The sequence below is a fragment of the Listeria aquatica FSL S10-1188 genome (assembly GCF_000525795.1).
GTDB lineage: Bacteria > Bacillota > Bacilli > Lactobacillales > Listeriaceae > Listeria > Listeria aquatica.
Map to the genome: position 1 here is coordinate 114,934 of NZ_AOCG01000011.1, position 57,671 is coordinate 172,604.

Sequence of the window (57,671 nt, forward strand, 5' to 3'; positions counted from 1 at the left end):
TTTAATTGATTGATAGCCAAGTTGCGGAACAATATCCTTTTGAACGGCATCACTTGTCATATAATCTAGGAAATTCTTTGTAAGACCTTTTGGCTTACCATTTGTATACATGTGTTCATAAGACCAGATTTTCCAATCGTTCGTTGCGACGTTTTTCTCATCTGGTTTTACACCGTCGACAGAGAGACCAACTACTGATTTATTAATGTAAGAAAAAGCTAAGTAACTGATTGCTCCTGGTGTTTCACTTACAATTTTACGAACGGTTCCAGAAGAGTCTTGCTCTTGTGCTTTGATAGGTGTTTCCCCTTTTAGCGCCCATTGTTCGAATGTGGCACGAGTTCCGCTTCCTTCAGCTCGGTTAATCACCGTTACTTTTTCGTCTTTTCCGCCAACATCTTTCCAGTTCGTTACTTTTCCAGTAAAGATGTCAATCAATTGTTGTTGAGTTAAGTTATCAACGCCCACATCTTTATTCACAACAGGAGCCATGCCGACAACTGCAACTTTATGATCAACAAGTTTTGAAGCGTCTACACCATCTTTTTCTTCAGCAAACACATCCGAGTTCCCAATATCTACCGCACCTTGTTGCACTTGTGTTAGTCCCGTTCCAGAGCCGCCACCTTGTACGTTAATTTGTGCTTTAGGATTTTCCGATTGAAATTGTTTTCCTGCAGCTTCAACAAGAGGTTGTAGTGCTGTTGATCCAACAGCCGTAAGAGATCCAGATGTTTTATCAGAATCGCCACCCGAGCCATTTGAAGAACTTCCACTTCCACAAGCCGCAAGAACAAGCATTAATGCTGATAAAATTGTCGCTATACCCAAAACCTTTTTTTTTCATTTTTTATTACCCACCTTATTTTGATAAATTGGTTATCCTTACAATACCTACTATAACCAGAAACCATTAAGCCGTTATTTAGCTAATGTTAAGATCGTGTAAATCTTTAAATCCCGTTAAAAAAATGACAGGAAAATGAATTTTTTGGATAAAAAAACACGCCTAGGCGAAAGTTTTCGCCTAGGCGTGTTAAGATTTGCTTCTTCTAATTTGAAATGGTTAAAATATCTCATCTTTCGTGTAGTGATTTAGACAACGAGATTACTTTATCTTAGGCAATTTAATTTCAAAAGTTGTTCCCTCATTTTCTTTGCTCACAACAAGAATTTCGCCATCCATACTTTCAACTAAGTGTTTCACAATTGAGAGACCTAGTCCCGTTCCGCCAGAATGGCGGCTTCTTGCCTTATCCACTCGGTAGAATCGTTCAAAAATCCGGTCCAAATCTTTTTCCGGAATACCGATCCCATTGTCCATTACCTTTATCACAACGTAATCCCCTGCATCATCCAAACTTAAGCGAACTTTCCCTTCTGTCTGCGTATATTGAATGGCATTCGACAATAAGTTGACAAGAATCTGCTGGATCCGATCCCTCTCCGCCGTAATTTCAAGGGGCGGCTGTTTTTTTTTCAGGAATTTCAAGCTGAATGGCCTTCACGCTAGCCAGTTCACTTACCATTTCTACGGATTGCCGGATCACATCATCTAAATTAACTTGTTCCATGTGTACAGGGAGTGCTTTTTGCTCAATTTTTGAGAGTGCTAGAATATCTAAAATCAAGCGGTTCAAGCGCTCACTTTCGTCTTTGATAATGGTCAAGAATTGTTTTAGTAACTCTTCATCATCCATAGCCCCATCCAGTAATGTTTCCGCAAAACCTTTAACTGCCGTTATCGGAGTTTTTAGCTCATGTGACACATTAGCAACGAACTCAGAGCGAACGTTTTCGAGGTGGCGAATTTGCGTGATATCATGCAATAAAAGCACGATACCAGAAATTTCTCCGTCTTCCATCAGAATCGGTGTAACACTGGCATCTAGTATCATTTCTCTAGGGAAATAAATCGCCACTTCTTCTTGCGCACGCTGTTTCTCTTGAAAGCCTCTTTCAATCAACTTACTGACACTAAAACTTTTAATGACTTCATAAAATGTTTTGCCAGTAATTTCTTGTTCGCCTAAGATTTGATACATCGCTTTATTCGTCATGATAATTTCTTTATCGTAATCAATTAACATAACACCACTCACAAGATTCTCCACAATCGCAGATAACCGCTGTGAATTTTCACGAATTTCATACATTTGTTGTTCTAAACTTTCCGCTAGCTTATTGACGGACACTGAAATTTCTTGGAGTTCTCCACTTGATTTCCCGTAAATCCGGCTACTGTAGTTGCGTGAAGCTAAGTCATTTGAGACCTCAATAATTTCTTGTACAGGGCGTGTGATCCGTCTTGCAAGGATTATACTAATCGCTGCGATAATAAGTAAAATTGGGATTAAAATCAAGAGAAGATTTCCCCATAACTTATTAACTGCTTTTTCAATAGATTCAAGTGAAACAGAAATTCGGAGGGCTCCATCCACTTTTCCATCGTGCAAAATAGGTACCGCCACATAGAGCATACTGTAGCCAACTGTAGCGCTTTTTCTCGTCGCTATCCCAACAGATTTCCCATTTTGAAGTACTGTTTTAAATTCTGGTCGACTCGCATGATTCCCGAGCTGTTCACGATTTTCTTTTGAATCCACGATCACTTTTCCTGGCCGGTCAATAATCGTAATCCGCGCATCCACTTCTTGACCAAGCGGCGCAAGCGCCTTTTCAAGCTCTTTTTCACGTCCATCTAAATCTTGGTTGCTTAGATTAAGTGTGTGCACCAAAATTTGCGCTTCATCTTTTAACTGATTTTCCTTCATTTTCATGTAAGTCGATTTCATAAGTTCTCCTGAAAAGAACCCCACCACAACAATCGTGATAAAAAATAAAACGAAAAAGGAAACACCGATCTTTAGCCATAATTTATTCATTCGTCTATTCCTTTACGCTTTCCATTTTATAGCCAAACCCGCGCACCGTTTTGATATATTGCGGCTGTTTCGTATCCGTCTCGATTTTATCGCGCAAATGACTCACATGAACATCGACGATTCGCGTCTCTCCAATATAATCATAGTTCCAAACCGCATCGAGCAACTGGTCACGTGAGAACACTTTCCCGCGATGCTTCGCCAGATAAAGCAGCAATTCAAACTCTTTCGGCGTAAGTTCAAGCGCCTCACCGCGCAAAAAAGCTTGATAACTTTCTGGAAGAATTTCTAGTTCACCGATGATGAGTTTGTTTTCCTCTCCGCTTCCTGATGCCTCTTCACTAAACTTGTCTCCCTTCGCAGCGCGTCTCAATATCGCTTTGATTCGAGCTACAACTTCGCGCGGGCTAAAGGGTTTTGTTAAATAATCATCTGCACCGAGTTCGAGGCCAATAATTTTATCTAATTCCTCATCTTTTGCTGTAAGCATCAAAATTGGCACATCCACTTTACTTTGTCGTAATTTTTTCGTCACCTCAATCCCATCCATTTTAGGCAACATCAAATCAAGCACAATTAAATCTGGCCGTTCCGAGATAGCGAGGTCATAACCTTCTGCACCATCAAAAGCCGTGATCACCTCGTAACCAGCTTTTTTAATATTGAATTCTAGAAGCGTAACAATGGATGATTCGTCATCCACAACTAAAATTTTTGTCACAATGCCTTCCCTCTCTTCCAACTTCCTCTATTTATTAACATAAATATAGCATGGATTTAACGTTACCGGATAGCAATCCACGGTTTTTTTACAAAAACTTAAACAAAAAACAAGTCCGCTCTATGAAGCGGACTTGTAAATATCATCTTGGTTCGACTAGTAGCAAGCCCAGTTCAAATGAGTCATTCTCATAAAGAGCGGTCTGTTCAAAACGAGGCTCTCCATTTAACCCCACCACTTTCAACTTGCAAAAAGCTCGGTTTTTATTTAACGCTTCATAAAGCTCCGTCCGGTTTTTCACGGGTACACTGTTCACTTCTGTGATTTTCTCACCAGCAACTAAGTGCATCCGCGACGATGGCGTATTTTCGCGCGCACCTAAAATCACAATTCCATCTGGCTCAGGTTTATAGCGTAGCGGCGCATTTTTGTCTATCCGGTAAAAACGCCACGAAATCCAAAATCTGGAAATAATCGCAAGTACAAACGCAAACAAAGTCATGACCGGCGAGACGATACTAATCAACCCAATAGCAGCAACAATCACCGCAAGCGTCGTAACTTGCATCGCAATTTTTCGGCTTAAATCTTCCGGCAACTCAGAGCGTGTTTTTTGCTGAAAGCCAATGACAAGCGGCAACAACACGAGCGTATAAGACTCGGAGCCGATATTAAACACGGGCCAAAAATCAAATAAATGCGTAATTTCAGTTCCAGGAACAAAAGCAATTAAAGGAATAAACCAAAACTTTCTAAGCTGGAACCCGCCGACAAGCTTACCGCGACCGCTTTTCCTAAGTGAAGGTGACGGCGACTTTGCACTGGTATAATGAATTAACCAGGCTTCAACAAACAATAAAATCGCAAGCAGGAACGTCATCGCAATCATGAAGTTATCAATATAAAGCGCATCATATGATAGTAAGCTGTCTTGAAATGGTCCAAACTGGATATCATAATAATAGCAGAAATAAAAAACTAAACTCGAAATCCCGATCGTGATTGCCGTCGAGCTGAGCCTAAACATTGCTACGATCAGTACTAAAATAGTTACAACGTTAAAAATGACGATCCATACTTCCATAACACCGAATCCGATGAAAAAAGAAACGATGGAAAGAACAATCGCAATGCCAATCCCGAGCGAAAAGAAATTTTTCAATTCGAGAAATGGCGAATAAATCCGAACGCTAAACGAACGTCGCTCCCATTTCACTCGGTTATAACCAGCTAGTATTGCAAACAAAATAGATAAGTAAAAAACCGGCTGGAGCAATAAACTCAGTATTCCTTTTAAAATAATCTCTATGACATTCATCTCAACAAAAGCCCCCTAAAAAACCGATTCTTTCTTATAATATGGGTGCAAGCAACCGGCTTACTGCTTCTTTAAACTTAATCCAAAGTGAACGTTCACTATAAAGTTCAGGCGTCAGCTGATACGACTTCAAAATATCCTCCAAGAAAATATCTTCAAGCTTTGCCGCAAGCGCTTTTTCATAGATAAATGCATTCACTTCAAAATTCAAACGAAAACTCCGAAAATCCATATTCGCCGTCCCAACCGAAGCAATTTCCCCATCAATAACGAGCATTTTCGCATGAATAAACCCATTATCATAAATAAAAAATTTGGCACCAGTTTCCATAAGTTCCCCCGCGTAGCTGGTCGTTGCCCGGTAAACAAACGGATGATCCGGTTTATTTGGAATCATGATCCGAACATCGATCCCTGAAAGCGAGGCAATCTTAAGCGCCTCAAACAAACTTGCATCTGGGATAAAATACGGTGATTGCAAATAAATCGACCGTTTCGCCGAATTAATCATCTTAATATAGCCATTCTTAATTTGTTGCCATTCTGAATCTGGCCCACTTGACACAATTTGCATCGAAGTTTGCCCTTTCCCATGAAAAGTCGGGAAATAACGCGCCTTATAATCAATCTTATGATTTGGCGCCGCCGAATTCCAATCCATAATATAGCGCGTTTGCATCGCATATACGGCTTTTCCATGTACTCGTAGATGCGTGTCGCGCCAATATCCGAATTTCTTCGAAAGCCCAAGGTATTCATCCCCAATATTAAACCCACCGATATAACCAACCTTGCCATCAATGATCGCTAACTTTCTGTGATTTCGGTAGTTGAGCCTAAAATTGATCAAGGGGAGCTTAGACGGGAAAAACGGCCTCACAATCCCTCCGCTTTTCTCCAGTTCTCGAAAAAAAGATTTCTTGGTAGTTCTCGATCCCATTGCATCATAGATCACCTTGACGTTAACGCCTTCTTTAGCTTTCTTTTCAAGCAAGTGAATCATTTTTTTCCCTAGCTCATCCGAGTGGAAAATATAATAAATGATATGTATATGATCTGTCGCTGCTTCAATATCCTTCATGAGTGCTTCAAACTTTTCGTGTCCATCCACATATACTTCTACTTCATTATCTTGTGTTAAAATTGCCCCGTCGTTAACCAGTAAAAGATAAACCAGATCCCGATAATGCTGCACATTTGGATCACTAAACGGAAATTCATTTTGTCGAATCAACTCAATTTGATTTGCAGTCGATTCTTTAATCCCAATTTTTTCTTGTCCTTTCCAGTCAAAAATCTTTTTCTTAGAAAGTTTTCTCCCAAAAATCAAATAAATAATGAATCCTAAAATAGGAACAAAAGTTAAAACAAGAAGCCAAGCCCAAGTAGCAGACGTGTCTCTTCGTTCTAAAAAGACTGTAACGGCCGCGAAAAACACATTTAGCACTAACAAGATGACTAAAATAGCTGTCAAAATTCCCACTTAGCACTCTCCTTTTTCACTTACTCTAGAACATCATATCATAAAAATAAGTTTTCGCCTATTTTCCTAAAAAAAAACATCCCTCTTTCCTACTCCAAGAAAAGAGAGATGCTTTCAAAATTTTTTATAAATATGGTGTCGGATCTACAGGTACACCATTTTTATGGATCTCAAAGTGTAAATGCTGCCCTGTGGATTGACCTGTTGAGCCCATAATTCCAATCGCCTGTCCTTGCATGACATTTTGACCAGCGACTACATTTAAGCTCCCAGCACGCATATGCCCGTATAATGTTTGATAGCCATTTCCATGGTCAATTTCAACGACATACCCGTAACCGCCGTAGCCACTACCTGGTGCTCCATATCCCGCAAACACTACGCGCCCAGATGCTGCTGCCACAACTTGAACCGTACCCCCAGCTGCAATATCTTGGCCCTTATGAGATTCATGTTGTCCTGTTACTGGGTTTGTCCGATCACTAAAGCCAGAAGTTAGAATTCCTTGAGCAGGTTTGATGAACATGCCGCTAGCTGAACTAGATGAGCCACCTGTAGATGGTGCTTGTGCGACCGCGGAGCTTGTAGCAGGAGCAGACTTGCTTGGACTTGGCGAAACAGCCCTTGTTGACGCTGCAGAATTCGCTGCCGCTTGTCTCCGTTTTTCTTCCATTGCTCGTTTTGCTGCTTCTTCTTTCTTGCGTTGTTCCTCTGCATAAGCAGCTGAAATGTTAGAAAGAAGCGTTTGTTCTTGGCTAGAAAGTTTACTCTTTTGTGATTCAAGAAGCGCCGTTTCCTGCGCCGTTTTGTTTTTCTTAGCAGCAAGCGTGCTGATCAAATCATTTTGTTCTGCTTTTTGACTTTCCAAGTTGTTTTTCGTCAGCATAATTTGGTCTTTCATCTTATTTAATTCAGCCAACTTTTTTTTCAGACGCCGTCTGTTTATCATTCAATAATTTTTGATCGCTTTTTTGTTTTTCCATAATTTCTTGGTCTGATTTCACGATCACTTGCACAAGATTCGCACGATCAATGAAATCACTAAAGTCTTCCGCTTGCATCAAAATAGTGAGATAGCTTTTCCCACTTCCGCTTGTTTGAATAGCACGAGCACGCTTCTCAAGCACTTTTTGACGTTGTTTAATTTCCTCTTTGAGTACTGCAATTTCTTGTTTAAGCTTTTGAATTTGTTTTTGCTCCGAGTTAACTTTCTCAACTTGTTGCTTCAATTTCGCATTTGTTTCATTAATTTCCTTGGAAACACGCTCTAGTGTAGCTTTGACTGAAGCCGTATCTGATTCAATTTGGTTTAATTCGGATTGTTTAGTTTCAATCCCTTTTTCAACCGATGACCGTTGTTCGGTAATTCCTTGCTTTTGCTTTTCCATGTCAGAAATATTTGACGCGAATACATTCACCGGCTGTAAAATTAATACTGCAGCAGCAACTGTTGCAGCAAAGCCAATTCTTTTATTTTTTTTTCATTCTTACTTCTTTACCCCACTTCATTTTTTACTACTTCCACTACCGTATTTCCGTTTTTTTATAAAAAAAGTACCTTCATCAAGTTGAGATAAAGGTACTTCTTTGATTTTCAAATTTTTGTTTTCCATTCTTTAGAAGTTTGCTACACGACCATAGCCTACAAGATAACGAGCCCAGTATCCGCTCGAGATATTATCATACTTAACACCGTCGTTTTGCGCGTTGATCATTTGACCTCCGCCAACATAGATCCCAACGTGTGCAATTCCGCCACCATAGTTAAAGAATACTAAGTCACCAGGTTTTGCTTGGCTTGCACTTACTTTAGTTGCAGAAGCATATTGCCCACCGGAAGTTCTTGGAAGGCTAATTCCAGCAGCTCTGAATGCATAAGAAGTAAATCCTGAGCAGTCAAAAGCGCTTGGACCAGAAGCCCCTAGAGAATAAGGTTTACCAAGTTGTGCACGAGCTGCTGCGATCATTGCAGAGTAGCCGCTACCACTTGGAGCTGGCGTGTTGCTTCCAACAGATGATCCACTGTTTGAAGAAGAGCTTGAGCTACTTCCTGCAGAAGAAGCTTTGCCACCGCCGCTATTACTGCTAGAAGAAACATTGCTTGCAGCAGATGCAGTACGGTTTGAACTTGATGATGACGCGCTACTAGTATCATTTGTTGATTTAACAGTTTCTCCAGCAGTTGGTTCAGCCGCTGCTGCTAAAGCACGAGCACGTTCAGCCGCTGCTGCTGCTTGTTTATCACGTTCGCTTACAAGATTAGATTTTGCTTTTTCAGCACCTGCTTGTTCAAGTGCAAGTTTAGCAACAACCGCTTCTTTTTCAGCTTTTTGAGCTTCAATTTTATTTTGTTGAGCTTCGAAGTCTGCAATAGCTTGACGTTGTTTGTCTTGTGTTTTCTTCACTGCAGTTTGTTTCGATTTAAGTGCAGCTTCATCACTTTGTTGATCATCTAAGATCGATTTATCAGAGTTAACAAGTTCGTTAACAGCTGAAACACGACTTACTAAATCAGAGAAATTGTCAGCCCCTAGAATAACATCAAGGTAAGCATTTGAATTTGAAGTTTTTTGCATAGCGCGTGCGCGTTCTTTCAAAACTTCTTCACGTTCTTTAATACGTTCATTGATTTCTTGGATTTCTTTGTTTAACTGTTTAAGTTCTTTTCCTGTTTTGTCAAAGTCTGCTTGCAAATCTTTCGCTTTCTTTTGAGCAGAATCCATATCAGAAACTAGTTTTGATAGTTCCGATTGTAAATCGCCTTTCTTGGATTTTAAATCACTAATTTTTTTGTCTTGCGATTGGATATCCTTATTTACGTCCGCGAAAACATCTGTCGTAAAAGCGGGTGTTAAACTCATAACTGCTGCAAGTGAGACTGCAATAAACGCATTTTTTTTTCAAAGAATTTACCTCCTAAAAAGCTCCCTAGCTTTCCTTTTATTTTTTAGATTATTTTTGACTAATTCGGGTATATACTTCTGTACACCTTTTTACACTTTCAAGAATCTTCTAATTGAGATAGCACTTCCCCAAATACCAATTAGAACGCCTATCAAGATGATGAGTGCACTTAATTCATAAGCAAATGGTGTTGGTGATAAGAGTGAAAGTGACGTTGTCGCCAATTTCGGATTCACCAGATTGTAAGTGTTAATATAACCTACAAAAGTTAAGATAACTGGAATGATCGAACCGATTAATCCAAGCCAAGCACCTTCTAGAATGAAAGGCCAGCGGATAAACCAGTTAGTCGCTCCGACCAGTTTCATAATTTCGATTTCCCTGCGACGTGAGAAGATAGCAATCTTAATGGTATTTGAGATGAGGAACATTGCTGTAAGAAGTAATCCAATACTTAGAACTACACCAGCATATCTTGCCCATTTCAATGTATTAAATAAATTGTCTACCGTTTTCTCGCCGTATTCAGCGTCATCTACATGTTTTAGTTTTTCAATTTTAGTTGCCACTTTCTTGGTTTGTTCTGGCTCTTTAGCCTGAACAACAAACACATCGTGGAGCGGGTTATCCTGTTTAAACAGTTCGAAGTTTTTTCCGTAAGCCCCAACAAGTTTTTTAAGCTGCTGATCTTTCGAGGAGAACGTCACATCTGCAACGCCGCTCACTTTTTCGATTTCCGCTTTTAGTTCATCTTCTTGTTTTTGATTGGCTCCAAGCGAAATATGTACATTGATTTGTACGTCATTTTCAACATCAGAAGCAAGTTTGTTCATGTTGATTAAAATAGAGAAGAATACACTCACAAGAATCAATGTAACTGTTACAGCACTTGCTGCCGCGAAAGTCATCCACCCATTTCGATAAAGACTCCTAAAACTCTCTTTAATATGCCGTCCAACTGTTCTAAATTTCATATCCATATTCTCCTTGCTCTTCATCACGGGCAATTCTACCATTTTCGATAGCAATAACTCGATGTTTTAGCGTATTCACAATTTCTTTATTGTGAGTCGCCATTACAATCGTTGTCCCGTTTTTGTTGATTTCCTCAAGGATATTCATGATTTCCCATGAAGTATCTGGATCGAGATTTCCGGTTGGTTCGTCGGCAATCAGAACTTTTGGCGTATTTGCGATTGATCTTGCAATCGAAATCCGCTGTTGTTCTCCTCCCGAGAGTTCGTCGGGCATCATTCTGACCTTGTGTTTTAGATTAACCAAATCAAGAACTTCCATGACACGATCTTTAATTTCAGCTGGATCTTTTTCCACGACTTCCATCGCATAAGCGATATTTTCATAAACAGTTTTACTTTGAAGCAACTTAAAATCTTGGAAAACGACGCCAACATCTCGTCTCAAGTAAGGAACTTCCTTGTTTTTCATGTTGATAAGATCAAACCGATCGACTTGTATGTTTCCTTTAGTTGCTCTTTCCTCTCGGTAGATCATTTTAATGAAAGTGGATTTACCAGCTCCACTTGGACCAACAACATAGACGAATTCCCCTTGATCAATGTTAACATTCAGACCATTAGCAGCAGTAATGCCGTTCGGGTACTTCTTATAAACGTCTTCCATAACTATCATTTAATCACCTTACTTGCCTTTCTTAATAGCTTCGGTTTAAAGGTAATGCAATGATAACCTTCGATATAAAACTGTTACTTACGTGACGATTTTTCTGTCACAACAGAGTACATTATAACATTCTAGTTTTTCAACTTTAGGTTAATTGCATTACAGTTATATTTCAGCACATGACAATCTGTGTCTTGTTGTAATACACAGTTGCAAAATAGATGTTCACTTTTTCGTTTTACATAAATTCAACTTCAACATTTTTCTTTCAGGAAATGCAATTTACTAAACTTCAAATTTCCCGATGAACCTATTGTATCGTTTTTCTAGGTAAAATAACATTACAGTGATATTAAAAATCTTTACAGTTTTCAAGCAAAGGCATATACCAATTATCCCTTCAGTTCATACCTGTGTAGTCTGTCACATTATTTTTTGTCATCAAACTGTTATATAAAAAAAGCAATCGCTCCTTTAGAACGATTGCTTTTTATTAACGGCTAAAACCTTCTCCCATTACCTCGCTTGCGCTCATTACAACAACAAAGGCATCTGGATCCATTTCCTTGATCACTTCTTTCAATTTTTGGAAACCTCGTTGTTGGATCACACACAAAAGAATTTGTTTTTCATCATCCGTGTAACCACCTTTTGCCTCAAGACGTGTGATACCTCGCCCAATTTGAAACAAAACGGCTTCACGGATTGCCTCCTGGTGCTCCGAAATAATAAGCACCGTTTTTGATTGATCCAAACCCACTTGAACCAAATCAATCGTCTTACTCGTAGCAAATAAGCCAATCAAAGCAAATAAACCTGATTCGATGTCGAATGCGATCATGGCAAGCACAACAACCGTTCCATCGATCAATGCTACACAAATCCCCAGCGATTGATGTGTGTATTTATGCAAAATTTGTGCGATCACATCTGTTCCTCCAGTGGATGCTTTTCCCCGAAACACAATTCCAAGACCGATCCCAACTAAAACACCACCAAATAGCGCACCAATCAATGGTTCCTTGGTCCACGGATCTAACCCTTGAGATAAATAAACAAACAGCGGAACAGCCATTGTTCCAACAAACGTTTTCAAGCCAAACTGATAGCCAAGAAAAATGATCCCCGCAATAAACAGCGGAATATTTAAAGCCCACTGAATAAACGCCGGCGTCCACCCCGTTAAATAGTGAAGGATTGTACTAATACCACTTACACCACCAGATGCAATATGGTTAGGCAAAAGCAGGACATTAAAGGCAAGCGCAATAATAGCGGCTCCTAAAATGACAAATAAATAATCGCGCGATCGACGTGCAAAGGATGAATGAAAGTTTTTCCCCATAGTTTCCCTCCGAATCAGTTGATACGTGAACGTAAATAAGCGTTAATAAATTCGTCTAAATCGCCGTCCATAACAGCTTGAATATTTCCCGTTTCAACGTTCGTGCGGTGATCTTTCACCATCGAATAAGGATGGAAGACATAAGAACGAATTTGACTACCCCAGCCAATTTCCTTCTGCTCACCACGAATTTCAGCAAGTTCAGCTTCTTTTTCTTCCTGTTCTTTTTGATAAAGCTTCGCCTTGAGCATCTTCATCGCTTGTTCCCGGTTTTTCAGTTGCGAACGTTCTGATTGACAAGTTACAACAATCCCCGTCGGAATATGCGTCATCCTGACCGCGGAATCCGTTGTATTAATATGCTGTCCACCAGCCCCCGTCGCCCGGTAAGTATCAATTTTCAGATCTTCCAGTCGAACATCGATTTCAATATCATTATCCATCTCTGGCATCACATCAATTGAAACAAAGGAAGTATGACGTCTTCCTGAAGAATCAAAAGGAGAAATCCGCACCAATCTGTGCACTCCTTTTTCAGCCTTAAAATACCCATAAGCGTTATGTCCCTTAATAAGAAGCGTAACACTTTTTATTCCTGCTTCATCGCCCGCCTGATAATCCAGCGTTTCCACTTTAAACCCTTTTTTTCTCAGCAAAGCGTTGATACATCCGTAGCAACATGGAACCCCAATCTTGTGATTCCGTACCACCAGCACCAGGATGCAATTCTATAATCGCATTATTCGCATCATATGGATCGCTCAACATTAATTTTAGTTCAAAATCATCTAGCTCTTTCACAAAACTGCCTAGCTCCTCTTCCAGTTCCGCTTGCAAATCCGCATCATTTTCCTCACGCAACAATTCCAAGCTCACTTCAAGATTTTCTTGTTCTTCTTCCAGCTTGTGAAAAGCATTGAAAGTATCTTTCAGCCCGTTTGATTCATTAATCACTTTTTGTGCTGCTTGCTGATCATTCCAAAAGTTTGGATCAAGCATTTGATCCTCCAATTCAGCAATACGCGCCTCCATGCTTTCTAAGTCAAAGAGACCCCCTAAAATCTTTTATTTGGCTGGCCGTTTTTTCCAGCATATTCCGAATTTCTGCTAATTCCATTGTTTTTCCACCTTTTTCGATTTATTCAAAAGCTATTCCTAGTATAACGAAATTTTCTAGAGAAATCTATCGCTTTTTCCACAAGAAAAGGCGCCAAAAGTGGCGCCCCGAGATTTAAGCTTCTTTTCCGTGACAGTTTTTGTATTTTTTACCGCTGCCACAAGGACAAAGGTCATTTCTACCGATATGGTTATCTTTCACAATCGGTCTTTTCTTCGCTTCTGGTTTCCCTTCAGCAGGATCGACTGCTTCACCTTTCGCAACTTGCTCACGTTCAAGGTTTTGTCTAATTTCAGCCTTCATGATATATTTCGCAACTTCTTCATCGATGGAAGAAACCATTGTTTCAAACATCTCAAAGCCTTCTGATTGATATTCACGAAGCGGATCAATTTGACCATAAGCACGTAAGTGGATCCCATCACGCAAATGATCCATTGCATCAATATGGTCAACCCATTTCGTATCTACAACACGAAGCAAGACCACTTTTTGGAACTCATTGAAGTCCTCTTCCGGAAGAAGATTTTCTTTTTCATCGTAAACTTCCGTAATTTTTTCGTAAACGAAGTCTTCAATGCCTTCTGAATCTAAGCCTTGTAAATCTTCGACTGTTACAGTTCCCTCAGGAAGCAAGTTTGCATCAAGATAATCAACGATCGCTTGCAAGTTCCAGCTTTCCTCTGGATCATGAGAAGAGGCATTTGCCGAAACGATGAAATTGAGCGTCCGTTTAATCATTGGCTCAATAATTTCACGCAAGCCATTTTCAGCTGTAATAACATCATAACGTTGTTTATAAATCACTTCACGTTGTTGGCGAAGAACATCATCATACTGTAAGACTTGTTTCCGCGAATCAAAGTTATTTCCTTCAACCCGTTTTTGCGCAGACTCAACAGCACGACTGACCATCTTACTTTGAATCGCTTCTTCGCTCATGCCAAAGCGTTCCATCATGCTCTTCATATTATCCGAGCCAAAGCGGCGCATCAATTCGTCTTCCATCGAAAGATAAAATTGCGTTACGCCTGGATCTCCTTGACGACCAGAACGACCACGCAGCTGATTATCAATCCGACGTGATTCATGACGCTCTGTACCAATAACAGCAAGACCACCTGCATCGAGTGCTTCACTATCTAATTTAATATCCGTACCACGACCAGCCATATTGGTTGCAATCGTAACAGCGCCATGTTTTCCGGCAGTTTCAATAATATTGGCTTCACGCTCATGCTGTTTCGCATTCAAAACATCATGCGGAATGCCCTTGCGCTTCAATTTACTTGAAATGAGTTCTGACGTTTCAATCGCCACAGTACCAACAAGAACTGGTTGCCCCTTCGCATGTCGTTCTGCAATATCATTTGCAACAGCATCAAATTTTGCATCAATCGTTGTATAAATCAAATCAGGACGGTCATCCCGAACGATCGGACGGTTTGTCGGAATTTCAATAACACGCATATTATAAATATCGCGGAATTCCTCTTCTTCCGTTTTCGCCGTACCAGTCATCCCAGCTAATTTCTTATACATCCGGAAGTAGTTTTGGAACGTAATCGTCGCCATGGTTTTCGATTCATTTTGAATCGTCACATTTTCTTTCGCTTCAAGCGCTTGGTGAAGCCCCTCGCTAAAGCGACGACCTTTCATAATCCGACCCGTGAACTGATCGACAATTAGCACTTCATCTTCTTGAACAACATAATCCACGTCGCGAGCCATTGTATAATTAGCTTTTAGAGCTTGCGCAATGTGGTGAAGTAATACCGTGTTTTCCAAATCATAAAGATTGTCCACATCGAAATATTTTTCTCCACGTGCCATACCTTCTTCAGTTAGGTTGACAGATTTTGTTTTAATATCGACTGTATAGTCTTTTTCTTCCGTAAGTGTCGTAACAAATGTATTGGCACGCACATACAAAAGATTGGATTTCTCAGCTTCGCCAGAAATAATTAACGGTGTCCGTGCTTCATCAACTAAAATCGAGTCAACTTCATCGATGATAGCAAATGAAAGTGGGCGCTGAACCATTTGTTCTTTATAAACAACCATGTTGTCACGCAAATAGTCAAACCCGAGCTCATTGTTCGTGCTATAAGTAATATCACACGCATATTGTTCACGTTTCTCTTCACTAGAAAGCTCATTTAAATTGAGACCTACTCTAAGTCCAAGAAACTCATAAAGCACACCCATCTCTTCAGCATCCCGTTGCGCCAAGTATTCATTGACAGTTACAACGTGAACACCTTCACCAGAAAGAGCATTTAAATAAACAGGAAGAGTAGCCGTAAGAGTTTTACCTTCCCCAGTTTTCATTTCCGCGATATTCCCTTCATGGAGAACAACGCCCCCCATTAATTGCACACGGAAAGGATAGAGTCCTAAAGCACGTTTAGCACCCTCTCTTGCTACAGCAAACGCCTCAACTAAAATATCATCTAGCGTTTCGCCGTTTTGAACACGCTCTTTAAACTCAGCTGTCTTTTCACGCAAACCATCATCCGAAAGTTGCGCAGTTTCATCTGCAAGAGCTTCAATTTGATCTGCTTTTTTTTTCAAGATATTTGATATCCTTTTTGCCGGATTCAAACATCTTTTTTAATAATCCTGCCATACTAATTCTCCTCTACTAAATTTAACTAAAACTCGCTATTCTATATGAATTCCGGATATTATCAATCAAATAAGGTACACTACTTAATTTTATCACTTATTCCGAAAAAATGATAATAGGAAGTTTATTTTTCGATAAGTCACCCACCATTATACCATTTAATTCGCCATATAAATATGTATTTTGTGTGAATTCTCGTATTTCATGTGAAATTTTTCAAAAAAAAGCGCCTTGCTCGATGTGGCAAGGCGCTTTGTCCGTTCACTTAATTTGTTTCAATCAAACCATATTTTCCATCTTTACGACGGTAAACAATATTGGTTTCATTCGATTCCGCATCTGTATAAACATAAAAGTCATGTCCAAGCATGTTCATTTGTAGAACTGCTTCTTCACTGTCCATTGGTTTAAGATCAAATTGTTTTGTTCGTACGATTTCTAGATCGCTATCCACTTCTTCTCCTGGTTCAGCACCTGTATCAGCCGAAGCAAAGAAATCTTGAACAGCTCCTTTATCACGGAATTTCCGGTTTACTTTTGTTTTGTGTTTACGAATTTGTCGCTCTAGCTTATCAGCAATCAAATCTATACTTGCATATAGATCACCGCTTGTTTCTTCAGCACGAAGCACCAAATTCGGAAGGGGAATTGTAATTTCAACTTTCGCATTTTTATCCGAATACACTTTAAGATTAACATGCACATTAGCATCAGGTGTTTCAGTAAAATACCTTTCTAATTTATCAATCTTTTTCTCGATATAACTTCGAATTGCATCGGTTACTTCAATATTTTCACCACGAATGTTGTACTTAAGCATTGTAATTCCTCCTTTGGGATAAAACAAAATCTTTAATAAGGAGTTTATCTCCTTATCTCTAGTCTAAGGGAATACGCCCTTTTTTGGCAAACATTTACACGGTTTTTGGGGCGAGATTTCCTTACAATTTTGTTTTTTTAATTCTTTTCCTTCTTTTTCCACAATACTTAAGAAACAAACCTAATTTATTCATCATTCGCCTCTTCTTCAAAAAGTGATAAAACATGAACTATTTTACTACTAACACGCTCCAGTCTGCTAAGCTTTGTTTCTTCCGTTACTTGCATCAAAAACACACCGATTTTTGTTTGCTTTGAAAGCTCATCAAGCGTTACATACGGAACTGATGCAGCTATCAAAATCTGTTTGGTAGCGTCAGTTAAGGCTAAGTAATCTAATTTCGGGCGCACTTTCTTGCGAACTTCTGCGCAAAAACATTTCGCAAGTTCATCATCCTGCATTTTAAGATAGCGATCCACAAAGTTCTCCGCTTGCTCATTCCATTTAAAAATCGCCTCTCTTCGCTCATTTCGCTCGCCTTCCACGCTCAAAAAACCTGACCTGCATAATGTGCAAAGCCATGACTCTGTTGTAGCACCAAAAAGGTTTGTAAAATGAATCGGAATTCGGATTTGATTTCCACACAATAAACAGTTATTCACTTAGCAATCCTTCTTTCAACCCAAGCTCATTCATCATTTTGATATGCCTAATAGCGCGTTTCATTTCCCGTGTTTGACCATAATGAAAAAAAAGTGACTTCGCCTGTTGGATGTGTAGCTTTTCTTCCAGCACGCCCGGCAATTTGGACAAGAGCAGCTTCTGTAAAAACAACTCCTTCACTCCCAAAAACAGCCACTTGAACATCCGTAAAAGTCACCCCACGCTCTAAAATAGTCGTAGAAAGCAAAATCGATGTTTCGCGCGCTCGAAATCGTTCCACCTTTTCTTTCCGTTCCTTATCAGCCGAATGCACAGTTTCTATCTTCAAATAACCGGCTTGTTCAAGTACCTCTTTCACTTCATACATAACTTCAATTTTCGGGAAAAACAGCAAGATAGGCTTATCATTTTGTCGCTGCTTCTGAATCCAGTTGAGCACTTTTTTACAAATTTGTTTTTTCTTCAGTCGCTTTGCCCAGTCCCCAATCCAAACAGCCTCTGGAACTGGCAATTTATGCCCGTGATAACGCGCCGGAATCTTCACATGTTGCCTGATTCCTTTCATACACTCATCTTGCCAGGCCTTCTCTGGTGTTGCAGTGATATAAATCTCTGTCCCATTTTCCGTCTTTGCTTTTCGAACAGCATATTCTAAAAAAGGATCTTTTGCATAAGGAAAAGCATCCACTTCATCAATAAAAATCACATCAAAATAGTGATAAAAGCGGATCAATTGGTGCGTCGTTGCAATCACAAATTGCTCACCTTGAAACCTCCCCTCTGAATCTCCGTATAAGCAAACAAGCGGCACATCTGGAAAAACTTCTTGAAACCTTGGCAATAGCTCGATACAGACATCCACGCGCGGCGAAGCAAAACAAACCCGCATTCCGTGCTCAAAAGCCACTTCAAGACCTCGAAATGTCATCTCCGTTTTCCCAGAACCTGCTACCGCCCAAAGAAGTAAGGGCTCTAGCCGCTCAACTGCCGAAACTACAGCATCCGACCCCTTTCGTTGCGCCACCGAAAGCTTTCCCGCCCATTTTAGAGGTCGAGTAAAGAAAATCCGATCATCTTCCTTAGCTTCTAAATAATGGAGACACGCCGACTTCTCCACTCGTTTCATCATAAGACAATTCCGGCAATAAAGAATCCCACTGAAAGTTTTTGCGAATAAATGGGGGATGTTGTTCCCACAGCGAAAGCAAAATAGCTTTTTCTCATCCCCCGCAATCGCTTGCCTACTTTGCATCCTGTCCGGACATGTACTTTGTTCACCATCTAAATATAAAATTCCCGGATACATTTCTTCACCTCGTCTGATTTAGTTATACCTGATTTTATATTTTTTTGCAGAAGCAAAAATACTGTTTTGCGATTCGAAAACTAGGAAAATCCCCATAAGAAAAACGTGATTTTCGAGTCCGAAAATCACGTTTTATTTAGGTAATCCACTATTTTATGCTTTTTTATTTAATCGACCAAGTTAGCCCTAATGCACCTTCTCCAAGATGGGTACCGATAACTGGTCCAAAATAGCTAAGGTGGAACTCAACTGCAGGAAACTTCGCTTTTAATTCGTCTAGCCACGCTTGCCCTCTTGCCGGAACGTTGCCATGAATCACATAAGCTTGCTCCGCCTCACCGTTTTGCACGGCTTGTTCAAGGATTTCTTCAATTCGCTTTAGAGCTTTTTTTTTGCGTGCGAACTTTTTCGAAAAGAACGATATGTTTATCTTCAAAATGGAGAATCGGTTTAATTTGAAGCAAACTTCCAATCATCGCTTGCGCACCTGTTAGTCGCCCGCCACGCTGCAAGTTATTTAAATCATCCACCACAAAATAAGCATCCATATTTTGCTTCATTTTTTCTAAGTATGCTACTATTTCATCGACATTCTTTCCCTCTTCTACAAGCATCGCTGCTTTTAAAGCAAGTGATCCTTGAGCCATACAAGCAAGCCCAGAATCCACAGCAAAAACGTTCAAACCCTCTACCATTTCTCCTGCAGAAACAGCATTTTGAAATGTTCCACTGATTCCGCTTGTTAAATGAACGGAAACGACTGTATCAAACCCTTCTTGCTTGAGCTCTTCAAATATTTGAACAAAATCTCCAGGTGCTGGTTGCGAAGAAGTTGGAAAATCTTTACTTTCTTTGATTTTTTTATAAAAATCATCTGTCGAAAGATCCACTTCTTCTTTATAAGACTTTCCATCAATAATGACCGAGAGCGGAACCACGCGAATTTTATACTTGCTGATGGCCTCCTGCGGCAAATAAGCCGTACTATCTACAACAACTGCAATTTTTTCTTCAATCATTTTATTTTCCCTACACCCCTTAGCGAATATACACCCAACCGTTCTTAATCGCTGTTACAACTGCCTGAGTTCGGTCGTTTACTTTCATTTTTTGTAAAATGCTACTAACATGATTCTTTACTGTTTTTTCACTAATAAATAAAGTTTCTCCGATTCCACGATTGCTTTTTCCATCTGTTAAGAGTTGCAACACTTCACACTCTCTATGAGTTAAAATGTGTAACGGCATTTTCACCTCTGGCTGTTGGTAACCATAAGCTCCTTGTGCAGTATTCGTGCTTGCAAGATGACGATATTCGCGAATCAACTTAATCGCCGCTTTCGGATGAATGTAAGCTCCCCCCTCATCAACAATCTTGATTGCACCAACGAGTTCTTTTGCGTCCATTTCTTTCAATAAGAACCCAACTGCACCGGAACGAAGTGCTTCTGTCACATATTCGTCTGAATCATGAATCGTTAAGATAACCACTTTAATGCTTGGGAATTGACGGACTAACATTTCCGTTGCATCCAAACCATTTACAGTAGGCATATTGATATCCATCAAAACAATATCAGGTTTGTACTCCCTAACTTTTGCAACAATATTTTTTCCATTTTCTGCTTCAGCTACTACATCAAATGAATCTTCAAGTTCTAAAATTCGCTTAATTCCTTCACGGAATAGTTGATGATCATCAACAATCATAATTTTGAGAGTCATACTAACGATTCCTCCTCGTATAAGTTTCCTTCTTGATTTTTTGTATTTTCAAAGTAGCAATTTGCCGTCCCTTTATTCGGCAATTTCATACCTTTTTTACTCTTCCCCAAACTATTACCTGTTCTTTTAAAATTAAACCAAATAAGCGAAAAAATATAATTCATTTTGCCTATATAAAAGAATAGAGATGTTTTTTTATCTATCTAAAGTAATAGTAATTTTCATTATAACATGAATTTGCTCCTACTTCACTTAGAACGGAAGTGTCTTTAAAAAATCTTATATATACATCCCCAGTAATTTCCGCTAAAATAGAAGCATAACTTAGCTTTTCAACTGAGGAGGCTACTATGCTAGATCATTATTTAACAATCCGCGAAGAGGGTCAGCATGAAATTATCGTTCAAAAATCACGGTTCATCTGCACAATTGCTCGTGCTTACTCAGAAGAAGAAGCCCAGAGCTTTATTGCTAAAATAAAAAAGGAATACTGGAACGCTACTCATAATTGTTCAGCCTATTTAATTGGCGACCGTTCAGAATTTCAAAAGGCAAGCGACGACGGCGAACCAATTGGCACAGCTGGAATCCCGATGCTTGAAGTTTTAAAAAAAGAAGAATTTGCAAAACATCGTGGTTCTTGTCACACGTTATTTTGGTGGTACAAAACTCGGAGCTGGGGGACTAATTCGTGCTTATGGAAGTGCTGTAAGTGAAGCTTGTCACGAAATCGGCATTGTGGAACGAATTTTAGCTACACTGGTCTCATTTACTATCAGTTACAGTCAACTTGGGAAATTCGAAAACGCACTTGCTCAAAAAAATTACAGCATTGCAGATAAACAATTCACTGACATTGTAACTCTTTCTGTGTTTGTCGATGAAGACAACATTGATTCCTTTCTCGCATGGATGACAGAAGTTTCAAATGGTCAGGTTCACTGCACACTTGGCGAAAAAAAAATACTATGAAAGGGATGTATCACAATGAACGCTCATTTTTTAAGCGCTTTGCCTGACGAGCTAACAACTAGTCGATTTGTACTCAAAAAAACGACACTTCAAGACGCCCTTCCGCTTTTTCAGATTTGGTCGGACAGCGCGGTCGCTGAATTTATGAATATCGAAAAATTTTCTTCCGTTTATCAGGCTGAAGAAATGATTAAAGCGATCACAGCTGAGCCTGACGCCATTCGATATACAATCTTTAGCCAAGAACAAGTGATTGGATCTTTTGGAATTAATGAAGTCAATGTGACCAATAATACTGCTGAAATTGGTTATGAACTCGCACAAAAGTATTGGCGTAAAGGAATCATGACCGAGCTTCTTCGTGATTTTTTACCTTTTCTACAAGACAAACTCCATCTTTCTGGTGTTTATGCTAAAGTAATTCCTGAAAACACAGCTTCTACTATTCTGCTGAAAAAACTTGGTTTTGAAATATCTGGCGAAGCACATGAATGGGATCAAGACAACAAACAACTAAGTAAGGTACTGATTTTCGAGCACAGTTTCAAAAAAGCTTCCACGTTTTAGGGTTACAATTTTGAAAGGTTGCCAGTTTTTTATTTCTTTTTAATAAGTTTCGAGTATAATAAAAAGATGGCTATTGTATTACCTGATGATGATTCCCTTACAAAATTAAAGAAATCGTAATTTTCACGTAACAAAAAGTTCCGTGTAAAATGATACAATTGACCTTGTTGTGTTTGTTGTTAGCAAATCGAAAACGACAATTAAGGAGAAAATATTATATGGAAAATGGCTTTAATGGACGAAATCGAGCGTCCAAATATAAACGCCGCCGCAGAATTCTTTACTGGATTTTAATTCCGTTTTTACTTTTAATTCTTGTAGGAGTGGGTTATGGAACCTATCTTTTCAGCAAAACAAAGCTTGCGGCTGATAACTCTTTTGACGACGTACGAAACGGCCAAGCTTCAACGCTTAGAACCAAGGATATTGAACCCATTAAAGATAGTTTTTCTGTTTTAGTTATCGGTGTAGATACGAGTGAAAAACGCTCGTCTGACGGGAGACCACGTAGTGACTCATTGATTTTAGCCACATTCAACGTGAAAGACGCTCGTGTCGAAATGACAAGCATCCCACGAGATTCATACGTTCATATTGATTACCCGAAAAAAAAATATAGATACTTATACGAAGATCAATGCCGCTCATGCTTATGGTGGTCCAGAACTAACCATGAAAACCGTGGAAGAAAAATTCCAAATCCCTATTGATTATTACGTTCGTTTCGATTTTGATGCGTTCTTAAAAATTGTAAACGCGCTAGATGGGATTGACGTTGATGTCCCTGTTTCCTTTACAGAGCAAAATTCTAAAGACGAAGCAGATGCTATCAGCTTGAAAAAAGGGAAACAACGACTCGATGCAGAAGAAGCTCTAGCTCTTGCACGAACCAGACATATTGATAATGATATTGAACGTGGTAAAAGACAACAACTTATCATTAAAGCCATTGTTAATGAAGCGACTAAAATTACTTCTATCAATAAGTACTCCAGTATTATTGATGCCGTTGGAGATAATATGAAAACAAACTTATCTTTCAATCAGATGATCTCAATTGCTAAATTTTCAATGACCAATGATATTAAAATGAAATCACTCAGCTTAAAAGGGAGTGATGCTCCACAAAACGGAGTCTATTACTATCAACTTGATGAAAATTCAGTTGAAAGCGTGGCAAACAAATTCGCTTCCGAGCTGAATATCTCGAAGCCCTTTCCAAATGCCTTACCGTATGAGGATTCTAAATCTTCATCAACCGCAGATTCTGAATAAAAAAAAGCGAGTCAACCTTCGAAGGTTGACTCGCTTTTTAGATCGCTCTATTTTCGTTTTCGATGAATCTTCTGTAAAACATTCAAAATCGGACGATAATCTTCTCCCACAAGCCCAATAAATTCAACAATCACCTCAACACAGATAATCATCAAAAGAAGCAATATGATGGATCCCCAAGCAGTTGAAACAGAGAATACAAAAGCTGTTAAGGAAAACAATAATGCCATACTATAAATTAACAGCACAGTTTGCCTTTCAGTGAACCCAAGCGCCATCAAACGATGATGAATATGAGAACGATCAGCTGAAGAAATCGGCATTTTCTTTTTCAAACGGCGAACGATCGCAAAAAATGTATCTGACACTGGGACTCCAAGGATAATAAGCGGAACAAGCAACGATATAAACGTAACATTCTTAAAGCCCATCAGCGAGAGGATTGCGATCATATACCCAAGAAATAGCGATCCTGTGTCCCCCATGAAAATAGAGGCTGGCGGAAAGTTAAAGATTAAAAAAGCAAAAACAGAAGCCACCAAAAGAATGGCCACAGGAGCAACAAAAGCATCCTTCAAAAGCAGTGCCATACCAGCAATCGTTGTAAGTGCAATAATTGACACGCCGCCAGCTAATCCATCCAGACCATCAATCAAATTCACAGCATTGATAATAGCAATAATCCAAATAATGGATAACGGAATGGACAACAAACCAAAATCAAGCTGCCCATAAAACGGAACATTAATAAATTCAATAGTCACATGTCCCCAAACCGTCACACAAAGCGCCGCTACAATTTGTCCAATCAGTTTAATTTTAGGCGACAGTTCGATAATGTCATCGACTACCCCTGTCGCAACCACAATCAAAGCTCCAATATACACGGGAATAAAGCCCGTTCGGTCAATTGGAGCCAAAAAAAAAGGCTACAGAAAAGCTAATAAATATGGCTAATCCACCAAGCGTTGGTGTAATCCGTTTATGATTGTGTCTCTCACGAGGGGCGTCCACGGCACCTATAGCATTCGCAAATCTTCGAACGATAGGAATAAGAAGAACTCCAAGCCCAAACGCCAAAATGATCCAAATATACAAACTGATTTCAGCTCCGATCTTTAATCTAGCAAAATGGTTTCAAATGACTCTGCAAAACGACTTAACGCTTGTTCATCAATTTCAACACCGATTCCCATTCCTTCCGGCACATGAATTTTTCCATTTATCAGTTCAAAATTCTGTTTAATTATATCCTGTTCAAAATATCGATCAGTTGCAGAAATATCACCTGGAAACTGAAATTCGTTTCGTGCAGCAAGTGCAACATTATACGCTCTACCAACTCCAGCTTCAAGCATTCCACCACACCAAACGATTATTTTTCTCTGCTTGCAAAATTCCGCAATCTGAAGAGCTTCTTGCAGGCCCCCAACTCTAGCCATTTTCAAATTAATCGCCCGACAGCTTCCAAACGTAAACGCTTGTTTAACATCTTCTAAGCTTCGTATGTTTTCATCTAGACAAACAGCCATTCTTTCTAATCTTTTTTGTAACTCAGCATGAAGCCACAAGTCCCGCACACCAAAAGGCTGCTCAATCATCGTGATATTTAATTGATCCAACCTCAAAAGATCGTTTAAATCCTCTTCTTTATAAGCAGAATTAGCATCCGCTAAAAGTGGTAATTCAGGAAATTCATCACGAACCGCTTTAAGATAAGAAAAATCTGCACCTGGTTGAATTTTAACTTTTACTCTGCCATACCCTGCTGAAACATAAGAACGAACTTTCTCCACAAGTGATCGTTTATTTTTCTGAATTCCGATACTGACACCTACAGAAATTTCCTTTTTCTTTGCCCCTATAAAATGAGCTAAGCTTGTTTTTTGCCTTTTAGCAAATAAATCGTAACAAGCAGATTCGACGGAAGCCTTAGCCATCTCATTCCCTCTAATCCAAGCGAATATTTGGCTAACTTGTTCCGGCTGTTCAATTTCTTTCCCACTAAGTTCCTCTAGCAGGAAATCTGTAACTACCTGCTTAGCCCCCTCAAGTGTCTCTTCTGTATAATCAGGCAACGGGAAAGCTTCAAGTTCCCCGTAACCAATATTTCCTAACTCGTCCTCTAGTCCAATCAAGTAAAAACTCTTTTGATGCAATATCCCGTAGCTAGTTCGAAACGGGCTCACAAGTGGTAAATGCACTTTGTATAAATAAGCTTTATTTAGCTTCATTTATTTACACTTTCTTTCCTTTTTCTTTCTCGATTAACCACATGTAGAAATTGTGGGAGTGCTAAAAACCTACGCCACCTTGTTGGATTCGTTGCGATTCGATATAACCATTCAAGACGCATCTTGATCATGATCTTTGGTGCACGCTTCGCTGTCCCTGATAAGATATCAAATGAACCACCAACTCCCATAAATATTCCTTTTGAGAAAGACCGGTAATGTGAAACAATCCAATTTTCTTGAGCAGGTGAGCCTAATGCAACAAATATAAAGTCCGGTTCGCATTTCTGAATCTCTTGAACAATCAGTTCACTTTCTCCGTCAGAAAAGTAGCCATGCCTGCATCCTGCAACTTGAAGTTGCGGATAATTTTCTTTCAGTACTAATTGGAGAGCTTGGCTGACTTCCGGCTTAGCTCCGAGAAAAAAGATTTTTAAATTTTTTCTGAGCGGCATGTTCCAAAATTCCAACCATCGTGTCAAATCCCGTCACACGCTCATTCAGCGGAAGCCCAAATTTTTCTGCAGCTAATATAATCCCAATGCCATCAGCAGTAATATAATCCGCTTGCAAAATCGTTTCTTTAAATTGAGGATTTTTTTTTCGCACTCATCACGATTTCAGGGTTTGCTGTTACTACAAATTTTTTTTCCTGATTTTCCGCTTTTTGGAGCAACTCATCAATAAATTGCTGCTGTGTAGTACGATAAAACGGAACTCCTAGGATTTCCACTGTTTTCTTTTCCATAATTAACTCCTAAAAAAATCTATATATCCAGTTTATCATAAAAGTAATCAGCTTCCTATTCCAAGTTCAATAAAAACCATTAGAAAAGCAGATCATCATAAATCATTTGTAGTTTCATTCGTTTCATTCGCCTCATCCTCACTATTTCCTTGCATGCTGGATTCTTTTTCTTTTAAATTCCCTCTATTTGAGCTCAGATAGCGGATTTTCCTCACCAGAACTTCTACTACAAATACACGTTTTTCTTCTTTATTAAGATAACTTCTTGTTTGCAGTTCTCCCACAACTCCTATAAGCGTTCCTTTATCACAGTAATGAGACATTTCTTCAGCTCGTTTTCCCCAAGCAACACAAGGGATAAAGTCTGCATCTTGTTCGTGTCGTTTAGCTTTCCCAAAGCGATTTAACGCTAGTGTAAAGTTTAGTACCGTCTTATCATCAGCAGTAAATTGTAATTCAGGATCTTTGGTGAGCCTTCCAACTAAAGTTACTTGATTAATCATAATTTCTAGCACCTCTTTCTTAGTTTTAGATGCTAGTTTAGCTATAATTTATTCCTTTGTAAAAAGGTGAAAATTTCTTTTCAGCAGACTTATCCCTCGTCAAAAAATTATTTTCACCTGAATAAAATTTGTTTTTTCTATTCATAGACTGGTCCAAAAACTTTTTTTTACTATATTGAACAAGTTATAAGAGCATGGTACTATACAAAAACCCGATCCAGTATTGAATCGAGTTTTGACATTCTATTCAGCTTCACTTAAAGCAACCATTATCTCTGCTTCACAAACCGTTTCACCATCAACACTTGCTTTTACGTTTGCTTTTGCAATCGAAGCTCTAAATCTTGTAATTTCAGCTTCTAGACGAAGTTGATCTCCTGGAACTACTTGTCTTTTAAACCGACATTTATCAATCCCTGCAAAAAGTCCAATTTTCCCTTGATTTGCCGGATCTTGAACCACTGCTAATCCACATGCCTGTGCCAGCGCTTCTACAACCAAAACTCCTGGCATAACTGGATATTCTGGAAAGTGCCCATTAAAAAACGGTTCATTAGCAGTCACATTTTTAATAGCCACAACACGCTTCCCTTCCTCTAGTTCAATTACTCGATCAACCAATAAAAATGGATATCTATGCGGCAATAGCTCTTTAATTTGTTTGATATCTAACAAATCTATCCCTCACTTCATTTAGAAATTAAAGCCAGCTTCGTTTTTTGTTTCCAAGCGACTCTAGTAAAACACCAGTCCCTAAAGCCACCACATCAAGCGGGCGTTCAGTGATTAGCACGGGTACCTTCAACTGCTCAGCCATCAAATCTGTAAGTCCATGAAGAAGCGAACCACCACCAGTCATAATAATTCCCCGGTCAATGATATCAGCTGAAAGTTCAGGAGGTGTTTTTTCCAATACTTGTCGAGCTGAATGTACAATGCTTTCTAATGACTCATGAAGCGCTTCTTCAATTTCGTCACTAGAGATTGTGATCGTTTTAGGTAGTCCACTTACTAAATCACGTCCACGAATTTCCATTGTTTCCGCTCTAAACCCCGTAACAGCGGTCCCAATCGTCATTTTCAATGTTTCAGCTGTGCGCTCCCCAATTAGGAGTTTATACTTTCTCTTTATGTATTGTAAAATATCTTGATCCCACTGTGTACCAGCAACTTTAACAGATTGGCTAGTTACAATTTCGCCCATGGATAAAACAGCAATATCTGCCGTTCCACCTCCAATATCGATCACCATATTACCACTTGGCTCAAAAATTTCCATCCCAGCACCAATAGCAGCAACTTTTGGTTCTTCTTCTAAAAAAAATTTGTTTTCCTCCACTTTTCTCAGCTACTTCGCGAATTGCTTTTTGCTCCACAGAAGTAATATTTGTTGGGCAACAAATCAATACTCGAGGTCGCGAAAAAAAATGTTCTCAAGTTCAATTTCTGTAAGAAAAAATGAAGCATTTCTTGAACCATATCAAAATCAGCAATAACCCCATCTTTCATTGGCCGAATTGCTGTTATATCTCCTGGAGTTCTTCCGACCATATTGTATGCTTCTTCACCAACGGCTAGCACACGTCCTGTTTTATTATTAATTGCAACAACTGAGGGTTCATTTACGACAATTCCCTGTCCTTTTACATGAATTAATACATTTGCTGTTCCTAAGTCAATTCCTACGTCTTTTGCCAAAATTATTCCCCTTTCTTCGGTGATTCGAACTTTCTTCACATCTCATTTTGAATTATAGCACAATTTATATCTCGCTGAAATGCTTTTCTTGACTTAATTTAGCCACAAAAAAAAAGAGGCCTTAAAACAAGGCACTCTTTTTAACCTAAAAACCAACTTATTATTTCATTTCAAAAACAGCTTCAAGACCTTTTTCTTTGACTACTTGATCATCTACACGTTCAATATCAGCACCAAGCGCTCTAAGTTTTAAATGGAAATCTGTGTAACCACGATCTAAGTATTTCAATTCGGTAACCTGTGTATATCCATCTGCTTCTAATCCTGCAAGAATTAGTGCTGCTGCTGCACGCAAGTCAGTTGCAGCTACTTCAGCTCCTTGAAGTTTAGCAGGGCCATTAATAATGACAGAATTTCCTTCAATTTTCATATCCGCGTTCATACGTCGCATTTCCTCTACATGCATGAAACGATTTTCAAAAACTGTTTCCGTCATTACACTTGTGCCCTCACTAAGCATTTGAATAACCATCATTTGAGATTGCATATCAGTTGGAAATCCTGGGTGCGGCATGGTTTTTACATCTACCGGTTTTAGCTTATCAGGACCGATGACACGCAGTCCGTTTGCTTCTTCAATAATTTGAACACCCATTTCTTCTAATTTTGCAATTAGTGAGCTTATATGTTCAGGAACAGCATCTTCTACGAGAACATTTCCTTTTGTGATAGCAGCTGCAATCATAAAAGTACCAGCTTCGATGCGGTCTGGAATAATAGAATGTTCTGTAGCTGTCAGTTCCTTCACACCTTCAATTCGAATAACTTCCGTTCCTGCACCAATGACGCGTGCGCCCATTTGGTTTAAGAAGTTTGCTAAATCAACTATTTCAGGTTCACGTGCAACGTTTTCGATGACAGTCGTTCCTTCAGCAAGAGTCGCAGCCATCATAATATTTTGAGTAGCACCAACGCTTGGGAAATCAAGATAAATTTTTGCTCCTTGCAGTTTTTCAGCCGTAGCTTCAATATAACCATTTTCTATTTTGACTGTTGCCCCCATTGCTTCAAAACCTTTTAAGTGTAAATCAACGGGTCTTGAACCAATCGCGCAACCACCAGGAAGAGCAACGCGAGCTTTACCAGTACGAGCTAGTAATGGTCCCATTACTACAATTGAAGCTCTCATTTTTCGAACATATTCAAAAGGCGCATCCGATGAAATTTCACCCGTTGCATCCACTGTTACAATATCATCCTTAAAATGAACATCGGCTTGCAAGTATTTTAGCACTTCATTGATCGTATAGACATCTGATAATCTTGGTACATTACTAAGTACACTCGTTCCTTTGCTTGCTAAAAGCGTAGCAGCAATCACAGGTAAAACCGCATTCTTTGCTCCTTCAATCTTCACGCTGCCGTTCAACTGTTTTCCGCCACGAACTATTATCTTTTCCAACGTTATCCCTCCGTACTACTCAAACTTCTAATAATTTTTATGTCAACTATTTATCTTTGTCATCATTTCGTAAAATATAAGCACCTTGATCATTTTACCATCATTACGTATTACATTCAACTTTCTTTTCCCGGACAATTAGCCTTTCAAATTATATTAAATATTTATCTTTATAATTATTCACGGAAAACGCTTTTTTTTAAACACATTAATTAAAAAATTTAATGTAACAATTGTCTAAAAACGGCTAAAAAATCAATGAAAAAGCTACTCAAAAAATAACCGATTACTATAGCAAGAATTGCAAAAAGCAGCCTTGCTTGTATCACGTGGTTTTTTCGTAAAAATTTTTCATAGTTAATTGATTGAAGCGCCCAAAACGTGATTATTATAAAAATCAAATGTGAAAGAATTACTGTAAGAGGCTGTTCCATAACGATATTGTACAAATCTATTCACTCTCCTCAAAACGTTCTTTTTCATTCTATCAAAAAAAGAATTGGAAATACATTTTCTTGTCCTCAAAAAAACTCTCAACCACAAAGGTTGAGAGTTTGTCTGTTTTAATGATTTTTTGTGTGAATTCGATTGATTGCTTTTTGAAGAGCAACTTGTGCCGTAACGGCATCAACCTTCTGCTCTTTGGCTTCTTTCAATCGTTGTTCAGCATGTTCTTTCGCACGCTCAGCGCGGTCAATATCAATATCTTGCTCACGCTCAGCAGTATCCGCCAAAATATTTACTTCTTCACCGTTTACTTCCATGAATCCTCCATTTACAGCAATCCACTCTTCTCCTGAATCTTGTTTCAAACGAACAATATCAATTTTAAGCGGAGCTACAAGCGGAACATGTCCATGCAAGATACCAAGCTCGCCAGCTTTTGTTCTGGCAATCACCATATTTGCATTACCTTCAAAAACAGGGCCATCTGGAGTAACGACACTTACTTTTAATTCGCTCATACGTATCTCCTCCTGTTTTTATCAGACTTCGATTCCTTGGCTTTTTGCTTTTTCTAGGACTTCTTCAATACGACCTACAGAACGGAAAGTATCCTCTGGAATATGATCATATTTGCCAGCTAGAATGTCTTTAAACCCTTTAATTGTTTCTTTAACAGGGACATAAGAGCCAGGTTGTCCAGTAAACTGTTCAGCTACGTGGAAATTCTGTGACAAGAAGAACTGTACGCGACGTGCACGTGCAACAGCTTGTTTGTCATCATCAGAAAGCTCATCCATACCGAGGATAGCAATAATATCTTGTAGCTCACGATAACGTTGCAATAATTGTTGCACCTGTGTAGCGACTTCATAGTGTTCTTCTCCCACAATTTCAGGGGAAAGTGCGCGAGAAGTAGATGCTAGCGGATCAACCGCTGGATAAATCCCTTGTTCTGTCAATTTACGTTCAAGGTTAGTCGTTGCATCCAAGTGAGCAAATGTAGTGGCTGGAGCCGGATCCGTATAGTCATCGGCAGGCACATAAATTGCTTGAATAGATGTAACAGACCCAACATTTGTCGATGTAATCCGTTCTTGCAATTGTCCCATTTCTGTTGCAAGGGTTGGTTGGTAACCAACGGCAGAAGGCATACGACCAAGTAAGGCAGATACTTCTGAACCAGCTTGAGTAAACCGGAAAATGTTATCAATGAAAAGTAGCACATCTTGATGCTCTACATCACGGAAATATTCCGCAATAGTTAAACCAGTTAGCGCTACACGCATCCGAGCACCTGGCGGCTCATTCATTTGACCAAACACCATCGCCGTTTTTTCAATAACGCCCGATTCTTTCATTTCAAAATAAAGGTCATTACCTTCACGTGTCCGTTCACCAACACCAGCAAATACAGAAATACCGCCGTGTTCTTGTGCAATATTATTGATCAGTTCTTGAATAAGGACGGTTTTTCCTACACCCGCACCACCAAATAGACCAATTTTACCACCTTTAACATATGGTGCTAGCAAATCAACGACTTTAATACCCGTTTCCAGAATTTCAGTTGTTGTCGATAGCTCATCAAATGTAGGAGCGGAACGGTGGATTTTATTGCGTTTCACGTCACCTTCAATTGGTGCATCTAAGTCAATAGTATCACCTAAAACGTTAAATACACGTCCAAGTGTCACTTGTCCAACAGGAACTGTTATTGGACTTCCTGTATCAATTACATCCATACCTCTTTGTACACCATCAGTGGATGCCATCGCAATTGTACGAACAACATCATCACCCAACTGAATAGCTACTTCTAAGGTAAGACTTCTTGTAGTTTTTTCTTCTGACTGAGCTGGATACTCCACAGTAAGGGCATTGTAAATTTCAGGCAGCTCGCCGCCATCAAATTTTACATCGACTACTGGTCCCATTACTTGGATTACTCGTCCTTTCGTCATGCGATTATTCCTCCTCACTTACCTTCCCAAAAGGGTTCGCATGGGCTGAAGTCTGCTTCAAATAGCACCAATAGGCTATTCGAGTGCGGCCGCACCACCAACGATTTCGGTAATTTCTTGCGTGATCGCCGCTTGGCGAGCACGGTTATATTGAAGCGATAAGTCACTAATTAAATCGGATGCATTATCTGTCGCGCTACGCATCGCTGTCATTCGGGCAGCATGTTCAGCAGCTTTGGCATCTAATAACGCACCAAAAATCAAGCTTTCCACATATTGCGGAAGTAAAACTTCTAAAATTTCTTGTTCGGATGGTTCAAATTCATACACAGTCATATCATGCTCGTTTTCTTCCCCCGCTTCATGAAACTCTGTAAGCGGAAGAAGCTGCACATTTCGAAGTTCATTTGAAATCGAGTTGATATGATGGATGTAATGAATAAACAACTCATCGTAAACACCATCTTCAAACATTTGAACAGCATTGCTTGCAATGTCTTTAATTTCGGCGAAAGCCGGGTGATCAGAAAGCCCTTCAATTTCTAGAACAATATTCATACCGCGAGCTTTAAAAAAAGTCACGTGCAGTTCGTCCTACAACAATGAGTGCATACTCGTCACTTGAATTATGCTTCGTTGTGATATCCTGATAAACCTCTTTAATGACGGAGCTGTTATACGAACCAGCAAGTCCTGTATCAGAAGTGATCACAATATAACCTGTTCGTTTTACAGGTCTCGAAACGAGCATTGGGTGATCTGAGCTATTCCCTGTTGCCGCAACATTCGTAACGACATCACGAATCTTCGAAACATAAGGTGCGTAAGCTTTTGCATTCGCTTCAGCACGCCCCAGTTTAGACGCAGAAACCATCTGCATGGCTTTTGTGATCTGACTGGTTTTCCTTGTCGAAGTAATTCGCTGTTTAATATCAATTAAAGATGCCACAGATTTTCACCACCTTATTTCTTTCAATCCTTAAGAAGAAATTATTTTTCCTCACTAGGAACAAAAGTATTTTTAAATTCATCCAGCGCACTGTCCAATTTCGCTTCATCTGGAAGAGATTTTGTAGTTCGAATTTCGTCTAGTAATTCTGCATGATTATGATCAAACCACGTATTCATTTCAGATTCAAAGCGTAAGACATCATGAACTGGGATGTCATCTAAATAATTATGAACAAGTGCATAAAGAATGAGTACTTGTTTTTCAACTTTTAAAGGTTTGTGTAAATCTTGTTTTAACACTTCAACTGTGCGTTTCCCTCTTTCGAGTTTTGCACGTGTCGCCGCGTCTAAATCAGATCCAAATTGTGAGAATGATTCAAGTTCACGATATGCAGCAAGATCAAGCCGTAGTGTACCAGCCACTTTCTTCATTGCTTTGATTTGTGCAGAACCACCAACACGTGATACAGATAAACCAGCATTAATCGCTGGACGAACCCCAGAGAAGAATAAATCAGACTGCAAGAAAATCTGTCCGTCAGTTATGGAGATTACATTTGTTGGAATATAGGCAGAAATATCGCCCGCTTGTGTTTCAACAAATGGAAGTGCGGTAATCGAGCCCCCACCAAGCGCATCACTTAGTTTGGCAGCACGTTCTAAAAGACGAGAATGCAAGTAGAAAACATCCCCTGGATAAGCTTCACGACCTGGAGGACGACGAAGAAGCAAGGAAAGTTCACGGTAAGCAGCCGCTTGTTTTGATAGGTCATCATAAACGATCAACACATGCTTTCCGTTATACATGAATTCTTCACCCATTGCTACACCAGAATATGGAGCAAGATAAAGTAAAGGTGCTGGTTGTGAAGCTGCTGCCGTCACAACGATTGTGTAGTCAAGTGCACCATACTTACGAAGAGTTTCTACTGCTGTACGAACAGTGGATTCTTTTTGACCTATTGCAACATAGATACAAATCATATCTTGGTCAGCCTGATTTAAAATAGTATCAATCGCAACAGATGTTTTACCTGTTTGACGGTCACCAATAATTAACTCACGTTGTCCACGACCAATTGGCACTAATGCATCAATTGCCTTAATCCCCGTTTGTAGCGGTTCAGAAACAGATTGCCGTTGCATTACACCAGGAGCTACTGCTTCAATAGGACGAGTTTTGGTCGTCTCAACAGCACCTAAGCCATCAACTGGTTGACCAAGTGGATCAACAACACGCCCGATAAGAGCCTCTCCAACAGGTACTTCCATGATTTTCCCTGTACGACGAACTTCATCACCTTCACGAATTTCCGTGTAAGGGCCTAAAATGATGATACCTACATCATTTGTTTCTAAATTTTGTGCCATTCCCATTACACCATTTGAGAACTCTAATAGTTCTCCGGCCATTGCATTATCAAGTCCATGTGCACGCGCGATCCCATCACCGATATAAGTAACTGTACCTACTTCACTTACTTCCAAATCACTTTGATAGTTTTCGATCTGCTGCTTTATAATGGAACTGATTTCTTCAGCCTTAATGCTCATCAATTTCACCCCTTAAAAAAACGGGAACTAAGCTTTAATTTGCCGTTCCATGTTCTTTAATTTCGTTTTTAAACTGTCATCATAAATGCGAGTTCCAATCACGACACGAACTCCGCCAATAAGCGATTTATCGATATGATTGTGAATATGAAGCTTCTTTTTGTCCAACTTCTTGGCAAATACAGCAGAAAGTGATTCTTTTTCTTGATCTGAAAGTGGAATAACTGAGTAAACATCTGCCTCAGCAATTCCTTCCAAATCATTCACTCGTTCTTTATAAAGATCAGCAATAGCTATCAAGTAATCTTCACGCCCGCGGTCAATCAGTAAGAAGATAAAGTCCCGAAGCGTTTCATTCACATCTTTAAACACAGAACCAGCAAGATTCTTTTTTTGCTCTGTTGTAAGAGTTGGATTTTCAAGTAGTTTTACAAAATTCTCATTTTCAATTAAAGCTTGTTTAATTGCGGAGAGCTCTTCACCAAATTCATGAATTTGGTTTTTCTCCTCAGCCACTTGAAAAATGGCTGTAGCGTAACGGCTTGCGACTTCTAAATCTTTACTCATTTGTCATCGCCTAGCCTTTCGATATAATCTTGAATGAGATCGTTTTGTGCTTTTTCATCCAGATTTTTTTCGATTACTTTAGAGGCAATCAGAACAGATAAGGAGCCGACTTGCTCACGAAGAGCCGAAATAGCCTCTTCTTTTTCGCGAACGATCTCGTTTTTCGCTTCTTCTTTTTGGCGTTCTGATTCGGAACGTGCTTGTTTTAATAATTTCTTCACGCTCTTTTTCACCAAGCTGCTTAGCATTTTCAATCATTGTTTGTGCTTCCACACGAGCTTGTTTTAAAACTTCACGTTGTTCATCAAGAAGTTTTTCAGCTTGTGAACGGCTTTCTTCTGCCGAATCAATTTCGGAAGCAATATGCTCTTCACGTTCTTTCATGACATTCATTAGTGGCTTCCAAGCAAAAATGCGGATCAGTACTAATAAAAGTGCGAAAGTAAAGAGTGTAAATAGACTATCGCCTATTGTAAAAGCAGAACCTACTACTAAATGTGGTTGTAACACGCCTGTTTCACTCCTTTCCAAACATTCGCTAAAACTAAATTATATTTCAAGAAACGGGGAAAAACCCCGATCACTTCGCGATTCGTGGTTTTAATTACTTATTTAGAACCATGAACGCGATAACAACAGCGATGATTGGAAGGGCTTCAACTAAACCAATACCAATAAACATGATCGTTTGTAGCATCGAACGAGCTTCTGGTTGACGAGCAACACCTTCAACAGTTTTTGAAACAATAAGACCATTACCAATACCTGCACCAAGTGCACCTAACCCTACTGCGATTGCAGCTGCAATAACACCTAAAGACATAATTTAATATCCTCCTTAAAATTCCTGTTTAATTTGTTTCAATTTATTAAAGCTTAATGTTCATCACTAACTTTGTGTGACATATAAACCATTGTCAACATGGTGAAAATATATGCTTGGATAGCACCGATGAATACGGAGAACCCTTGCCATAAGAGTGCTGGAATGATTGCGAGTACGCCTGTAAAAATGTTGATGTGTGCAAGCTGAGTCGCAATAATAGAAAGTAAAACTTCACCAGCAAAAATGTTTCCGTAAAGCCGTAAGCCAAGTGTTAGCGTATTAGCAAACTCCTCAACTACTTTTAACGGGAATAAGAATTTCATCGGGCTCAAATATGTTCCCATGAAATAATGTTTGAATCCGCGCATCTTGACACCATAATAATGAGTAAGCGCAAGTATCATAATGGCAAGTGTTAATGTTACAATCGGATCCGCTGTGGGTGAACGCCACCAAACTTCATCGTGAACTGCAACAGATGTAACAACACCGAGCATGTTCGCTACGAAAATATACATAATTAGCGTAATCCCTAAAACATGAAATCTTCCTCCAGTTTTCCAGTCCATATTACTACCAATGATACCGCGAACAAAGTCCATGACCCATTCAATAAAATTTTGCTTCCCAGCCGGGCGGCGTTTTAAATTGCGGGTACAAAGAATAGCGATCAAAAGTACGATCACACATGTAACAGTAATCATCACTAGATTGGAAAGGTTAAAATCCAAACCTAGAAAATGGACTATGGGAAAGTTTTCTTCCAATTTGGTTCACCCCTCTCTTTTTGTTAACTTTTTTCTCCGATATAAGGAATACAGTATAAAGTCCAAGAAAATAACAGCATAAGCAATTCCTAAGCCAGTAAGCATACTGTAAACATGAAAGTACTCAGGGAGCTGAGTGGCAATAATTGTCGCAAGTAGGACACTTCCCATTCTTGCAACAGTCCCGATACCGTAAAAGTTTCGGTTTTCTGCAAGAGCCTTTGTCATCGCTTGCGTTCGTCTCATAAGTAGCCAGTAATTAAACCAACCTACGATTAGACCAAGTTTCAGACCTAAGAAGATATGTACATATGGCGTAAGAAACCAGCCTACAAGACAAACTCCAATAAATACCATGAGATACTTTTGATGGCGATGATACATTCCTATTAGCGACTCTAACATTTGATGCCGTCCTTTCTTTTTCATACATGCCAATCGTCTCACTTGCAAAATTGCAAACTTAATCGGAGTGAGCAGCTAAACTTTGTGAAATACGACACACCTAGAACCTTCTATCCCTCTTCTTCCACTAATGAAAGCCTTAACACCGTGTCCTTTCTAGAATACAACAGTGAAAAGATAAAAGTCAATATCGTACCACATTTCATTCTGCGCCTACGTTCTTATAGTATCACATTTCTCAGGTGTTCAGAAAACATTTGATTGTTTTTTTTGTTTACTTTTTTTGTAAAGGCTTATCACATGAAATCCATAGCTCAAGTTCGTTTCCATAAACACCTCCGATACTTAGAAAAGCCTACTCAAAAAACAAGTATACGATTTCACAAACTTAAGAAAATAAAAAGCCTTTCACAATTGTAAAAGGCTCTCATTTCTTTAAAATCGAGAATTTGAAAGCACTTTTCTACTGAAAAAGAACACAAAAGCAGTTCTTTCACTCCCCGATTGATAGTCCCCTTCAAAGCCGCAACTTTATTTCTGTCAGCAATTTTTGCCGGCGGGAATAAAAGAATGCATTGCAGCGCTCTATCCCTTGATGAATGAAAGTACGTTTCTAGGTCCATTTGATTGATAACATTGAACATATTATCACATGTTACAAAAAAGCTCTACCCTTAATCCCTTATGTAATAAACATGTAATAATAAGGCGTTTTCATTTAACCGAAAAAGAAACAGACAGTCTCCTTACTGGATAACTGCCTGTTTACATCAATTTGTTTTAAAATCCGCTGGTCGTTCTGTATCGTTAAAATAAGAAGAAATCGCTTCAAGGATTCGCTTAGACGCTTCCCCGTCTCCATATGGGTTACTTGCTTGACTCATTTTCTGATGCTCTGCTGGGTTATCAAGTAACAATAAAGCTTCGCTAATTAAAGCTTCTTTTTGAGTACCGATTAATTTTAACGTCCCAGCTTCCACACCTTCCGGCCGTTCAGTTGTGTCACGTAAAACCAAGACCGGAACCCCCATTCCTGGCGCTTCTTCTTGTACACCGCCTGAATCGGTAAAAACTAAGTAAGATTTTTTCAAGAAATTATGGAAGTCAATCGCATCTAATGGCTCAATCAAATGAATTCGATCGTGTCCGCCAAGAATGCTGAGAGCCTTTTCTCTTACAGCAGGATTTTTATGCATCGGGTAAACGAGTTCAACATCCGGGCGCTCTTCAACAATCTTACGCACACCTTCGAACATTCCTTGCATCGGTTCGCCGAGGTTTTCCCGTCTGTGAGCTGTCATTAAAATCAAACGATGATCCCCCAAGGCATCTAAAATCGGATGTGAATAGTCTTCCTGTACTGTTGTTTTTAATGCATCAATTGCTGTATTTCCCGTTACAAAAACGGTCTCCGCCTTCTTATTTTCACGCAGTAAATTTTCTTTTGCCGTATCCGTTGGCGCAAAGTGCAGATCAGCTAAAACCCCTGTAAGTTCGCGGTTCATTTCTTCAGGAAACGGCGAGTACTTATTCCATGTTCTTAGCCCTGCTTCCACATGCCCGATTGCTGTTTGTTCATAAAACGAAGCTAAGCCAGCAGCAAAGCTTGTTGTCGTGTCTCCATGGACAAGCACAATGTCTGGTTGTTCCTGCTTGATTGTTTCGACTAAACCAGATAAAACTCGTGATGTTATATCACTTAGCGTTTGACCCGCTTTCATAATATCTAAATCTATGTCTGCTTCGATATTAAAAATCTGCATAACCTGATCAAGCATTTCTCGATGCTGCGCCGTTACGACTACAACCGACTCGAACCGATCCGAATTTTCCTTAAGTGCATGGACGAGTGGTGCCATTTTAATTGCTTCAGGCCTTGTCCCAAAAACACTCATCACTTTAATTTTTGCCATATCCCTCAACCTCTTCTATTTTGTTCCGAATAAACGATCGCCCGCATCTCCCAAGCCGGGGATAATGTATCCGTCTTCGTTTAGTTTTTCATCAAGCGCTGCAATATAAATATCTACATCTGGATGTGCTTCTTGAAGGGCTTTAACACCTTCTGGAGCCGCTACTAGGCACATAAATTTCATATTTTTCGCACCGCGTTTTTTAAGTGAATCGATTGCCATAATTGCTGAACCACCCGTTGCAAGCATGGGGTCAACAACAATGAAAAGTCTTTCTTCAACGTCAGAAGGAAGTTTCACAAAGTACTCGACAGGTTCAAGCGTTTCATGATCTCGGTATAACCCAACATGTCCAACTTTTGCCGCAGGAATCAATTTTAAGATTCCGTCTGTCATTCCAAGACCTGCACGCAAAATAGGAACAACACCGACCTTTTTCCCTGCAAGTGACTTCGCTTTTGTTTTTTGAATAGGTGTTTCGACCATTGTTTCTTCGAGTTCCATATCACGAGTAATTTCATACGCCATTAAAGTGGCTACTTCATCGACAAGTTCACGAAATGCTTTCGTCCCTGTTTCTTTATCGCGAAGAATAGTTAGCTTGTGTTGAATTAATGGATGACTTGTTACATGTACTTCTGACATTTCCGTTCCGCTCCTTTTTCATATCGAAATTTCTCTTCTTAATTGTATCAGAAGACAGCTCAAGTGCAACAGAAAAAATCGTCTTCATAGAAAAACAAGATAGAAAATAAACTTCTCTACCTTGTTTCTCTTTTTACATATCTTCATATAACGGATAATTTTGCATAAAGCTCATCACTTCTGCTTGTATCTCATCTAAAATAGCTTGCTCATTCAAATGATGCAGCACTTTAGCAATAAGTTCCCCAACCTTAACCATTGCTTCCTCGTCGAATCCTCGTGTTGTTACGGCCGCCGTCCCAACACGAATCCCACTTGTTACAAACGGACTTTCCGTTTCAAACGGAATGGAATTCTTGTTCACTGTAATACCAACAGAATCAAGCGCTATTTCTGCATCTTTCCCCCGTAATGCCTAGCGCTTTTAAATCAATCAATAGCAAATGATTATCTGTTCCATTCGTTAACACATCAACCCCATTTTCTTGTAAAGTCACAGCTAACTGTTTCGCATTTTTAATAATTTGAGCTTGATATTCCTTGAATTCAGGTTGTAAGGCTTCACCAAAGGCTACTGCTTTTGCCGCAATAATATGCATGAGTGGTCCACCTTGGATCCCCGGAAAGACAGCTTTATCAATTTTTTGTCCCCATTTTTCTTTTGCAAGAATCATTCCGCCTCGAGGACCTCGAAGCGTTTTATGCGTTGTCGTTGTGACAAAATCTGCGTACTCTACAGGGTTTTGATGAAGACCCGCAGCAACAAGTCCGGCAATATGAGCCATATCAACCATGAAAAGCGCGCCCACCTCATCAGCAATTTCGCGAAACTTCGCAAAATCAATTGCCCGTGGATAAGCACTTGCTCCCGCTACAATTAATTTTGGTTTCGTTTGAAGCGCTACTTTCCGGACTTCATCATAATCAATTTGTTTCGATTCAGGGTCAACGCCGTATTCCTCAAAATGATATAGCACACCGCTAAAATTCACAGGACTCCCGTGCGTCAAATGCCCACCATGCGCTAAATTCATACCGAGAACTTTATCCCCAGGTGAAAGCACCGCTTGATAAACAGCCATATTAGCTTGCGCTCCTGAGTGAGGCTGAACATTGGCATAATCCGCATGAAAAAGCTCTTTTGCTCGGTCTCTTGCCAAGTTTTCAACAATATCAACATATTCGCACCCGCCATAATATCGCCGTCCCGGATACCCTTCCGCATATTTGTTGGTCAAGACAGATCCCATAGCTGCAAGAACTTGTTCACTTACAAAGTTTTCCGATGCGATTAGCTCAATGTTATTTCTTTGTCTTCCGAGTTCCAAGTGAATTGCATTAAAAACCTCAGTATCTCCTTTTTGCAGATAAACCAATACACCCAACCTCCTATTTTTTTGTTCTTTGTCGAATTCTTCATTTCAATTATCTCTATCATTACGCAAAAAAAAAATAAAAAGCAAGCGTTTTGTAAGACTTTTTAGTAAATTTAGAAAGTGAACACTTTCACTTATAGAAAGCGTTCGGAAACAGCCGTTTCTAAGGCACTAAAAGCAGCTTGGTACTCCGCTGTTCCACCAGAAAATGGGTCAAAAACATCCTCGTCGTCTGGTGAAATAAGCGCCATTTTCTTTTCTTCTGCAGGAAAAACCGACCGAAGCAAGGCTAACTGAGCCGAGGTCATCACAAAAATTTTGTCCGCCCACATTAAGTCTTCTTGGTGAAGTAAATGGGCTTCATGAGAAAACAAAAGCCCCTTGTCCTGTAAAATTTGCCTCGCTCCAGTTGAAAGCGGAGCACCTTCTTCCGCATTCAGTCCTCTCGAACGAACCAAGATATCTGGCCTAGCCGCTCGAAGAATTCCTTCTGCTATCGGACTGCGACAAGTATTCCCCGTACAAATTATTAGCACATTCATCGCGGTAATTCACTTGTTTCATTTAAATATTTATTTCCCGCGGCTTTCTCAAGTCGGTTCATCACCGCGTCCCCAATTCCATCTTTTGAGAACGTTTCTGCGAGTATCAAAGTCGTATCCGTGTGGTCAAACAATCGCAATCCATCATACAAACGCCTTGCAATTTCGTCCATCTGAGCCCGGCTCCCAATTTTAATTTTCATTACCGGCTCTCGAATTTCCGCCGCGAGCTCATCCGAAAGTAGCAATCCTACTTTCTCACCTCGGTCAAGGCCACGCTTGATTTGTTTATCCCAAAAGGCAGCTCCCCCTTCAACGAGATAAACCGGCGCAAGAGGTGCATAATGTGTATATTTCATTCCCGGCGCTTTCGGGACTTCTTCTTTTTTCGGGATGTTTCGAGCAGAACGAACTTCTCCAATAACTTCCTCAATTTGCTCCGTTGAAACACCACCTGGCCGCAAAATCACTGGTGTATCAGAAGTCACGTCCAGCACAGTTGATTCGAGACCAACACCAGTGCTTCCTCCATCAATGATCGCTGAAATCCGTCCACTCAAATCTTCTTCTACGTGTCGAGCAGTTGTCGGACTTGGACGTCCAGAGCGATTGGCACTGGGAGCAGCAATCGGCCGATTCGTAATCCGTAGTAGCTCCAAGCCAACAGGATGAACGGGCATCCGAACCCCAACTGTCTTTAGGCCCGCCGTGACACTTTCTGCAAGCACTCCGGGTTTAATTGGTAAAATCAGCGTAAGCGGTCCTGGCCAAAAGGCTTCCATTAGTTTCTCCGCCTTTTCAGGAACCTCGGCGATAAACTCCTGCATTTGTTTAGCATCTGCAATATGAACAATTAATGGATTATCGGATGGACGACCTTTCGCTTCATAAATTTGCTTGACCGCATCTGGATTTGTCGCATCAGCACCAAGGCCGTAAACCGTTTCTGTTGGAAAGGCCACTGTCTCTCCAGAACGAAGCAATTCTGCTGCTTCCTGATAGATTTCTTTTCCTTGATCAATATTCCAAAGTTTTGTTTCCATCTTTTATACTCCTTTTTTCGCCTTCTTGTCTTATTCTAACTTCTTTCCCACTCGTTTTACAATCTTTTGTGGCTAAAAAGTTATCCCCAGATTGTGGATAATAACTTGTTCCTTGGGGATAACTTAATGTGGATTTGTGGATATCTGTCCCAAACCCTGTTTCAGACTGCCTTAAAAAGAATAATTTACATTTTTGAACTCATTTTCTCAAGAAGTTATCCACAAACTGATGCGTGGTACGCTACAAAAAAAAGACACGACTCCTCAGTCAATGTCTCAATTTAACAAATTCGAACAAACTACAATGCGATCTTTTTGATTGATATCTCGGTGAATATAGGTCTTCGCTTCTGTAAAGGTCGATGTAAATAAGGCTTGCACCGCTTCCCCCTTGCGTATAACCAATTTCAACTGCCACTAAGAATCTATCATTCAGCACATGAGGCAAGTCCTTTATAAGGCGCTCGTAAATTGCTAAGCCATTTTTTTCCGCAAAAAGAGCTAGCTCTGGTTCGTTCGCAAGAACGTAGGCTGACATCTCTTGTTTCTCGCGTTCAGCAATATAAGGGGGATTCGCAACAACGATATCAAAAGTTTGTCCCTCGTGCTTAAAAGCATCCAGCAAATCAGTCTCAACCAAAGTCACCGGGGCATCAAGTGCTAAACTGTTTTTTCGCACAACAGCCAGTGCGCCAGCTGAAATGTCCGAAGCAAAAACCTCCAGCTCTGGAAAAAGTTTCTTTAAAGAAATCGCAATGATGCCACTTCCTGTGCAAACATCAAGTACTGTTTTTTGTTTATTTTTCTTTAGAAACTGCTCGCACAGCAAGACGAGTTCCTCTGTTTCAGGTCGCGGAATTAATACATTTTGATCTACATAAAAGTCGTACCCATAAAACGGGGCAATGTTCAAAATGTACTGCACAGGTTCGCCATTTAAGTAACGATCAAAGTCCGCCTTAAACTGAAGCTCATGCTTTTCCTCTAAAATGCGGTCAAAGCTCGACCAAAGTTCTGTTCTTTTTAGCCCGAGCCTCGTTTCAAGTAAAATCTCTGCTGCATTCAAATCCAAGTTCCGCTCTTTTAAAATTTGAGCCGCTTCATGAAGAATTGTACCGATTGTTTGCTTATTCGGCATCGTTTAAGTGCTCCAATTTACTTGTCTGATCTTCTAAAATAAGCGCATCAATGATTTCATCCAACTTGCCTTCCATAATTTGATCGAGTTTTTGAATCGTCAAACCAATCCGGTGATCGGTCACTCGGTTTTGAGGATAGTTGTATGTCCGAATTCGCTCAGAACGGTCACCCGTCCCAACTGCCGATTTCCGGTTCGCATCATATTCTTCGCGTGCTTCTGTCTCGAATTTATCATAAACCCGAGCACGCAAGACTTTCATCGCCTTTTTCTTTATTCTTGATTTGAGAGCGCTCATCTTGCATCGAGACAACAATCCCCGTTGGAATATGCGTAAGCCTTACAGCCGACATTGTCGTATTAACACTTTGTCCGCCAGCACCAGTTGAAGCAAAAGTATCCACACGAATATCCTTATCCTGTAAATCCACTTCTACATCTTCTGCTTCCGGCAAAATAGCAACCGTTGCCGTAGACGTGTGAATCCGTCCGCCCGATTCCGTTTCTGGAACCCGCTGCACACGGTGAGCCCCATTCTCATATTTCAAGCGCGAAAACGCCCCCGCTCCATTTATCATCACGATAATTTCTTTGTAACCACCGATTCCTGTTGGGCTTGCATCCATCACATCAACCTTCCAGCCACGTGACTCTGCATATCGACTGTACATCCGGAACAAATCTCCCGCAAAAAGAGCGGCTTCATCGCCGCCTGCTGCACCACGAATTTCCATGATAACATTTTTATCATCATTGGGATCTTTCGGTACAAGAAGCAATTTTAATTTTTCTTCCAGCTCCGCTTTTTCTTCTTGCAGACCACTTAGCTCTTCTTTCGCAAGTTCACGCATCTCATCATCCAGTTTTTCAGACAAAAGCTCCTTCGTTTCATCAATGCCAGAGGTTACCTCTTTATAGTGACGATACGTTTCCACCGTTTCTGCGATACTAGATTGTTCTTTTGATAAATCACGCAATTTTTTTGCATCCGCAACTACTTCCGGGTCGCTTAATAACTCATTTAGTTCATCATAGCGGTTCTCAACCGCTTGCAAACGATCATACATTGATTTCATCCCTCACCTTTCATTGATCGATTGGCGGATGCGCATGACACTTTCTGCAAACCGGATAATACTGGTCATTTCCGCCAATTAAAATTTGTTCTCCTGTATAGACAGGCTTTCCTTCTTCATCAACACGCAAAACCATTGTTGCTTTTTTCGCGCAAAACCAACAAATAGTCTTCATTTCTTCAATTTTATCTGCATACAGCAACAGATATTTCGATCCTTCAAACAACTCATTCCTGAAATCATTTTTTAGTCCATAAGCAATAACAGGAATCCCAAGCTCATCCACAATATGCGCAAGTTGAAAGACATGGTGTTTCTCAAGAAATTGTGATTCATCTAGCAGAACACAACTAGGGCGTGGTTCAATCGCCTTTACCTGTTCAAAAATATTCGTATCAGAAAAAACCGGAATCGCATCCCGTTTTAAGCCAATTCGACTTGAAACAACACCCACCTGGTCACGATTATCAATACCAGACGTAAAAATCACAACCGGCTTATTTTGTTCCTCATAATTATGTGCTACTTTCAAAATTTCAATCGTTTTCCCACTGTTCATCACACCATAACGAAAAAATAACTGTGCCATAAATCCATACCCTCTTTTCTAAAACTCTTTTCCTATTCTACCACAGTCCCTAAAAAAATTGGATAGGGAAGCAAGAAATTTCGATTTTGCTTAAAGAAAGAAGCTCGGCTACTTTTGGCCGGGCTTCCTTTATCACTTTATTTCACTCAAAAACGCGCACCCCATTATGCTCCGTGCGAAGCGCCTTCACTTCCGCTTCCAAATCAAGCACGCTCAGTTCTCGCCTTAACGCTTCACTCACATCATGTGGCGCAAGCACGAGCACAGTTGGTCCCGCCCCACTAAGAACCGCCGCATACCCATGAAACTCGGCTACTTTACTTCGAATCACACTTAAGTGTGGGACAAGCTTCTCCCGGCATTTCTCATGAAACAAGTCGCGTTCCATCATTTCACCAGCAAGTCGTAAATCGCCTGCCATAAGAGCTGCAACCATCACATTAGCTACACTACTCGCTCGAACCGCATCCGCATACGAAAGCACGCGTGGTAGCACCGCGCGACTTTCACTTGTAAGCAAAGCTACTTTTGGGATAACAACCAAGATCGCCGCATCTGGAAAAGCATGCTGTACATAATAATCTCGATCTGGCTGCTTGCTACAAACGACGAGCCCTCCCAAAATAGCGGGGGCAACATTATCAGGATGACCTTCAAATTCTGCAGCAAGCCTCACCTTCGCTTCACTCGAAAGACCAAGTTTTGCAAGTTGATTAGCCAGCTCAATTCCGGCAACAATTGCAGCTGAACTGCTACCAAGCCCCCTTGCTGGCGGGATATCCGATTCCATGATCAAGTGGCGAGACTTAAGATTAGGTGCCACCTTTTTAGCCACTTGAATGACCATATTGGTTTCATCTGTCGGAATTTCATCCGGAAGTTGGTGCTCAATCCGCCAAGCTTTACTTTCTTCACCAACAATAAGCGTCAAATATAAATCAAGCGCAAGTCCACAAGAATCAAAACCAGGTCCAAGATTCGCTGTTGTTGCTGGGACTCGGATGCGCATTAGACTTTCACTCCGTTTCGCAAATGATCTCGCATCGCATCAATTGTTTCGATATGCGCAATATCAAAAGCATGTACATCCATAGCTGTATCTGGGTCTTTCAAGCCATTCCCAGTGAAGACACAAACCACTTTCGAGCCCCGCTTGATGCGCCCTTCCTTCAAACTCTTGATAACACCCGCAAGTGAAGCGGCCGATCCTGGTTCAATGAAGACACCATCGCGTGCGGCTGCAAGCTTGTATGCCTCGATAATTTCTTCATCCGAAACAGCCGTGATGGCGCCACCCGATTCATCACGTGCCGCCTCGGCCAGCTTCCAGCTGGCCGGATTCCCAATCCGGATGGCCGTTGCGATCGTTTCAGGCGCTTCGATTCGCTCACCTTTCACAATGGCCGCTGCTCCTTCTGCTTCAAAGCCGTGCATTTCTGGAAGACCAGTTCCATGTTTGTCATTCCATTCTTTGAAGCCTTTCCAGTAAGCGGAGATATTGCCGGCATTACCTACTGGGATAGCAAGTATGTCAGGGGCTTTTCCCAGATCTTCACAAATTTCAAAAGCCGCCGTTTTTTGCCCTTCAAGACGGAATGGGTTTACTGAATTGACAAGGGTAACAGCTTCTGTTTCCGCAAGTTCTCGCACGGCGTCTAAGGCTTGATCGAAGTTTCCTGCAATCGCAATAATATCTGCACCATACATGACAGCTTGTGCTAATTTTCCAAGAGCTACTTTGCCGTCTGGAATTACAATATAAGCTTTCATGCCTGCACGTGCCGCATAAGCTGCAGCAGAAGCCGATGTGTTTCCTGTCGATGCGCAAATAACTGCTTCTGCTCCCGCTTCTTTCGCTTTTGCAACAGCCATTACCATTCCCCGATCTTTAAACGAGCCGGTCGGATTCAGCCCTTCAAATTTGCCGTAAAGTTCAACGCCCAGCTCTTCTGACAAGTGAAGAAGTGGAATGAGAGGCGTATTTCCCTCTGATAGCGAGAGGAGAGGTGTCGCTTCTGTAATTGGCAGATCATCTTTATATGTCTCTAGTAAACCTTTGTACATCTTTATCCCTCCACGACCGCGTACTGTGTAATAAGGCGCATCTCAGGTTCCGCATTCACGCCGCGTACAGCTTCGTCAATTTGATTTCGACTTGCAGCATGACTAATAATCACTACCGTTGCCGTATGTTTATCATTTGGTTCCTGCAAGATTTTATCAAAGCTAACACCTGCATCAGCAAATATTTTCGTTAACTTTAAAAACGTCCCTGTTTTATCATTCATTTGCATCCGGAAGTAATATTTCGAAAAAACTTTCTCTGCCGGTGTATACTTTGTTTCATGGACAAAACGATTAAACACGTTCCCTATCGTTCCAAGTTTGGTATTTTTAGCCACTGTGATTAAATCGCTTACGACACTCGTTGCGGTTGGCATTTCGCCAGCCCCGGGCCCATAAAACATTGTTTCTCCAACAGCTGCTCCAGTTACAAAAACGGCATTATTTTCATCACTTACGCCAGAAAGTGGGTGCGCCTTTGGAAGAAGTACTGGACCGACCGCAACATCAACTGTATTATCAATTTCCTCGGCTTGTCCAACTAATTTCACTCTATAGCCAAGCTGCGAAGCGATTGCAATGTCTTTTTGAGAAATGCCACGAATCCCTTTAGTTTTCACATCGTCCAGGTTTACATTCATTCCAAAGGCAAGTCTCGTTAAAATAACCATTTTGCGAGCCGCATCAATTCCGTCTACGTCACTCGTTGGATCAGCCTCAGCAAAACCCAGATCCTGTGCTTCTTGCAAAGCTTCCTCATAACTTTTATTGGAGGCCGTCATTTGCGTTAGCATGTAGTTTGTCGTCCCGTTTACGATCCCTAAAACTTTTTTAATTCTATCCGCAGCTAGGCTATTCACAATCGTCCTCAAAATGGGGATCCCACCTGCTACACTCGCTTCATAAAATAAATCGCAGTGGTTTTCTTGCGCCACTGCTACGAGTTCATCTCCGTGAATAGCAATTAAATCTTTATTTGCGGTTACAACACTTTTCCCTGCTTTCAGTGCATGCAAAATGTAATGATGTGCGGTTGTAATGCTGCCCATTACTTCTACAATAACAGCGATTTCTGGATCATCTAGCACGTCTTTTGGTTCGGTTGTTAAGGTAAAACCTTCTGCCTCGTAACGGCGATTCTTTTCTAAATCGCGTACAAGTACTTTCTTTACGGTGATATCATAGCCCGTCACTTGGCTAATTTTTTCTTGGTGTTCTTTTAGAATACGAATAACGCCGCTTCCCACGGTGCCAAATCCTAACACACCTACTTGTAATTTTGCTTTCACATGAAAACCTCCTTTGAAAAGTATCGATCTCTTCTTTATTATACGCACGATTATTCAAGGATGTAAACCCTCTTATTCGAACCTTCACATTTCTTCCACTTTACTGACTATTCTGCTTTAAAACATCAAAAAAAATACACCTCTAAGAAGAGATGTATTTGTTCCTTCATGATTAGGCTTCGTTTGCGCGAACTTTTTAGAGTCCGTACTTTTTGTTGAAGCGGTCCACACGGCCGTCTGCAGTCGCATGTTTTTGTTTACCAGTATAGAAAGGGTGCGAATCAGAAGAGATTTCGACACGTAGTAACGGATATTCGTTACCATCTTCCCAAGTGATTGTGTCATTTGACGGCTTTGTAGAACCCGACAAAAATTTAAAATCAGTACTAGTATCAACGAAAACAACTGGACGGTAATCAGGATGAATTCCAGTCTTCATTTCTTTTCAACTCCTTCGCCCTGAATCATCTGAAACAGAGAAATTCACTGCAAGAAACACACAGTATGATAATTATAACAACTGATGCGCAAACAAGCAATAGTTATTTTTTAAACATTTCTTCATTCAATAATTCATGAAATTCTTGATTGGTTTTCGTCTTTTTCATATAGCGAATGAATCGTTCTGACATATCAAGTGCATCGCCTTGCACAGGCAAGACTTTCCGAATTTTCCAAAGTTGATCTAGTCGTTCTTTTGCAAGCAGTAATTCTTCTTTTCGTGTTCCAGAACGTCTAATATCAATCGCTGGGAACAATCTTCTTTCAGCAAGTGTACGATCAAGATGTAGTTCCATGTTTCCTGTGCCTTTAAATTCTTCGTAAATCACATCGTCCATTCTTGAACCCGTATCGATCAACGCTGTAGCAAGAATCGTTAAGCTCCCGCCTTCTTCGATGTTTCGCGCCGCGCCAAAGAAACGTTTAGGTCTATGAAAAGCAGCTGGATCGATCCCACCAGAAAGCGTCCGTCCACTTGGAGGAATCACAAGATTATACGCTCTCGCAAGCCGAGTAATACTATCCATCAAAATAATGACGTCTCGTTTTTGTTCAGCAAGCCGCATCGCCCGTTCCAAAACAAGTTCTGCCACTTTAATGTGATTTTCAGGTACTTCATCAAATGTCGAACTTGCCACATCCGCAGAAACTGAACGTTCAATGTCCGTTACTTCTTCCGGTCGTTCATCAATTAAGAGTACAATCAATTCTGCTTCTGGATGATTTTCCGTGATGGAATTGGCAATTTCTTTTAGTAAAATCGTCTTCCCAGCTTTTGGAGGAGCTACGATCAGCCCACGTTGTCCAAACCCAATGGGAGAAATCATATCCACCATTCGCATAGAAAGCGGATACTGGCCAGTTTCCAAATCAATTTGTCGGTTCGGATAAAGTGGCGTGAGCCCAGGGAAATGAACTCGTTCTTTTGCCACCTCAGGGTTCTCGCCATTTACTGCTTCCACATGTAGCAGACCAAAGTAGCGTTCATTTTCTTTAGGTGGTCTCACCTTTCCAGAAACTTTATCCCCCGTGCGCAAGTCAAATCGTCGAATTTGCGAAGCAGAAATGTAAATATCTTCTGAACTAGCAGAATAGTTGATTGGTCGCAAAAAGCCAAAGCCTTCTTGCGGAATTATATCCAGCACACCTTCCATGAAAAAGAACCCTTCTTTTTCTGCATTTGATTTAAGCAATGCAAAACTTAGCTCTTTTTTAGTCAGTTTGCTGTAATATGCAATTTTATGTTCTTTAGCGAGCGCATAAATCTCTTTGATCGTTAAACTCTCTAGATAAGACATGGACAAATTTGCCATTAATTAACCACCTTTATGTTTAAAATAGTTCACAAGAAGTCGATGACTCGAACGTTTATTTATCAAGAAATAGATGGCTCGCCCGATTCTTTACGAATATCTGCACCAAGTGCTGTCAATTTTTCAACGATATTACCATATCCGCGTTCAATATGTTCGATTTCAAGGATCTCTGTCGTTCCTTCTGCAACAAGACCCGCAATAATTAGAGCTGCTCCCGCGCGTAAGTCTGTCGCTGTCACTTTTGTCCCTTTTAGTGGTGTTTTTCCATAAATCACAACACTTCGACCACTTTGCTTAAATTTACCACCCATTCGTTCCAACTCTGCAATTTGCTTAAAGCGATCAGAATAAACCGTATCCGTTACGATACCGCTTCCTTCTGCTTGGGTAAGGAGCGCCGTCATTGGTTGTTGCAAATCTGTCGCAAATCCTGGATACGCATACGTCTTCACATCAACCTTGCTCAACTGCTTAGCTTCACCAATATAAATAGAATCATCCGAAACCTCAATGGGTACCCCCATTTCACTTAATTTGGCTGTAATCCCTTCTAAGTGGTCTGGAATAACGTTTTGAATTTTAACCCCATCTCCAGCAGCTGCCGCAATAATCATATACGTCCCGGCTTCAATCCGGTCTGGGATAATCGCGTGTTTGCAACCCGAAAGCTTTTCGACACCTTGAATGCGAATCGTATCTGTCCCAGCTCCTTTGATATTTGCACCCATATTATTCAAAAGAGTGGCAACATCAATAATTTCTGGCTCTTTTGCCGCGTTTTCAATCACCGTTTTTCCTTCAGCTAAAACTGCCGCGAGCATAATATTAATCGTCGCCCCGACGCTAACGACATCTAAATAAATTCTTGCTCCGCGAAGCTTTTCTGCTCGCAAATAAATAGCACCTTGTTCATTTGTTACTGTTGCGCCAAGTGCTTCAAAACCTTTAATATGCTGGTCAATTGGACGAGGGCCAAGATAACAACCGCCCGGAAGTCCCACTACTGCTTTTTTAAATTTACCAAGAAGTGCTCCCATTAAATAATAAGAAGCACGAAGTTTTTTTTACATTGCCATTTGGAAGTGGCATATCGACAATCTCACTTGGATCGATAATTGCTTGATTTTCATCATATCGAACGTTTCCACCGAGTTCCCCTATAATTTGATAGAGTGTATGAACATCTGAAATATTTGGCAATCCCTCTAATACAACTTCTGAGTCTGCCATGATTGCAGCTGGGATTAAAGCGACAGCACTATTTTTAGCCCCGTCAATCGTTACAGTCCCTGAAAGCTTTTTGCCGCCTTGTATCACCAATCGATTCGCCATGACTAACCTTCTTTCTTTTCAATTTCTTCCTTCATTATCGCTGAAACCCGTTTTTTATGCAAGACTCTGCTCCGTAAAAAAGCCATCCTCCTCTAGGACAGCTTTTCTTTAAATTGAACGCTCGCCGTTTTTTTTTTTCGTTTCAGGCCGATTATCTCGAACCATTAACGCAACCGCCCCAAATACGATACAACTATAATACGTGACAATACGCCATAAGATCAGAGCTGCAAGTAACTTAGCGGATCCAAGAAACGGAGCAAACATAAGCGTAAACGTGTATTCCGCTCCACCACTTCCGCCAGGGGTTGGCATCACTGTTGCAAACATCATGATGAAAGCATGAAATGTAATCACCATATAGAGTCCCATAGTTGTAACACCTAACCCTAGCATTACAAAGTAAGGAATCGCGAAGTATACCCATAACTGTAATGTTGTATAAAAACTAGCTGATAATATGAGTCGCCAATCCTTACTGATTCGACCACTTTCTTCATGAAATGTATCAATTTTTTCATCGATGCTTTCCTCTATTTTAAGCATCCGCTCTTTTTTCAAAAACCAACCGACCGGCTTTAAAAGTGTATGTACCAATCTGGTTGTAAAGCCACGACTCTTGCTGACAAGAACTAAAGCGATGATCACTAAAAGATGAACCAAAAAGCCTACTACTACAAGATATTTCACTTGCGGAACTGCTCCAGTCATCAAATAGTGAAAACCAAAAATCAAAACCAGTAAAAAGTTAACAACTATCATCGCTTGATAGATAATAAATTTAAATAGCAAAACCGAGCTTGCAGATCCGATATCCATGCCTTTTTTGATCAGCGCGTATAGCTGTGCAGGCTGACCGCCCGCCTGCATCGGTGTAATGGTATTGAAAAATTGCCCGATCATTGTAATACGAAAAGACGAAAAAAACTTTTGTTTCTTAAAACTTGGTTTTACACTTTTATGGAGAACGACGCCCTCGAATAGCCAATACAAAAACATGAACAAGAACGCTACTAAGATCCACCATAAGTTAACTCGATCCATCTCTTCGAAGAATTTTTTCAAATCGACATCGCGAAACTGCCAAACTAAAAAACCAATGCTAATCACAAGAATCAAAAAAATATTGAGCCAGTTTCGTTTTGCAGTTTTGCTCATGCCTCTTTTCACTCCTTCACTAATTGATGGTAAAAGTCATCCCAAATTTTAGTCAACCTCTCCTCTGAATAATATTCAGCACCTGCTCTCGCCATTTGAACAAGCCGGTCATAATCAGAACGATTCTCTTTTAATTCACTCAGTTTTTGAATGAATCCCTGATTGTCACTTGCAGCATCATAATATCCCGTTAAAATATCCTTATATAAGTCAAGATCCCGAACAAGCACTGGAACATCCGCGCTCATCGCTTCGAGTATCGCCATCGGGAAAAGTTCATTATAAGAAGGCATGAAAAAGACATCTGCCATGTTAAAGCAATCATTCATTTCTGTTCGATCGACAATTCCAATAAACTTTACATTCTTTGGAGGGTGGTCATAAATTTCTTTGAGTTCCTCGTAACCAGCCGTGATTTTCCCGAAAGAAAATCCTCCTGCCCAAACAAATTCAATTTCAGGGAGCGCACGTGCGACTTCGATGAAATCTAGTACGCCCTTTCGATGCTGCACTTGTCCAACTCCAAGCACAACAAATTTGTCAGGGGCAATCTGATATTTTTTCCTAATTTCTTGTTTCGCTTCGCTCTTCATTGGATAAAATGTTTTTTTGGAGACAAAATTAGGGATATAATGAATTTTTTCGCGAGCAATCCCGTGTTGTTCAAGCTTCGGTATAAACGACGAATTGACCACTACAATTTGATCCATTCGATTATAAAAAGAAATCAAATATTTATAAAAAAACAGCGCGGGCAATTTTAGGTAGCTTTAAACTTCCTTCCAAAGTTTCTGGCAGAAAGTGGACATAGCCAACCCGAACTCCGCGCTTTTTCTTAAAAAATGTCGAAAGATAGAAATGAAAATCTACCGTATGGTAATGCGTAATGTCGCTTTTACGAAAGGTATTAATTGAAAGATCAAACTTATCATTTAAGTGTTCGGACACAAGGTTAACTAGCTCACGATAGGCAGAGGCAACTCCTTGTCCCTTAACTTTTTCCGCAGACGACAGCATAGTTAGTTTAATCACGTCTACTAGACCTACCTTTCCTGATGTGTGGGTTTGATGTTAATGAGAAAACCTGCGAAGCCATCTTACTTCTTAAAAGGGTCGGCTTCAAATCAATTGGCTTTCTCTCTGTCGACTGGTAGGTCGCAATCACTTCCATATAGGCAGCTTCAACCGTTTTACCAAAGTTCTCTGCCGAATAACATAGGACTTCGCTCCGTCCATTTTGAGCAATTTGTTTGGCCCTTCCCGGGTTTTTCAAAACAAACAGTAAACGAGGTGCTAACTCTTCATCAGAATCAAATAAAAAACCTGTTTTTTCATCTATTAGAAAATCTTCAATGCTCTCATCACGTTTAGCAACAACTGGAAGTCCTGAAGCCATAGCTTCGATATAGGTCAAACCTTGTGTTTCACTTGTCGAAGCACTGACAAACAAATGGCCTAGCTGGTAATAATTCCCAACTTTGGTCCACTCAACAGCACCCGTAAAAATCACAGAATCGGCTAACCCAAGTTCTACAGATTTTTCTTCGAGTTCCGCCTTAATTGGTCCATCTCCTACAATCACCAGTTTCGCGTTAGGAATCTCTTGTAAAACCTTCGGGAAAGCTTCTAGAATTGCATCAATATTTTTCTCATAAGCGACACGACCTAGCGACAAAATAACCGGATCTTCTTTTGAAATGCCAAGTTCAGAACGGATCGCATCTAAGGTCTCGTCGTCTGCACGTTCGAACGAATGCAAATCTGTACCCGTTGGAATTGTGTAAATTAATTTATTTAAACCACAATCTTCCAAATGATGACGCACTTTTTGCGTTGGCGCAATGAGTGCCTGATAACTTTCACAAAAAGAACGTGTCATTCTCTTTACCATATTTGGCTTTAAGATTTTGCCTTTAGCAATGTAATGCAGATAATCCACATACATCGTGTGGTAGGTATGAATGATTGGAATCGAATATTTCTTCGCAATTTTTTTACCTAAAAGTCCTAGCGAAAATTCAGTATGTGTATGAATAATATCTAAATTCAATTCTCCGACAAGACGAATAAACTTACTCATGCCTGCAATAGCGATTCTTCGCTCTGGAAAGAACACAAAAGGAATGCTTGGCAAACGAAATACACGTCCCTCTTCACTTGCTCTATCAGCATTAGGATCGGTCGTCGTAAAAATATATACGTTGTGTCCTCTTCGTCTCAGCTCTTCTTCCAAGGTGGCAATTGAAGTCGCTACCCCACTGATTTGCGGACTGTAGGTATCGGTAAAGATCCCTATATTCATTACTATCGCCTACTCTCTCCATGTTGGTTCTCTGGATATCTGTTTCATTATTATAGCATAATTCACGATATATGTATCCCAAAGCCTATTGTTCGGATATCTCTATTATGAAGCCATATCCTCACTTTTTCATACGCCCTCAGAATGATTTTTATCTAAATCTTTAATTAAAGTGTCTATCACTTTTTTCCAACTGCTTTATTTTACAACCCTTTTCGATATAACACAATAACCATTATTCCAGACCGTTAAACAATTCCCTAAATCAAGGCAAACAAAAAAGGAGAGACGTACAAACGCCTCTCCCTAAAAAATTTAAAATTGTTCTTACGCTTTTCCGTTAGAACCGAATTCTTGAATTTTTTCTGTAACTGTTTTAATGATCGCATCGACACCAGGGCCGATAACTTTACGTGGATCATAAACATCTTTATCAGCAGCAAGTTTTTCACGAACAGCTGCAGTCCAAACAATTTGGCACTCAGTGTTAACATTGATTTTGCTGTGACCAAGTTCAATCGCTTTTTTAATTTGATGTTCAGGAATTCCTGATCCACCGTGAAGTACAAGCGGTTTACCTGTAAGTTCGGAGATTTCTTTCATTTCGTCAAAGCCTAGCTTTGGTTCGCCGTGGTAAGGGCCATGTACAGAACCAAGTGCAGCTGCAAGTGCATCGATACCAGCTTCTTTCACAACGCGTAAGCATTCTTGTGGATCAGCATAGTTAATTCCACCAGTAACACCATCTTCTGTACCACCAACAGTTCCTACTTCAGCTTCTACAGAAACACCTTTTGGATGTGCATAGTCTACAACTTCTTTTGTCATAGCTACGTTTTCATCAATTGGATGGTGAGAACCATCGATCATTACCGATGTGAAGCCTGCATCAATTGCAGCTTTACAAGAATCAAAGCTTGAACCATGGTCTAAGTGGATAGCAACTGGAACTGTAATTTTCAAGTCTTCTACAAGCCCTTGAGTCATTTTTACAACTGTGTTGAATCCTCCCATGTATTTTGCAGCACCTTCAGATACACCAAGAATTACAGGTGATTTTTCAGCTTCTGCAGCTTTCAAAATAGCTTGTGTCCATTCAAGATTGTTGATGTTGAATTGACCAACAGCATATTTTCCAGCCAATGCTTTGTTCAGCATGTCTGTCATGTTAACGATAGGCATAATACAATTTCCTCCCTCAGGAATTTAAGAAAACTTGGTGTTTTCTTAACTTATTTGAATTTCCGCCGTGAAAAATAGTGGCAGCTATTTTTCCCTAACAAAAATATCATAACAGATTTGTGAGCAATTTACCATAAAGAATACCTATTATTTTCTGAAAACGCTTTACTCCTAATCACTTTGAAAACCTACTACTATCAGTTAGTAAGGAGCGTTTTTCAACTTATCTTGATCAGCAAAAACCTCTAAGGCTTGATGCAAACATTGAACAGTATAAGGAGTCTCACCACCATACACCCCATCATAGCTGAAATTCAAAGGCGTGCGCCCAGTAATCTCAACATTTTTGACTCGCCGATAAATAACATCATCGCTTTCCAGATGTGTTCCACGCTTGAGTAATAGAAAAAGCGAGAACAAACGGGCTGGACTTACCTTTTTTAAAATCAGCAGATCAAAATAGCCATCATTAATTTTCGCTTTCTTGACAAGCGATTCCAGTCCGCCAACTGTATGCGAGTTATTGATAAAGCTCAGTAAGATTGGCCCTTCAAATGTTTCCCCATCAAAATCCATCTGCACATCTACAGATTTCAATTGAGGGAGCATCTTTAACCCGTCAAAAAGATAAGCCAGCCTCCCAAAACGTTTTTTCTTCTGTTCAGAGACCGCATATGTAATTTCTGTTATTTTACCGATCGCTGCATTATT

Annotated in this window: 38 protein-coding genes and 18 pseudogenes (2 of these 56 only partly in view); 3 read left to right on the top strand and 53 right to left on the bottom strand. The window is 40.2% G+C overall.

Going from position 1 to position 57,671, the window contains the following annotated elements:
• From MAQA_RS08590 to MAQA_RS08670, 17 genes and pseudogenes are all read right to left on the bottom strand, one after another.
• Positions 1–831 carry the 5' portion of a phosphate ABC transporter substrate-binding protein gene (locus tag MAQA_RS08590; RefSeq protein ID WP_036073147.1) on the bottom strand. Its footprint begins 48 nt before the window's first position, so 831 of the gene's 879 nt are visible here — the first part of the coding sequence; the start codon lies at positions 829–831; its stop codon lies off the left edge, out of view.
• Positions 832–1,108: 277 nt separating this feature from the next.
• A pseudogene (gene pnpS / locus MAQA_RS08595) lies at positions 1,109–2,885 on the bottom strand (two-component system histidine kinase PnpS).
• A gap of 4 nt (positions 2,886–2,889) precedes the next feature.
• Positions 2,890–3,606 (bottom strand): response regulator transcription factor, encoded by a 717-nt coding sequence (locus tag MAQA_RS08600; protein ID WP_036073289.1) that lies wholly within the window; start codon positions 3,604–3,606, stop codon positions 2,890–2,892.
• A 142-nt stretch (positions 3,607–3,748) separates the two neighbouring features.
• Positions 3,749–4,924 carry a PDZ domain-containing protein gene (locus MAQA_RS08605; protein ID WP_036073149.1) on the bottom strand — a complete coding sequence of 392 codons (1,176 nt, stop codon included), beginning with the start codon at positions 4,922–4,924 and terminating at the stop codon, positions 3,749–3,751.
• 34 nt (positions 4,925–4,958) lie between these two features.
• The gene (cls, locus tag MAQA_RS08610; protein ID WP_036073152.1) at positions 4,959–6,407 is read right to left on the bottom strand and encodes a cardiolipin synthase; all 1,449 of its coding nucleotides are present in this window, start codon (positions 6,405–6,407) and stop codon (positions 4,959–4,961) included.
• A gap of 124 nt (positions 6,408–6,531) precedes the next feature.
• Positions 6,532–7,873 (bottom strand): annotated as a pseudogene (locus MAQA_RS16610) (murein hydrolase activator EnvC family protein).
• A 150-nt stretch (positions 7,874–8,023) separates the two neighbouring features.
• On the bottom strand, positions 8,024–9,268 hold the full coding sequence (locus tag MAQA_RS08620; RefSeq protein ID WP_052008546.1) for an NlpC/P60 family protein: 1,245 nt from the start codon (positions 9,266–9,268) through the stop codon (positions 8,024–8,026).
• A gap of 132 nt (positions 9,269–9,400) precedes the next feature.
• Positions 9,401–10,285 carry a permease-like cell division protein FtsX gene (gene ftsX / locus MAQA_RS08625; RefSeq protein ID WP_036073156.1) on the bottom strand — a complete coding sequence of 295 codons (885 nt, stop codon included), beginning with the start codon at positions 10,283–10,285 and terminating at the stop codon, positions 9,401–9,403.
• Positions 10,275–10,961: a cell division ATP-binding protein FtsE gene (gene ftsE / locus MAQA_RS08630; protein ID WP_036073158.1), complete on the bottom strand. Its 687-nt coding sequence runs from the start codon at positions 10,959–10,961 to the stop codon at positions 10,275–10,277. Before ftsE ends, ftsX begins: the two co-directional genes overlap by 11 nt.
• Before the next feature lie 484 nt (positions 10,962–11,445).
• Positions 11,446–12,297 (bottom strand): YitT family protein, encoded by an 852-nt coding sequence (locus MAQA_RS08635; RefSeq protein WP_036073161.1) that lies wholly within the window; start codon positions 12,295–12,297, stop codon positions 11,446–11,448.
• Between the two features lie 14 nt (positions 12,298–12,311).
• Positions 12,312–13,414, bottom strand: a pseudogene (gene prfB, locus MAQA_RS08640) (peptide chain release factor 2).
• A 114-nt stretch (positions 13,415–13,528) separates the two neighbouring features.
• Positions 13,529–16,043, bottom strand: a pseudogene (gene secA, locus MAQA_RS08645) (preprotein translocase subunit SecA).
• 265 nt (positions 16,044–16,308) lie between these two features.
• Positions 16,309–16,863: a ribosome hibernation-promoting factor, HPF/YfiA family gene (hpf, locus tag MAQA_RS08650; protein ID WP_036073163.1), complete on the bottom strand. Its 555-nt coding sequence runs from the start codon at positions 16,861–16,863 to the stop codon at positions 16,309–16,311.
• 185 nt (positions 16,864–17,048) lie between these two features.
• Positions 17,049–17,525 (bottom strand): hypothetical protein, encoded by a 477-nt coding sequence (locus MAQA_RS08655; RefSeq protein WP_036073165.1) that lies wholly within the window; start codon positions 17,523–17,525, stop codon positions 17,049–17,051.
• Positions 17,518–18,832, bottom strand: a pseudogene (locus tag MAQA_RS08660) (ATP-dependent helicase ComFA). The gene MAQA_RS08655 and the pseudogene MAQA_RS08660 overlap by 8 nt, the downstream one beginning before the upstream one ends.
• 163 nt (positions 18,833–18,995) lie before the next feature.
• Positions 18,996–19,848, bottom strand: a pseudogene (locus MAQA_RS08665) (DegV family protein).
• Between the two features lie 22 nt (positions 19,849–19,870).
• Positions 19,871–20,557 carry a response regulator transcription factor gene (locus MAQA_RS08670; RefSeq protein ID WP_036073168.1) on the bottom strand — a complete coding sequence of 229 codons (687 nt, stop codon included), beginning with the start codon at positions 20,555–20,557 and terminating at the stop codon, positions 19,871–19,873.
• 350 nt (positions 20,558–20,907) lie between these two features.
• On the opposite strand from MAQA_RS08670, the pseudogene MAQA_RS08675 reads away from it, so the two are divergent.
• From MAQA_RS08675 to MAQA_RS08685, 3 genes and pseudogenes are all read left to right on the top strand, one after another.
• A pseudogene (locus tag MAQA_RS08675) lies at positions 20,908–21,548 on the top strand (YigZ family protein).
• Positions 21,545–22,096, top strand: coding sequence for a GNAT family N-acetyltransferase (locus tag MAQA_RS08680; RefSeq protein ID WP_036073170.1), 552 nt, complete (start codon positions 21,545–21,547; stop codon positions 22,094–22,096). The pseudogene MAQA_RS08675 and the gene MAQA_RS08680 overlap by 4 nt, the downstream one beginning before the upstream one ends.
• A gap of 218 nt (positions 22,097–22,314) precedes the next feature.
• Positions 22,315–23,371 (top strand): annotated as a pseudogene (locus tag MAQA_RS08685) (LCP family protein).
• A gap of 47 nt (positions 23,372–23,418) precedes the next feature.
• Here the strand turns inward: MAQA_RS08685 and MAQA_RS08690 are convergent.
• The 36 genes and pseudogenes from MAQA_RS08690 to MAQA_RS08865 form a co-directional block, all read right to left on the bottom strand.
• Positions 23,419–24,469 (bottom strand): annotated as a pseudogene (locus MAQA_RS08690) (glycosyltransferase family 4 protein).
• A gap of 20 nt (positions 24,470–24,489) precedes the next feature.
• On the bottom strand, positions 24,490–25,605 hold the full coding sequence (menC, locus tag MAQA_RS08695; RefSeq protein ID WP_036073171.1) for an o-succinylbenzoate synthase: 1,116 nt from the start codon (positions 25,603–25,605) through the stop codon (positions 24,490–24,492).
• A pseudogene (locus tag MAQA_RS08700) lies at positions 25,602–26,353 on the bottom strand (WecB/TagA/CpsF family glycosyltransferase). The gene menC and the pseudogene MAQA_RS08700 overlap by 4 nt, the downstream one beginning before the upstream one ends.
• Before the next feature lie 95 nt (positions 26,354–26,448).
• Entirely contained in the window at positions 26,449–26,856 is a 408-nt protein-coding gene (locus MAQA_RS08705) for a single-stranded DNA-binding protein (protein ID WP_036073173.1), read from the bottom strand.
• 243 nt (positions 26,857–27,099) lie between these two features.
• Positions 27,100–27,531, bottom strand: a complete 432-nt coding sequence (gene fabZ / locus MAQA_RS08710) for a 3-hydroxyacyl-ACP dehydratase FabZ (RefSeq protein WP_036073174.1) — start codon at positions 27,529–27,531, stop codon at positions 27,100–27,102.
• A 25-nt stretch (positions 27,532–27,556) separates the two neighbouring features.
• Positions 27,557–28,554: pseudogene (gene mreB / locus MAQA_RS16415) on the bottom strand (rod shape-determining protein MreB).
• 160 nt (positions 28,555–28,714) lie between these two features.
• Positions 28,715–30,016: a UDP-N-acetylglucosamine 1-carboxyvinyltransferase gene (murA, locus tag MAQA_RS08720; RefSeq protein ID WP_036073176.1), complete on the bottom strand. Its 1,302-nt coding sequence runs from the start codon at positions 30,014–30,016 to the stop codon at positions 28,715–28,717.
• Positions 30,017–30,237: 221 nt separating this feature from the next.
• On the bottom strand, positions 30,238–30,465 hold the full coding sequence (locus tag MAQA_RS08725) for a DUF1146 family protein (protein ID WP_036073178.1): 228 nt from the start codon (positions 30,463–30,465) through the stop codon (positions 30,238–30,240).
• Between the two features lie 114 nt (positions 30,466–30,579).
• On the bottom strand, positions 30,580–30,981 hold the full coding sequence (locus MAQA_RS08730) for a F0F1 ATP synthase subunit epsilon (protein ID WP_036073180.1): 402 nt from the start codon (positions 30,979–30,981) through the stop codon (positions 30,580–30,582).
• Between the two features lie 21 nt (positions 30,982–31,002).
• A complete protein-coding gene (gene atpD / locus MAQA_RS08735) occupies positions 31,003–32,424 on the bottom strand; it encodes a F0F1 ATP synthase subunit beta (protein WP_036073182.1) in 1,422 nt (473 codons plus the stop codon).
• Between the two features lie 75 nt (positions 32,425–32,499).
• A pseudogene (locus tag MAQA_RS08740) lies at positions 32,500–33,373 on the bottom strand (F0F1 ATP synthase subunit gamma).
• Between the two features lie 41 nt (positions 33,374–33,414).
• Complete coding sequence (atpA, locus tag MAQA_RS08745) at positions 33,415–34,929, bottom strand: F0F1 ATP synthase subunit alpha (protein ID WP_036073185.1); 1,515 nt, start codon at positions 34,927–34,929, stop codon at positions 33,415–33,417.
• Between the two features lie 27 nt (positions 34,930–34,956).
• Entirely contained in the window at positions 34,957–35,496 is a 540-nt protein-coding gene (locus MAQA_RS08750; protein ID WP_036073187.1) for a F0F1 ATP synthase subunit delta, read from the bottom strand.
• Positions 35,493–36,006: pseudogene (gene atpF / locus MAQA_RS08755) on the bottom strand (F0F1 ATP synthase subunit B). The gene MAQA_RS08750 and the pseudogene atpF overlap by 4 nt, the downstream one beginning before the upstream one ends.
• Before the next feature lie 94 nt (positions 36,007–36,100).
• Positions 36,101–36,319, bottom strand: coding sequence for a F0F1 ATP synthase subunit C (gene atpE / locus MAQA_RS08760; RefSeq protein WP_003723467.1), 219 nt, complete (start codon positions 36,317–36,319; stop codon positions 36,101–36,103).
• A gap of 53 nt (positions 36,320–36,372) precedes the next feature.
• Positions 36,373–37,089: a F0F1 ATP synthase subunit A gene (gene atpB / locus MAQA_RS08765; RefSeq protein ID WP_036073190.1), complete on the bottom strand. Its 717-nt coding sequence runs from the start codon at positions 37,087–37,089 to the stop codon at positions 36,373–36,375.
• 6 nt (positions 37,090–37,095) lie between these two features.
• On the bottom strand, positions 37,096–37,494 hold the full coding sequence (locus MAQA_RS08770; RefSeq protein WP_036073192.1) for an ATP synthase subunit I: 399 nt from the start codon (positions 37,492–37,494) through the stop codon (positions 37,096–37,098).
• 770 nt (positions 37,495–38,264) lie between these two features.
• Complete coding sequence (gene wecB / locus MAQA_RS08775) at positions 38,265–39,407, bottom strand: non-hydrolyzing UDP-N-acetylglucosamine 2-epimerase (RefSeq protein ID WP_036073194.1); 1,143 nt, start codon at positions 39,405–39,407, stop codon at positions 38,265–38,267.
• A gap of 15 nt (positions 39,408–39,422) precedes the next feature.
• A complete protein-coding gene (gene upp, locus MAQA_RS08780) occupies positions 39,423–40,052 on the bottom strand; it encodes a uracil phosphoribosyltransferase (protein ID WP_036073198.1) in 630 nt (209 codons plus the stop codon).
• Positions 40,053–40,185: 133 nt separating this feature from the next.
• Positions 40,186–41,428, bottom strand: a pseudogene (gene glyA, locus MAQA_RS08785) (serine hydroxymethyltransferase).
• Positions 41,429–41,562: 134 nt separating this feature from the next.
• The gene (locus MAQA_RS08790) at positions 41,563–41,970 is read right to left on the bottom strand and encodes an arsenate reductase/protein-tyrosine-phosphatase family protein (RefSeq protein WP_036073200.1); all 408 of its coding nucleotides are present in this window, start codon (positions 41,968–41,970) and stop codon (positions 41,563–41,565) included.
• Positions 41,967–43,013: an L-threonylcarbamoyladenylate synthase gene (locus tag MAQA_RS08795; RefSeq protein ID WP_036073202.1), complete on the bottom strand. Its 1,047-nt coding sequence runs from the start codon at positions 43,011–43,013 to the stop codon at positions 41,967–41,969. The genes MAQA_RS08790 and MAQA_RS08795 overlap by 4 nt, the downstream gene beginning before the upstream one ends.
• Before the next feature lie 276 nt (positions 43,014–43,289).
• A pseudogene (gene prmC / locus MAQA_RS08800) lies at positions 43,290–44,151 on the bottom strand (peptide chain release factor N(5)-glutamine methyltransferase).
• Positions 44,141–45,218 (bottom strand): annotated as a pseudogene (prfA, locus tag MAQA_RS08805) (peptide chain release factor 1). The pseudogenes prmC and prfA overlap by 11 nt, the downstream one beginning before the upstream one ends.
• A gap of 19 nt (positions 45,219–45,237) precedes the next feature.
• Positions 45,238–45,816: a thymidine kinase gene (locus MAQA_RS08810; RefSeq protein ID WP_036073204.1), complete on the bottom strand. Its 579-nt coding sequence runs from the start codon at positions 45,814–45,816 to the stop codon at positions 45,238–45,240.
• Between the two features lie 142 nt (positions 45,817–45,958).
• A complete protein-coding gene (gene thrB, locus MAQA_RS08815) occupies positions 45,959–46,825 on the bottom strand; it encodes a homoserine kinase (protein ID WP_036073206.1) in 867 nt (288 codons plus the stop codon).
• Positions 46,825–47,880, bottom strand: coding sequence for a threonine synthase (gene thrC, locus MAQA_RS08820; protein ID WP_036073208.1), 1,056 nt, complete (start codon positions 47,878–47,880; stop codon positions 46,825–46,827). The genes thrB and thrC overlap by 1 nt, the downstream gene beginning before the upstream one ends.
• Before the next feature lie 2 nt (positions 47,881–47,882).
• Entirely contained in the window at positions 47,883–49,169 is a 1,287-nt protein-coding gene (locus MAQA_RS08825) for a homoserine dehydrogenase (RefSeq protein WP_036073209.1), read from the bottom strand.
• Positions 49,170–49,365: 196 nt separating this feature from the next.
• On the bottom strand, positions 49,366–49,608 hold the full coding sequence (locus tag MAQA_RS08830; RefSeq protein WP_036073211.1) for a type B 50S ribosomal protein L31: 243 nt from the start codon (positions 49,606–49,608) through the stop codon (positions 49,366–49,368).
• Between the two features lie 103 nt (positions 49,609–49,711).
• A complete protein-coding gene (rho, locus tag MAQA_RS08835) occupies positions 49,712–50,983 on the bottom strand; it encodes a transcription termination factor Rho (RefSeq protein WP_036073213.1) in 1,272 nt (423 codons plus the stop codon).
• Positions 50,984–51,045: 62 nt separating this feature from the next.
• Positions 51,046–52,318 (bottom strand): annotated as a pseudogene (locus tag MAQA_RS08840) (UDP-N-acetylglucosamine 1-carboxyvinyltransferase).
• A 108-nt stretch (positions 52,319–52,426) separates the two neighbouring features.
• Positions 52,427–53,476 (bottom strand): lysylphosphatidylglycerol synthase transmembrane domain-containing protein, encoded by a 1,050-nt coding sequence (locus MAQA_RS08845; protein ID WP_036073215.1) that lies wholly within the window; start codon positions 53,474–53,476, stop codon positions 52,427–52,429.
• An 8-nt stretch (positions 53,477–53,484) separates the two neighbouring features.
• Positions 53,485–54,508: pseudogene (locus MAQA_RS08850) on the bottom strand (glycosyltransferase family 4 protein).
• Complete coding sequence (locus MAQA_RS08855; protein WP_036073216.1) at positions 54,501–55,778, bottom strand: glycosyltransferase family 4 protein; 1,278 nt, start codon at positions 55,776–55,778, stop codon at positions 54,501–54,503. The pseudogene MAQA_RS08850 and the gene MAQA_RS08855 overlap by 8 nt, the downstream one beginning before the upstream one ends.
• A 327-nt stretch (positions 55,779–56,105) precedes the next feature.
• Complete coding sequence (gene fba, locus MAQA_RS08860) at positions 56,106–56,960, bottom strand: class II fructose-1,6-bisphosphate aldolase (RefSeq protein WP_036073218.1); 855 nt, start codon at positions 56,958–56,960, stop codon at positions 56,106–56,108.
• A 201-nt stretch (positions 56,961–57,161) separates the two neighbouring features.
• Positions 57,162–57,671: the 3' portion of a diacylglycerol kinase gene (locus MAQA_RS08865; protein ID WP_036073220.1), read on the bottom strand. The gene runs 408 nt beyond the window's last position; 510 of the gene's 918 nt are visible here — the last part of the coding sequence; its start codon lies off the right edge, out of view; it ends in the stop codon at positions 57,162–57,164.

Coding starts and splice junctions, on each gene's coding strand:
- MAQA_RS08605 (WP_036073149.1), bottom strand. CDS start 4,924: ATGAATGTCATAGAGATTATTTTAAAAGGAATACTGAGTTTATTGCTC.
- MAQA_RS08620 (WP_052008546.1), bottom strand. CDS start 9,268: ATGAGTTTAACACCCGCTTTTACGACAGATGTTTTCGCGGACGTAAAT.
- ftsX (WP_036073156.1), bottom strand. CDS start 10,285: ATGAAATTTAGAACAGTTGGACGGCATATTAAAGAGAGTTTTAGGAGT.
- ftsE (WP_036073158.1), bottom strand. CDS start 10,961: ATGATAGTTATGGAAGACGTTTATAAGAAGTACCCGAACGGCATTACT.
- MAQA_RS08635 (WP_036073161.1), bottom strand. CDS start 12,297: ATGGGGAAAAACTTTCATTCATCCTTTGCACGTCGATCGCGCGATTAT.
- hpf (WP_036073163.1), bottom strand. CDS start 16,863: ATGCTTAAGTACAACATTCGTGGTGAAAATATTGAAGTAACCGATGCA.
- MAQA_RS08670 (WP_036073168.1), bottom strand. CDS start 20,557: ATGACTCTCAAAATTATGATTGTTGATGATCATCAACTATTCCGTGAA.
- MAQA_RS08680 (WP_036073170.1), top strand. CDS start 21,545: ATGAACGCTCATTTTTTAAGCGCTTTGCCTGACGAGCTAACAACTAGT.
- menC (WP_036073171.1), bottom strand. CDS start 25,605: ATGAAGCTAAATAAAGCTTATTTATACAAAGTGCATTTACCACTTGTG.
- MAQA_RS08705 (WP_036073173.1), bottom strand. CDS start 26,856: ATGATTAATCAAGTAACTTTAGTTGGAAGGCTCACCAAAGATCCTGAA.
- MAQA_RS08730 (WP_036073180.1), bottom strand. CDS start 30,981: ATGAGCGAATTAAAAGTAAGTGTCGTTACTCCAGATGGCCCTGTTTTT.
- atpD (WP_036073182.1), bottom strand. CDS start 32,424: ATGACGAAAGGACGAGTAATCCAAGTAATGGGACCAGTAGTCGATGTA.
- atpA (WP_036073185.1), bottom strand. CDS start 34,929: ATGAGCATTAAGGCTGAAGAAATCAGTTCCATTATAAAGCAGCAGATC.
- MAQA_RS08750 (WP_036073187.1), bottom strand. CDS start 35,496: ATGAGTAAAGATTTAGAAGTCGCAAGCCGTTACGCTACAGCCATTTTT.
- atpE (WP_003723467.1), bottom strand. CDS start 36,319: ATGTCTTTAGGTGTTATTGCAGCTGCAATCGCAGTAGGGTTAGGTGCA.
- MAQA_RS08770 (WP_036073192.1), bottom strand. CDS start 37,494: ATGTTAGAGTCGCTAATAGGAATGTATCATCGCCATCAAAAGTATCTC.
- wecB (WP_036073194.1), bottom strand. CDS start 39,407: ATGGCAAAAATTAAAGTGATGAGTGTTTTTGGGACAAGGCCTGAAGCA.
- upp (WP_036073198.1), bottom strand. CDS start 40,052: ATGTCAGAAGTACATGTAACAAGTCATCCATTAATTCAACACAAGCTA.
- MAQA_RS08790 (WP_036073200.1), bottom strand. CDS start 41,970: ATGAATGTGCTAATAATTTGTACGGGGAATACTTGTCGCAGTCCGATA.
- MAQA_RS08795 (WP_036073202.1), bottom strand. CDS start 43,013: ATGGAAACAAAACTTTGGAATATTGATCAAGGAAAAGAAATCTATCAG.
- MAQA_RS08810 (WP_036073204.1), bottom strand. CDS start 45,816: ATGGCACAGTTATTTTTTCGTTATGGTGTGATGAACAGTGGGAAAACG.
- thrB (WP_036073206.1), bottom strand. CDS start 46,825: ATGCGCATCCGAGTCCCAGCAACAACAGCGAATCTTGGACCTGGTTTT.
- thrC (WP_036073208.1), bottom strand. CDS start 47,880: ATGTACAAAGGTTTACTAGAGACATATAAAGATGATCTGCCAATTACA.
- MAQA_RS08830 (WP_036073211.1), bottom strand. CDS start 49,608: ATGAAGACTGGAATTCATCCTGATTACCGTCCAGTTGTTTTCGTTGAT.
- rho (WP_036073213.1), bottom strand. CDS start 50,983: ATGGCAAATTTGTCCATGTCTTATCTAGAGAGTTTAACGATCAAAGAG.
- MAQA_RS08845 (WP_036073215.1), bottom strand. CDS start 53,476: ATGAGCAAAACTGCAAAACGAAACTGGCTCAATATTTTTTTGATTCTT.
- MAQA_RS08855 (WP_036073216.1), bottom strand. CDS start 55,778: ATGAATATAGGGATCTTTACCGATACCTACAGTCCGCAAATCAGTGGG.
- fba (WP_036073218.1), bottom strand. CDS start 56,960: ATGCCTATCGTTAACATGACAGACATGCTGAACAAAGCATTGGCTGGA.